Source organism: Spirochaetota bacterium, from assembly GCA_034190085.1.
Taxonomy (GTDB): Bacteria; Spirochaetota; UBA4802; order UBA4802; family JAFGDQ01; genus JAXHTS01.
In genome coordinates, this window is the sequence record JAXHTS010000019.1 from 1 (window position 1) to 57,671 (window position 57,671).

Annotated in this window: 37 protein-coding genes, 2 tRNA genes and 1 pseudogene (1 of these 40 running past the window's edge); 25 read left to right on the forward strand and 15 right to left on the reverse strand. The window is 36.2% G+C overall.

Features of this window, described 5'->3' with window-relative positions:
* Nucleotides 1–566: 566 nt before the first annotated feature.
* Nucleotides 567–1,787, reverse strand: coding sequence for an MFS transporter (locus SVZ03_03545; protein MDY6933280.1), 1,221 nt, complete (start codon nucleotides 1,785–1,787; stop codon nucleotides 567–569).
* Nucleotides 1,788–1,829: 42 nt separating this feature from the next.
* Nucleotides 1,830–3,305: a ketol-acid reductoisomerase gene (locus SVZ03_03550; GenBank protein MDY6933281.1), complete on the reverse strand. Its 1,476-nt coding sequence runs from the start codon at nucleotides 3,303–3,305 to the stop codon at nucleotides 1,830–1,832.
* Between the two features lie 132 nt (nucleotides 3,306–3,437).
* On the opposite strand from SVZ03_03550, the gene ilvY reads away from it, so the two are divergent.
* Together ilvY and SVZ03_03560 are read left to right on the forward strand one after the other, a co-directional pair.
* A complete protein-coding gene (gene ilvY, locus SVZ03_03555; protein MDY6933282.1) occupies nucleotides 3,438–4,328 on the forward strand; it encodes an HTH-type transcriptional activator IlvY in 891 nt (296 codons plus the stop codon).
* Nucleotides 4,329–4,897: 569 nt separating this feature from the next.
* Entirely contained in the window at nucleotides 4,898–8,191 is a 3,294-nt protein-coding gene (locus tag SVZ03_03560) for a BTAD domain-containing putative transcriptional regulator (protein MDY6933283.1), read from the forward strand.
* 590 nt (nucleotides 8,192–8,781) lie between these two features.
* Here SVZ03_03560 and SVZ03_03565 read toward each other — a convergent pair.
* The gene (locus tag SVZ03_03565) at nucleotides 8,782–9,084 is read right to left on the reverse strand and encodes a heavy metal-binding domain-containing protein (protein MDY6933284.1); all 303 of its coding nucleotides are present in this window, start codon (nucleotides 9,082–9,084) and stop codon (nucleotides 8,782–8,784) included.
* Nucleotides 9,085–9,741: 657 nt separating this feature from the next.
* On the opposite strand from SVZ03_03565, the gene SVZ03_03570 reads away from it, so the two are divergent.
* The 8 genes from SVZ03_03570 (at nucleotide 9,742) to SVZ03_03605 (ending at nucleotide 21,423) form a co-directional block, all read left to right on the forward strand.
* On the forward strand, nucleotides 9,742–12,165 hold the full coding sequence (locus SVZ03_03570) for an MMPL family transporter (GenBank protein MDY6933285.1): 2,424 nt from the start codon (nucleotides 9,742–9,744) through the stop codon (nucleotides 12,163–12,165).
* A 99-nt stretch (nucleotides 12,166–12,264) separates the two neighbouring features.
* The gene (locus SVZ03_03575; GenBank protein ID MDY6933286.1) at nucleotides 12,265–14,643 is read left to right on the forward strand and encodes an MMPL family transporter; all 2,379 of its coding nucleotides are present in this window, start codon (nucleotides 12,265–12,267) and stop codon (nucleotides 14,641–14,643) included.
* A gap of 133 nt (nucleotides 14,644–14,776) precedes the next feature.
* Nucleotides 14,777–16,984 carry an MMPL family transporter gene (locus tag SVZ03_03580; protein MDY6933287.1) on the forward strand — a complete coding sequence of 736 codons (2,208 nt, stop codon included), beginning with the start codon at nucleotides 14,777–14,779 and terminating at the stop codon, nucleotides 16,982–16,984.
* Nucleotide 16,985: 1 nt separating this feature from the next.
* Nucleotides 16,986–17,186: a hypothetical protein gene (locus tag SVZ03_03585; protein ID MDY6933288.1), complete on the forward strand. Its 201-nt coding sequence runs from the start codon at nucleotides 16,986–16,988 to the stop codon at nucleotides 17,184–17,186.
* Between the two features lie 48 nt (nucleotides 17,187–17,234).
* Nucleotides 17,235–17,588, forward strand: a complete 354-nt coding sequence (locus SVZ03_03590; GenBank protein MDY6933289.1) for a four helix bundle protein — start codon at nucleotides 17,235–17,237, stop codon at nucleotides 17,586–17,588.
* 72 nt (nucleotides 17,589–17,660) lie between these two features.
* Nucleotides 17,661–18,464 (forward strand): outer membrane lipoprotein-sorting protein, encoded by an 804-nt coding sequence (locus SVZ03_03595; GenBank protein MDY6933290.1) that lies wholly within the window; start codon nucleotides 17,661–17,663, stop codon nucleotides 18,462–18,464.
* Between the two features lie 16 nt (nucleotides 18,465–18,480).
* Nucleotides 18,481–19,809, forward strand: coding sequence for a DUF1302 family protein (locus SVZ03_03600; GenBank protein MDY6933291.1), 1,329 nt, complete (start codon nucleotides 18,481–18,483; stop codon nucleotides 19,807–19,809).
* A 390-nt stretch (nucleotides 19,810–20,199) separates the two neighbouring features.
* On the forward strand, nucleotides 20,200–21,423 hold the full coding sequence (locus tag SVZ03_03605; protein MDY6933292.1) for a carboxypeptidase N/E family protein: 1,224 nt from the start codon (nucleotides 20,200–20,202) through the stop codon (nucleotides 21,421–21,423).
* 113 nt (nucleotides 21,424–21,536) lie between these two features.
* On the opposite strand, the gene SVZ03_03610 is transcribed toward SVZ03_03605, so the two are convergent.
* Nucleotides 21,537–24,356, reverse strand: coding sequence for a class I adenylate cyclase (locus SVZ03_03610; protein MDY6933293.1), 2,820 nt, complete (start codon nucleotides 24,354–24,356; stop codon nucleotides 21,537–21,539).
* Between the two features lie 413 nt (nucleotides 24,357–24,769).
* On the opposite strand from SVZ03_03610, the pseudogene SVZ03_03615 reads away from it, so the two are divergent.
* Nucleotides 24,770–25,214 (forward strand): annotated as a pseudogene (locus SVZ03_03615) (helix-turn-helix domain-containing protein).
* 310 nt (nucleotides 25,215–25,524) lie between these two features.
* Here the strand turns inward: SVZ03_03615 and SVZ03_03620 are convergent.
* The 5 genes from SVZ03_03620 to nuoE all read right to left on the reverse strand — a co-directional run bounded on the left by SVZ03_03620 (nucleotide 25,525) and on the right by nuoE (nucleotide 29,273).
* A tRNA-Glu gene (locus tag SVZ03_03620) sits at nucleotides 25,525–25,597 on the reverse strand.
* A gap of 78 nt (nucleotides 25,598–25,675) precedes the next feature.
* Nucleotides 25,676–25,748, reverse strand: a tRNA-Lys gene (locus tag SVZ03_03625).
* A gap of 441 nt (nucleotides 25,749–26,189) precedes the next feature.
* The gene (locus SVZ03_03630; protein MDY6933294.1) at nucleotides 26,190–26,831 is read right to left on the reverse strand and encodes a 2Fe-2S iron-sulfur cluster-binding protein; all 642 of its coding nucleotides are present in this window, start codon (nucleotides 26,829–26,831) and stop codon (nucleotides 26,190–26,192) included.
* Nucleotides 26,831–28,831 (reverse strand): NADH-quinone oxidoreductase subunit NuoF, encoded by a 2,001-nt coding sequence (locus tag SVZ03_03635; GenBank protein ID MDY6933295.1) that lies wholly within the window; start codon nucleotides 28,829–28,831, stop codon nucleotides 26,831–26,833. The genes SVZ03_03630 and SVZ03_03635 overlap by 1 nt, the downstream gene beginning before the upstream one ends.
* Nucleotides 28,761–29,273: an NADH-quinone oxidoreductase subunit NuoE gene (gene nuoE / locus SVZ03_03640; GenBank protein MDY6933296.1), complete on the reverse strand. Its 513-nt coding sequence runs from the start codon at nucleotides 29,271–29,273 to the stop codon at nucleotides 28,761–28,763. The genes SVZ03_03635 and nuoE overlap by 71 nt, the downstream gene beginning before the upstream one ends.
* A 531-nt stretch (nucleotides 29,274–29,804) precedes the next feature.
* On the opposite strand from nuoE, the gene SVZ03_03645 reads away from it, so the two are divergent.
* From SVZ03_03645 to SVZ03_03670, 6 genes are all read left to right on the forward strand, one after another.
* Entirely contained in the window at nucleotides 29,805–31,274 is a 1,470-nt protein-coding gene (locus SVZ03_03645) for a glycosyltransferase family 39 protein (protein ID MDY6933297.1), read from the forward strand.
* 3 nt (nucleotides 31,275–31,277) lie between these two features.
* Entirely contained in the window at nucleotides 31,278–32,954 is a 1,677-nt protein-coding gene (locus SVZ03_03650) for a DUF2079 domain-containing protein (GenBank protein MDY6933298.1), read from the forward strand.
* Between the two features lie 246 nt (nucleotides 32,955–33,200).
* The gene (locus tag SVZ03_03655) at nucleotides 33,201–34,637 is read left to right on the forward strand and encodes a sugar phosphate nucleotidyltransferase (GenBank protein ID MDY6933299.1); all 1,437 of its coding nucleotides are present in this window, start codon (nucleotides 33,201–33,203) and stop codon (nucleotides 34,635–34,637) included.
* 97 nt (nucleotides 34,638–34,734) lie between these two features.
* Nucleotides 34,735–35,481 (forward strand): methyltransferase domain-containing protein, encoded by a 747-nt coding sequence (locus SVZ03_03660; GenBank protein ID MDY6933300.1) that lies wholly within the window; start codon nucleotides 34,735–34,737, stop codon nucleotides 35,479–35,481.
* 394 nt (nucleotides 35,482–35,875) lie between these two features.
* Nucleotides 35,876–37,264, forward strand: coding sequence for a hypothetical protein (locus tag SVZ03_03665; GenBank protein ID MDY6933301.1), 1,389 nt, complete (start codon nucleotides 35,876–35,878; stop codon nucleotides 37,262–37,264).
* A gap of 10 nt (nucleotides 37,265–37,274) precedes the next feature.
* Complete coding sequence (locus SVZ03_03670) at nucleotides 37,275–38,114, forward strand: cytochrome c3 family protein (GenBank protein ID MDY6933302.1); 840 nt, start codon at nucleotides 37,275–37,277, stop codon at nucleotides 38,112–38,114.
* A 205-nt stretch (nucleotides 38,115–38,319) separates the two neighbouring features.
* On the opposite strand, the gene SVZ03_03675 is transcribed toward SVZ03_03670, so the two are convergent.
* The 3 genes from SVZ03_03675 to SVZ03_03685 form a co-directional block, all read right to left on the reverse strand.
* Nucleotides 38,320–38,718 carry a cobalamin B12-binding domain-containing protein gene (locus SVZ03_03675; protein MDY6933303.1) on the reverse strand — a complete coding sequence of 133 codons (399 nt, stop codon included), beginning with the start codon at nucleotides 38,716–38,718 and terminating at the stop codon, nucleotides 38,320–38,322.
* 23 nt (nucleotides 38,719–38,741) lie between these two features.
* On the reverse strand, nucleotides 38,742–40,670 hold the full coding sequence (locus SVZ03_03680; GenBank protein ID MDY6933304.1) for a radical SAM protein: 1,929 nt from the start codon (nucleotides 40,668–40,670) through the stop codon (nucleotides 38,742–38,744).
* Between the two features lie 301 nt (nucleotides 40,671–40,971).
* Nucleotides 40,972–41,772 carry a Sir2 family NAD-dependent protein deacetylase gene (locus SVZ03_03685; protein MDY6933305.1) on the reverse strand — a complete coding sequence of 267 codons (801 nt, stop codon included), beginning with the start codon at nucleotides 41,770–41,772 and terminating at the stop codon, nucleotides 40,972–40,974.
* A gap of 357 nt (nucleotides 41,773–42,129) precedes the next feature.
* On the opposite strand from SVZ03_03685, the gene SVZ03_03690 reads away from it, so the two are divergent.
* Together SVZ03_03690 and SVZ03_03695 are read left to right on the forward strand one after the other, a co-directional pair.
* A complete protein-coding gene (locus SVZ03_03690) occupies nucleotides 42,130–42,975 on the forward strand; it encodes a formate dehydrogenase accessory protein FdhE (protein ID MDY6933306.1) in 846 nt (281 codons plus the stop codon).
* A gap of 460 nt (nucleotides 42,976–43,435) precedes the next feature.
* Nucleotides 43,436–44,437: a CsgG/HfaB family protein gene (locus tag SVZ03_03695; protein ID MDY6933307.1), complete on the forward strand. Its 1,002-nt coding sequence runs from the start codon at nucleotides 43,436–43,438 to the stop codon at nucleotides 44,435–44,437.
* A 174-nt stretch (nucleotides 44,438–44,611) separates the two neighbouring features.
* On the opposite strand, the gene SVZ03_03700 is transcribed toward SVZ03_03695, so the two are convergent.
* Nucleotides 44,612–46,408: a choice-of-anchor D domain-containing protein gene (locus SVZ03_03700; GenBank protein MDY6933308.1), complete on the reverse strand. Its 1,797-nt coding sequence runs from the start codon at nucleotides 46,406–46,408 to the stop codon at nucleotides 44,612–44,614.
* Nucleotides 46,409–47,015: 607 nt separating this feature from the next.
* Here SVZ03_03700 and SVZ03_03705 point away from each other — a divergent pair.
* Together SVZ03_03705 and SVZ03_03710 are read left to right on the forward strand one after the other, a co-directional pair.
* Nucleotides 47,016–49,460 (forward strand): right-handed parallel beta-helix repeat-containing protein, encoded by a 2,445-nt coding sequence (locus SVZ03_03705; protein ID MDY6933309.1) that lies wholly within the window; start codon nucleotides 47,016–47,018, stop codon nucleotides 49,458–49,460.
* 243 nt (nucleotides 49,461–49,703) lie between these two features.
* Entirely contained in the window at nucleotides 49,704–51,674 is a 1,971-nt protein-coding gene (locus SVZ03_03710; protein MDY6933310.1) for a right-handed parallel beta-helix repeat-containing protein, read from the forward strand.
* Between the two features lie 289 nt (nucleotides 51,675–51,963).
* Here SVZ03_03710 and SVZ03_03715 read toward each other — a convergent pair whose 3' ends face one another.
* Nucleotides 51,964–54,048: a right-handed parallel beta-helix repeat-containing protein gene (locus SVZ03_03715; protein ID MDY6933311.1), complete on the reverse strand. Its 2,085-nt coding sequence runs from the start codon at nucleotides 54,046–54,048 to the stop codon at nucleotides 51,964–51,966.
* Nucleotides 54,049–54,317: 269 nt separating this feature from the next.
* Between SVZ03_03715 and SVZ03_03720 the strand changes: the two genes are divergently transcribed.
* Nucleotides 54,318–55,424, forward strand: coding sequence for a hypothetical protein (locus SVZ03_03720; protein ID MDY6933312.1), 1,107 nt, complete (start codon nucleotides 54,318–54,320; stop codon nucleotides 55,422–55,424).
* An 856-nt stretch (nucleotides 55,425–56,280) separates the two neighbouring features.
* Entirely contained in the window at nucleotides 56,281–56,670 is a 390-nt protein-coding gene (locus SVZ03_03725) for a hypothetical protein (protein MDY6933313.1), read from the forward strand.
* On the opposite strand, the gene SVZ03_03730 is transcribed toward SVZ03_03725, so the two are convergent.
* Nucleotides 56,667–56,795 carry a hypothetical protein gene (locus tag SVZ03_03730; protein ID MDY6933314.1) on the reverse strand — a complete coding sequence of 43 codons (129 nt, stop codon included), beginning with the start codon at nucleotides 56,793–56,795 and terminating at the stop codon, nucleotides 56,667–56,669. The genes SVZ03_03725 and SVZ03_03730 overlap by 4 nt on opposite strands.
* A gap of 234 nt (nucleotides 56,796–57,029) precedes the next feature.
* On the opposite strand from SVZ03_03730, the gene SVZ03_03735 reads away from it, so the two are divergent.
* Both SVZ03_03735 and SVZ03_03740 read left to right on the forward strand, forming a co-directional pair.
* Nucleotides 57,030–57,254 carry a hypothetical protein gene (locus SVZ03_03735; GenBank protein MDY6933315.1) on the forward strand — a complete coding sequence of 75 codons (225 nt, stop codon included), beginning with the start codon at nucleotides 57,030–57,032 and terminating at the stop codon, nucleotides 57,252–57,254.
* Nucleotides 57,255–57,295: 41 nt separating this feature from the next.
* Nucleotides 57,296–57,671, forward strand: the beginning of a protein-coding gene (locus SVZ03_03740) for a DegT/DnrJ/EryC1/StrS family aminotransferase (GenBank protein ID MDY6933316.1). It continues 725 nt past the right edge of the window; the window shows 376 of its 1,101 coding nt (coding positions 1–376); its start codon is at nucleotides 57,296–57,298; its stop codon lies beyond the right edge, outside the window.

Here is a 57,671-nt window from a genome sequence, read left to right on the forward strand (position 1 = left end):
AATCAGGTAAATGCCATCCATCAGATTTTGATATTAAACCCATAACGATATCCTCCAGTAATATTATGCCTCTTAATGAAAGTATCGGCAAATATTACTCCCTACTGGAATAGACTCTAAGGCGGTAGTAGTTGACTCGACTAATCCGATTGAGAGTCTTAATAGTACTCTTGAGGGCTTTACCCATCGTATAAAATGACGTGGGGGAGAAATGAAGGAACGCTGGCTTGCAGTTGCTATCTTGAAAGCATAGAAGTGGACACATCGTGTTAGGGGAGCATTGGGTATCGTTGATCTAGTAAAAAATGAAATCAATTATTGATAAATGGAAAATTGGTTATTATCAGGAAAGAGGTTAGATGTTTAGTAATGAACAACACCGCTAATGAATTTCCATTAAAAGCGGGACAACCCTATGGGGCTCCTGTAATTATGCAGGGTTGTATGATGAATTTCTTACCAGCAATGACCACTTTGCTGATCTTTTACAAGAGAAGACAGAAGAGAATTAAATATGATTCCTCAACCTCAATCTTAGCTAGGGGTCTGTTATTTATTTTCCTGTATCAGTGTTTATGTTTAATACTAGTACCGCGGCTTTTATAGAGCAATATGTTAATCATGAAAATTATCATCATCAGTAAGGATGAGAGTAAGATTATTACTGAATCCAGACCATAATTAGCCTTAACAAAGCTGACCAGGTGAACACCTACAGAACCTGCGCCAAATATAATAGTGAATTTGATGCTATAACTTAAAGATCTCCACTGTGGTGGTGTTAAAATTGCAACAAGGCTGTTCTCAATTGGCTGCATACCCAATGCAAAGAGTATAAAAAAACCTATTAATATTATTAAGACAGGCCCTTCAAAAAAAAGTAATGATATAAGAAACGGTAGTGCGCATGAGAAGAACAGCAAATATGACATGCGTAAATCAAAACGATCTGCAACTCTTCCCCCAATCAATTGACCAATCATGCCAAGGAGATATACACTGCTGCTGATGATAGCAGCCGTTAATGTGCCTGCAGCGGGTGTTAAATAACTGCTTCCCACAATGCCGGATATAAAAGAACTGAGATCGGTAAGCTTGCTCTCAAAAAAAGTTGGAAGGATTACAGTATAACTTCTGTACATGATGCCTGAAAAGAGCATAGCAGCGCATAATATAATGAACAGCGTTATCGCATCCCTTTTATCAACTGAAGTGCTTTTTTGAAGATCGCCTCTGCCAACTGATAAAGGGGCTAAAAGACAGACAGCGCCTATTATTATGCCTGTAATGCCGAAAACAATCAAAGCTCTCTGCCAGTCCATCCAATAGGCAAGAACTCCTGCAAGAAAAGGAGCGCTTGCTATTCCAAAATTTCCCCATAGGCCATTTATTCCCATTGCCCTGCCACGAACACTCATCCCCCTGGAGAGGAGCGCAAGGCCTGAAGGATGATAAGCAGAACAACCAAAGCCAATTATGCTAAGGAAGACCATTAATTGATTTATTGATTGAGCTATGGCAGCAGCAATAAAACCAAATCCTGCGATAAGAATACCAACTCCCATTATCTGCCGTGGGCCGAACCGATCACTTAAATATCCCCATGGAACTGCAAGAATGCCATAGCATAAATACATTGGAAAGCTGATAGAGATTGCTTCTGATGGCGATATCGCAAGGTCTCTGCTGATTGGCATTACCAGAGCAGGGAAAACAAGGATGAAAAGATGCGTAAGATAATGAGCAGCGCTTGTAAATATCAAAATTTTTTTCTCGTTAGTATCCATTATTGAATTCTCCATTTTTAAAAATTATAGCTTTCACAAGCATTATTTTTCAACATAGATGTCAACACTGGGGCGCAGTTTTGCGCAGGTATCCAAAACACCATGTATCGGATGATCTGTAAAGTATTGAATAAGTTCTTGGTTGATTTTGTATATATAGTCAATCTGCGGATAAACCTGTTCTTCTAACATGTAATGGAATCGAGGGGCCCATTTGCGAGCGCCAAATCTGGCTGTAATAGAGCAGTTGTCGATCATATAGGATAAACCCCTTGCATGCATATATGGGTTTAGCGAATCAACCGCTTCAATAACTGATTCATTGGCTATCTCTGAGTAAGCATGTCCCTTTTCTTTTAAAATATCAATCTGAGCTGTAATTATTGCCAGGTATACTCCTGCAGTAAAGGGATGCAATTGGATATTGTCATTCATTCGATGCTCGCGTACTTTATTTCCAACCTGCCACATCTTAGTATTTTCGATTTTTGTCATTGGATAGAGTTCTGTCCTTTTAACAGCCATCAGAATTGATCGAATCTCATTGCCTGTATCTACTTCGTCATAAATTTCATATAATAGCCCCAGGGCCGGGTTGTATGTAGCGCAAAATGCTTTTTCAAATATTTTTTTTTCATTACCGTGAAAAAATTCGTAAACAGCCAAAAGTCCTTTTTTTGATATTAACCTGGATATAGGACCAACGATCGATTCAACAGTTGATAGATAGGCATGCTTCGAGTTCATTCCATGCGATATATAACGCATGAATAAACTCTCAACAACTCCGTAAACTGCGCCCAGCAGTATCCCTCTTTCTCCGAAGATATCTGACTTATATTCATTTTCCAGGGTCGTGATAAAAGAGAAGGGCGCTCCAATTGCAATCGACCAACCCAGGGCATAATCAACTGCATTGCCTGTAACATCCCGGTGAATGGCAAAGCTTGTGTTGATTCCTGCTCCACCAATTTCTTTCCCCTGTTCATATAAACGTCGAACAGATAGCCCCATGCCTTTGGGGCATACTCCAATTATATTTATATTATCCGGAAAACTTATCCCTTCTGTATTTATATAGCCCAATAAAAAACCGTGTGAAAATCCTAGAGTAGCGCCCGGTTTAATATTTTTGATGATTTCCGGATAAAGCTCCACCTGGGCTGCGTCTGAGATCAATATTATTACTAAATCCGATTCCGCCACAACCTGTAACAATTCGCCAATTCCATTAGTGTTAGCTGAAAATCCGGCCTTTTCTGCACTGGATATGGAAGCGGAGCCTTTGCGCAAACCTACCTTTACATTTATTCCTGTTCCCTTCAGGGAATCACGCAGGTTCTGTGACTGGGCAAAACCTTGAGACCCCCAGCCTATGACTCCAATTTGATTAATACCCATAAAGGCCTGCTTTAATTTTGAAAATAATTGTCTTCCACCTTTGACAATATACTCTTTCTCTTTTCCCAGATATACTGCTTCCTTCTTGAAAATCCGACTTTCAAAATCTAATCCCATAATGGCCTCCTTTGTTATATGAGGTTATTTGCTATTAAATGACAGATATATAATAATCAAAAAATGTGATTGTGTAAAATGAAATAATATGAATATAATGTTTCAAATTTTGCAATATGGGAGAATGAATCTATGGATTACGATTCACTTAAACTATTTTTACATTTAACAGAGACTCTTCATTTCGCAAAGACAAGCAGGGCCTGTTTTGTCAGTCCTTCCGGACTCAGCCGCGCGATTCAGCGTCTGGAAAAAGAGGTTGGGGAAAGTCTTTTTGTTCGGGACAATCGATCAGTATCCATTACTAAGGCAGGCTTGCTTTTGAAAGAGTATGCCCGGGAAACCATAGAACGCTGGCAGATTTTTAAGGAAAATGTTGCGGGGGACAGGGGTGAGCTTCATGGAGAGATAAGCATCTATTGTTCTGTCACAGCCTCATACAGCATCTTGCAGAATATTTTAAGCTCCTTTAGAAAGCTTCATCCTCATGTTCACATAAAATTACAAACTGGCGATCCAGCTAGGGCTATACAAATGGTGCAAAACGGCAGTGCTGATATATCTATTGCCGCGAAACCTGATAATCTGCCTGGCAATATAGATTTTAAAACAGTCGCTATCACACAGCTAATCTTTATTGCCCCTAAGGGTTTATGTCAGATTACTAATCAGCTTAAAAATGACTTTGACAATTGGTGGGACATCCCAATGATACTGCCTGAACATGGTCTGGCTCGAAAACGTATTCATGAATTATTTAAGGTCAATGGAAAAATTCCGAATATTTATGCTGAAGTATCTGGGAATGAAGCTATAATTGCTATGGTGAGTTTAGGGTGCGGTATTGGTGTTGTGCCTGAACTTGTGTTAAGTCAGAGTTCATTTAAGACAAAAGTACAAATGCTTGATATTAAGAATAAACTCAAACAATATGAGGTAGGCTTTTGTTTAAAAAAAAATGCCCTTTCTTCTTTAATAATCATGGCTTTTTGGGGTATTATTAAAAATACCAGGATTGATTAGAAATTCAAATTTATAAATGAAGTATTAAATACAATAATTCATTACAAGCGGAAATCATAGCCAAATATGTGGCTTTTGAGGTTGGGAGAACCTAAGGTTTTATGATAAAAAAGAGAATCGCACTTTTAACTAGTCCTTTTCTGTTCCTTTATGATTCCTTGAACTAATTCTACTATAGCATTTTTGATTTGATCATATATCATTTCAATTCCTCCACGATTCATGTGATAGAATATCATGAATAAAAGCTTGACTCATTAGCAGGTAGTAAAATCTTGACCTTTCTTGATCTTGAAGAGAATTACTCATCTCTGGATGAATACTACTTATAACCCCCTCAAAACAATATGATAAAACTTGACATAAGGTTTATGTTTATTATTATTTAGCAATAACCAATTTGGATGGTCTTTGACGAACCTTATTGAGTTATTCTGCTAAAGATTCGAAGTGAGTAGCGAAGATTGCAAATTGTTTGATACAACTAGCGAATCACGTTCTCGATAGCTCCTTAAGATGATCTAAGAATTACGATTGTTTTAAAACAATATGAATATTTGAGGTATGATTTGCATCAGAGAATCCAAATATTAAACTCCAAACTTCTTCTTCCACACTTATCTGATACCATACAAAGAGAGAGATTACACCCCTTATTAGCAAAAATTCCCAGGAAGCGACTTACAACTGTAACAGCAGGCGCTGGTTTCGGAAAGACTACTCTGGTTGCTGAAGCCTGCAATCTCTTAGGATTGAATTCAGTATGGTATCGTCTGGATAAATCTGACAGTGACTTTATAACCTTCATCAGTTATTTAATTGCAGGGATTCAGAAGCATATCCGCGAATTTGGAATAGAAACGCACCAAAGAATAGGTGATGCTCAAATCTTGAGCCGGGAACGTAAGGCTGTTCTTACTGTTTTCTTAAGCGAGATTGAGAAACTCGTCAAAGGTGACCTTATTATTGTAATTGATGATTATCATTTTATACAAGATAGTCAGGAAATAAATGAGTTAATAGAATATTTTCTTGAGAATATACCTCCTCAGGTTCACCTGATTATTATCAGTCGCGCTGATTCCGGGTTGTCCATATCTTTATTGAGAGCCAGGAGGCAGGTACTGGAGATCAAAGAAGATGACCTTGTCTTGTCTATCCCTGAAATTGAGCGACTCTATTCACAATTATTTAATATTGCCTTGGAGACACAGAGCCTTGAAATCCTTCACCGGAAGACAGAGGGCTGGGTCTCGGGATTGATACTCTTCTATCACTCCCTGCATAGTAGAAATCCTACGGATGTTGAAATACTATTATCCAGACTACAAGGCTCTCATAAGATTATATCAGACTATCTCGAAGAAAATGTATATGAATTGCAGTCTGATGAAATAAAAAGCTTTCTTATAAAGACCTCAATCCTTTCATATATTGATGTCGATTTTTGTAATCAGCTTTTGGGAATAGAGAATTCAGGTGGCATTCTGCGGGAGCTGGAAGAAAAACATCTTTTCACCTTCCCCCTGGATGAGGAGAGAGAGTGGTATTATTATCACCACCTCTTTAGTGAGTTTTTGCAGAAGAAGCTTGCCTCAGAGCTTGGCCGGAAAGCTATACTGAATCTCCATAAGCATGCGGCAATAGCCATGGAAAAGCTTGGTAAAGATGAAGAGGCCATGAGGCATTACTTTATGGCAGAACAATTAGATGAGGCTGGCATACTTTTTAAGAAAGTTGGAGATCGATTGCTCAAGGAGAAGCGTCTGCAAGTGATCGAATCTTATTTCAATAAAATTCCTAAGAGTTTATTAAATAGTGATCCCTGGATTCAATTTATGCAGGCAGAGTCGCTAGCGCTTGCCGGTAAGCCGAAGGATGCGATCAATGCATATAAAATATCCCGCAAAATGTTTTATAGAGATGCAAACCTGGATGGTGTTGTTTCATCTCTGCATCAACTAGGTTCAAACTATTTCATTGACGGCGATTTGGTAGGCGCTGAGAGTGCATTCCTGGAGTTACTGACTTTACAGAAGAGTAATAGCGGAATGTATATTGATGTTCTGACAAATTTGGTGATGATAACTACCAGCCTGGGAAAATTTGATTTAGCTGATAAATACTTTGATGAGGCCATGTTATTACTCTCATCAACTGATGGAATAGATAATAAAAGAATTCTTGCGCGACTCTATTTCAATCATGGTCATAGGTATATTTTATCAGGTGATAATATTAAAGCTATGAGGACAGTTGAAAAAATGAAAGAGATATGCGAAAATCTGAAACTTCCCCTCTATTCTTGCCTAAGTTATTATTTAATATCAGTGTTATACTATTCTCTTGGTGATTTTTCAAAGAGTCTTGATAACGCGAAAAAGGGCCTGGACTTGGCTATAAAAAATCGGATTCGCGAAACTTGTTGGCTATTCGGTTTATCAGCTTTTAATCACGCTAAATTGGGAAATATTAGCGAAGCGATTATTGATGGTAAGGAGAGTCTTAGAATTTCTCAGCATGAGGAAAGCCGATATGGCCAGGGTTATGCTTACCTTGCATTATATCATGCCTATGTTAAATCAAGCAATCCTATAGAAGCAGAGGAAAGCCTTAACTCAGGAGTAAATGTAATACATGGACGCAATCTCCCACTTTTAGAGGGCGAGCTAAAGGCACGTCTGGCAGAATTTCAAATTGGAAGAGGGCGATGGGAAGAGGCTCGACATCTTTTGGAGGATGCAGAAAAATTATTGATAGGCGCAAAATTGCAAATCAGCATGGTATATCTTATTTTTGCGCGTTTGTATTGGGAGCAAAACCAGAGGGATGAAGCCTTAAGCAAACTTATGTCCGGCCTTCAACTCAGTGAAGCTAATCAATATGATGCATGGATTATTTCTGAAAAACAGTGGATAGTTCCCCTGCTTGTTGAGCTATTCATCGAAGGTAAAATGCAGGATTATCTTCAGGGGATATTCAAAGGAATGGGTTTATCTGCCCCGGAGGAACTTGCACATTTACAAAATAATAAAAATCATGAAAGGGAAAATGCTGGTTCGAAAATATTAGATGCGGCAAAGGAAGTGCGCATCCCGAACCTCAGGGTTTACTGTCTGGGGAAATTTAGGGTGTATCGGGGAGATGAAGAGATCACGGCCGAGAGTTGGAAGAGTAAAAAAAGGGCTAAGATGTTATTGATATTTTTTGTTCATAATCGATCCCGGGGCTATTTGCCCAGGGATTTATTGATGGAATTTTTATGGCCTGAGGAAGACCCCCGAAAGACGATTTATAGAATACATGATACACTTGCATCACTCCGCAAAACTCTTGAACCCGGGAGGAAAAGGGGGACGCCTTCTTCATATATATTAAGAGCAGAAGAAGGTTACAAAGTAGACCTCGGGGAAAATGACTGCGTGGATGTTGATGAATTCAGAGATATTATGAAGCTGGCTGAAGATGAAAATAATTCTGAGAAAAAAATTGCTCATTACCTGAAGGCTGAGGAAGTTTATAGCGGTGATTATCTGGAGGAATATCTTTATATTGATTGGTGTTTAGAAGAGAGGGAGAGGCTTAGACAAGAATATTTAAATTTACTAATTAAAATAATAGAACATTTCGAGAAGAGTCATGATTATTTTAGGTGTGTTGAATTTGCGAGACGGTATTTAAATAAAGATAAATTCGCTGAAAAGGTCTATCAGAGATTGATGAGATATTATTCCTATCTTGACAATAGGGCAATGCTGACGAAGACCTATGAGAGATGTAAAGACAATATAATTAAAGAGTTGAAAATGCCATTAAGCAAAGAAACTGAAATGATATTTAATGAATTATTATTAAAAAAATAGAAAAATATATCGAAGCCCTTGCTCATACGCCATAATTGCTGCTGTTAAAACACTCTTCCTTATAAAAATTTACAATTTTACTCGACAAGCTTTTCTTTAATAATACTTGTTTACTTCATTATTTGTTTTTCAGTTATTCTCCCAATCTCTTTTATAATACGTAACTACTCAGGTGTTTTTTCAATATATGCTATTAGATTAAATAGTATATATTGAATTGAGTTGGGGCTGTGTAAAAGTATGTCATTCCGTCTGTAGCGTAGCGGAATGCCGGAAGCTAAAGCATTTTTTTAGTAAGGTTTTGTAAACATTTGAGATTCCTGCATTCGCAGAGCCTGCACCTGTGCATACAGGTGAATGAAATTATAACCAACCTCAAGTCATTCTACCTGTATTCAAATAAATTAAAAATTATTATATTCATAGCTGAGTAGTAACTATTATTTTTTAATTTATCAATTTTATGTGGATATAATCCCATATTATTGGCATTCAAAGCGGTTTAATTTCACATAGGCAACTATATGTCGATAAAAAGCTTTTGCTGACAAAAGGGATCACAACAACACCCTCTATTTTTCAGAATATTCCTAACTCTTCTTTTCAGCATCTGAGGATGGAGATTCCTTTACATTAGAAAAAGGACACTTCTTTATATTCCTTTCACATTTTTTCAATTTTAGGTTCATTCCACACTTAGAGCACTTCCCAGCTTTACTCTCTTTTATATCCGCATGTTCAACACATGTATAATAATCTGCTTTATCACAGTCTTTAGACAGACTACAGCTGGGATCAGTACGACATGATCTATTACATCCGCTTGATGAAAGGAATACTGTTGTTAGCATAAACATCAAGGGTACTATCCATATAAATTTTTGTTTTTTCATATACCTGCACCTTTTAATTTTATTATAAATAATATTGACCTTATAAAATTATAAGGTCGATTCTTATCAGAGCAGGACTTTTATTAAAAGTCAACAATAATTCGGCAATTTCACCGTGTAAAAGTAAGTACACTTGTCCTAACCCCTTTAAAAATTCGAAAATTTCTGATTTTTTTTGAAATCTATAAAAAATCTATAAAAAAACGATTCTGCCTTTATTGGTCATCTTTATACTTAATGTGGAACATTTACTTTTCAATAATTGCAAAATGTGATTACTGAAAAAATCCTGAAACCCAGGCTTGGTAATTGATCATGTTTTAATTTGTATAAGATGAGGTTCAATATGGACAACAGAATAGAAAGGATAAAGAACATAGATTAGGAAATATAATCTCGATATACAGGACAGCAGATGCTAAACTGCTAGAAATGCACGAAAAGAATAATGTATTCCGATCTACTCCTTCCATATATTAACATGGAATTATAGTTGTCGATTTGCAGAAGGAATGCAAATCAGGGTAGCCATGAGGTTTGTTGAAAAAATAAATAAATACAATATATGAAAATCATGATACATGGATCATGTGATTCTGGGTTGGGCATTTGGTTTTGTTCATAAAAATTTTCCTAAATAGGAAAAAATAGATTTGGATGGTGAAGGTTTTGAACAGAAAGGATAATTACATTGTAAAAGCTAACAATCTATTCGCAATATTCGCAGAATGGATAATTGATCATCGCTGGTTAGTAATCGTTGGATGTCTCATAATGAGTATAGGGGGCGCTATTCTAGCCCTTCAGCTTCGGATAGATAATTCAACAGAGGTTTATTTTCAGGAAAATGATCCCTATTATGTCGATTATCAGAATATTTTGGAAGAATATGGAAATGATGAATTTCTATATATTGTCTACAAAGCCAAACAGGGAATATTTAACCTGGAAACACTACAGAAAATTAAAGAGCTAGTGAAGGAATTAGAGGGAATTCCGTACGTGGAAAAGGCAAAAGCTGTCACAAATATTGAGATTCTGGAAGGCAGTTCAAAAGGCGATTTAAAAATTTATAACCTCAATGATAATTTTCCATCTACAAAGGTTAAAGCACAGCTACTTATGCGAAAGTTATTAGATAAGCCATTGTATTTGAACGGTTATATCTCTGAGGATGGCAATTTTGCTGCAATACTTTGTGAGATGGAGGATAGACCTGAAGGTGACCCAAATTACCACATGATGATAGTTGAAAAATTAAAAGATATAATATCAAAATCGGATTACCAGGAGTTTGAATTTTGGACTGCAGGTTTTCCTGTTGTCAACTTTGAATTTAATAAACAGACAGAGAAAAGCAGCGCCATATTTTCTATAATAACATTTATTTTAATAACATCTCTCCTTATTTATTTATTTCGCCAGATTAAAGGTGTTGTAGGCCCCTATTCTGTTATACTATTCGCCTTGCTGCTAACGCTTGGATTTATGGGGATAAATAAATTTCCTGTAACCGCCATGTTTTCGATGCTTCCATCACTATTGATGGCAATTGGAGTGGCAATCTCGATTCATATAATTAACGAATATCAATCACATCTTAAAGCCGGATATGATAATAGAACATCTATTCTTGGAGCAATAAAACTATTGGGCATTCCCTGTTTATTTACAACCATCACGACCGCAATTGGTTTTGCTTCTTTGACTATCTCACATGTTCGCGCTAATCATGAGTTTGGATGTTATGTGATATTTGGCGTCCTGGCTGTCTTTATCTTTTCCTTCACAAGTCTTATAGCGCTTCTGTCTATTGGCAGTAGAAAAGCTGAAGATAAATTTAGAAATGAGAACAAAATAAAATATAATAAATTTTTAAATGAGATGATGTTGAGCATAGCCAACATAAATAAAAGATATAAGGGAAGAATTTTAACAGTTACCGTTTTAATCAGCATTGCAGCCATATATGGCATAACAAAACTACAAGTTAACTCATCTTACTATAAGTTATTTGACGAGAAAATGAAGGTAGTCAGGGATTTCAGATTTATTGATAAAAAGATGGCCGGGACTGGGAATTTTGAAGTATTGCTCGATTCAAAAAAAGCTGATGGAGTCAAGTCATTGAAATTTATTCAAACACTGGAGAAAATCCAGGACTTTGCTAATGATCAGGATTATATCGTCAACAAGACAAGTTCAGTAGTAGATATTGTTAAAGATGTTAACATGTCCTTGCATAACAACAAGAAAGCTTTTTACAGGCTGCCCTCTTCGAATGAAGAGGTTTCGCAGTATATTTTACTGTACGAAGTTTCCGGGGGTGAGGAATTGGAGAAACTTGTATCAGCCGATATTGCCGCAGCTAAGCTTACAATTTATTTAAAAACTACAGATACACAAACTTCCAGCCGTTTTTATGAGGATCTGGCAAAGTTTATTAATTCAACAAAACCGGATAGCTATTCTTTCAAGATATCCGGAGCGACATTTATGTTTAATCAAATGTTAACTTATATACGTGAAAACCAGGCATCTTCCATTTTATTGGCGTTGGCCATTATATCAATAATGATGATAGTTGTTTTCCGTTCATTAAAAGTTGGACTCACCTCGATGGTTCCAAATATATTCCCTATTTTAATTACCCTGGGCATCATGGGATTAACTGGAATCTGGTTAGACCATGTTAACGCAATGCTTGCTTGCATAGCCATCGGGCTCGCTGTTGACGACACTATACATTTTGTATCCCGCTATAAGTTGGAATTCGATCGGTCAGGCAATTATGAGAATGCCTTGAATATCGCTATGAGTGAAGCGGGTCGCGCTATGACAATGACTACTATTGTCCTGGTTATTGGTTTTGGTGTAATGGTAACTGCTGAACTGAATATCCTTCAATATTTTGGATTATTATCTTCAATGTGCATTTTTATTGCCCTGCTATCCGATTACTTTATAGCGCCGAGTTTAATACTGCTATTCAAGCCTTTCGGAAAAGAATTCGACCCAACAGAAAAGACAGCAATAGGCACACCAGACAAAGAGTATGATTTGACCGCAGGAAAAGTATGAAAGCCCTGATACATGGATCATATGGATCTGGGTTGGGCATTCGGTTTTGCCCATAAATTTTTCCTAAATAGAAAAAAATTGATTTGGAGGGTGGAGGTTATGAATAATACAAATAATTATTTTTCACGAGTAAATGATCTATTCGCCGGATTAGCAGAATGGATAATTGATCATCGCAAGTTCGTAATCATTGTATGTGGCATTATAGGTGTGATGGGTATCGTATTATCGCTTCGTATTAAGATAGACAATTCCATGGATGTTTATTTCCGGCAAAATGATCCAACTTATGTAGATTATCAAAATTTTATAGAAGAGTATGGCAATGACCAATTCATATATATAGTATATAGAGTCAAACAGGGAATCTTTGACCTGGATGCATTACATAAAACTAAAATGTTAGTAAAGGATCTTGAGAAAGTTCCATTTGTAGAAAAAGTAAATGCAGTCACAAATATTGAAATTATTGAAGGCAATAAAAATGGCGCTATAAATGTTTATGGCCTCATGGATGATTTCCCTTCAAACCAGAGTGAGGCACATCCTCTTATGCAGAAGCTTCTTGATAAACCGTTGTATGTGAATGGATATATTTCTGATGATGCGAGTTATGCGGCTATACTATGTGAGGTGAAGGATAAACCAAAGGATGACCAAAATTACCAGATGAAGATATTTTCCGGTTTAAAAAATGTGCTATCAAAACAGGAATACAAGGAATTCGAATTCTGGCCGGTTGGGGAGCCTATTGTTGCCTCTGAGTGGAATGTTATACGGGAAAAAGATACTTTAGTACTATCTGTGCTTGTCTTTGTAGCAATTGCTATACTCCTTATTCTATTCTTCCGTCAGGCCAAGGGTGTTATTGGACCTCTTGCTGTAGTGTCATTTTCAACGGTTTTGGTTTTTGGTTTTATGGGTATAAACAGTTTCTCTTTCACAGGTGTAAGTGTTGTAATATCACCTTTATTGCTTTCTATTGGAGTGGCAACCACTGTTCATTTTATCAATAAATATCAGTTTCATCTTCGTTCAGGATTGAGCAATCGAACATCAATTATTGAAGCAGTAAGAATGGTAGCGATTCCTTGCTTTTTTACCTCCATAACAACAGCCATAGGATTCGGTTCAATGATCATCTCTCCAATCCCTGCTATTAGTGAGTATGGATCTTATCTTGTATTTGGGCTGTTAGTAATATTTTTTCTTTCTGTTACAATTCTATTAGTGATTCTCTCCTTTTCAGGGGAGAAGACTGAGATGAAATATATAAATTATAATGTAAAAACAAAAAGCAATGGTTTTATTGATTCTCTGCTAAAGCGAATCGGGTATTTGAACAGAAGTTATTCACGTTTAATTTTAATAATAGCGTCAATAATAGGTGTTATTTCTATATACGGGATAACCAGACTTCAGATAAACGCATCTATGCTTGAGCAATTAGGCGACAGCTTGCAAGTAACTCACGACTATGAGTTTGTAGACAAAACAATGGCTGGGACAGGTAGTTTTGAAATTGTGCTGGATTCAAATAAGCTGGATGGTGTAAAGACACAAAAATTTGTTCAAATCCTTGAGAGTATCCAAAAATTTGCCCTTACTCAGGATTATCTTGTGAGGAAGACTAGTTCAGTAGTTGACATCATAAAAGAAGTTAATAGCTCTTTGCACAATAATGATAAGGCATTTTACAGGATTCCCTCTTCAGATGATGAGGTTTCTCAGTACATTTTGCTCTATGAGATTTCAGGAGGGGAGGAATTGGAGAAACTTGTATCAGCAGATTTAGCTGCAGCAAGGCTGACTATTTATGTAAAATCTACTGACTCCATTATCGCCAAGCGTTTTTATGATGAGATAGTAAACTATATTGAGTCAGTAAAACCAGATGATTATTCCTACAGAATAACTGGATTCTCATATCTGATGGTTGAAATGATGGATTATGTAGGAAGGTCCCAAAGACAGTCCCTTTTGCTTGCTCTGATAATCATCTCAGCACTGATGATATTAATTTTTCGTTCAGTAAAGATGGGACTTATATCCATGATTCCGAATATATTCCCAACTTTTTTTATTCTGGGTTTCATGGGAGCATCTGGCATAATACTAGATCATGCCAGATCAATGCTTGCCCCTATAGCCATTGGGCTTGCGGTTGATGATACAATACATTTAATATATCGTTATCAGCTTGAATTCAAGCGTCTTGGTCGTTATGAGAAGGCGCTTGATGCTGCATTAAGTAGTGTTGGTCGTGCTATATTGATAACTACTATTATTTTAGTTTTAGGCTTTTTTATAATGATGGTTTCTGAAATGAATAATATCTCTTATTTCGGCATGTTATCAGGAATATGCATCTTCATTGCTTTACTTTCAGACTACTTCATAGCTCCATCACTAATACTACTCTTCAAACCCTTCGGAAAAGAATTCGACCCAGAAGAAAAAACAGCTATAGGCACATAAGACAAAGAGTATGATTTGACCGCAGGATAAATATGAAACTCATGAGATATGAATTTGTGATTCTTGGTTGGGCATTCGGTTTTGCCCATAAATTTTTTCTAAATAGAAAAAATTGATTTAAAGGGTGGAGGTGATGAATAGAAAGGATAACTTCGTAACGAAAATTAACGACAGGTTCGCTGATTTAGCAGAAAGGGTAATTGATCATCGCTGGGTAGTATTCTTTATATGTCTCACCTTATTCATTGGACTAACTGTTTTATCCTTAAAGCAACGGATAGATACCTCCATGGAGGTATGGTTCCTGGATGGTGACCCATCCTTTAATTATTATCATAACTTTGTGAGAGAATTCGGCAATGACGAATTTATATATATAGTGTATAGAACAAAACAAGGAATATTTAATCTCGACTCTTTAAGCAAAACGAAAAGGTTAGTGGAAGATCTTGAGGAAATCCCATACGTGGAAAAGGTAAATGCTATCACCAATATAGAACTAACAGAAGGTAGCGTGAATGGGGATTTAAATGTTTACAGCTTAATGAATGAGTTCCCTTCCAGTCAAGTGGAGGCAAATTCACTTATGCACAAGATTATGGATAAACCGTTGTATGTGAATTCCTATATCTCTGAAGATTCAAACTTTGCGGCTATCCTTTGTGAGTTGGAGAATAAAGCAAAGGATGATCCTACTTACAACGTGAATATTGCAACCAGTTTGGAGAGGATACTATCGAAACTGGATTATGAAGATTTTAGATTCTGGCCAGTGGGTGAGCCTATTAGCAATTTTGAATTTTATAAAATTGTAATAAAGGATGGGATTATTATTAATACTATTGCCTATTTCTTGATTTTTTTACTCCTCGTTCTTTTTTTTCGCCAGGCGAAGGTGATTGGAGGCATATTCTTAGTTACGATATTTTCGCTAGTTTTTGTTGTTGGTATCATGAAAATAATAGATTTTCCAATAACGGCTTTGTCTGTTATAACTCCATCTCTTATACTTGCGATTGGAGTGGCAACTAGTATTCATTTAATAACTGAGTATCATTCACATGTTAAATCTGGATATACAAATCGAACATCTATCATAAAAGCGGTAAGTATGGTTGGATTTCCCTGTTTGTTTACTTCACTAACAACCGCAGTAGGCTTCGCTTCTGTAACTATCTCTCCTATAAGTATCCTTCGCGAGTATGGGTGGTCTATTGTAGTTGGTGTTTTAGTTGTCTTTGTTTTTTCCTTCTCAATTCTATTGGTGATTTTAACATTTAAAAAGGAAAAAACTGGAAGAAAGTTTAATGGAGGGAAGGTAAACAAAGGAAATGGATTAATAGATTGGATGCTGCCGAGAATAGCCTCCCTTAATAAAAGATACTACATTAGAATATTAATAATTAGTGCTATTGTAAGTATTATTTGCAGTTATGGCATAACTAAGCTTCAGGTAAACTCATCCTGGCTGGGAAAATTTGGAGACAGGACGAAGGTGTATCACGACTTCAAATTTGTAGATAAAACAATGGCTGTATCGGCTAGTTTCGAAATTTCACTCGACTCAAAAAAGGCTGATGGCGTTAGGACTTATCAATTTGTTAAAACACTTGAGCAGATTCAGAACTTTGCAGAATCTAAGGACTATTTAGTAAAGAAGACTGTCTCAGTAGTAGACATAATTAGAGATGTAAACCGCTCTTTGCATAATAATGACATTGAATATTATAGATTGCCCTCTTCGGATAGGGAGGTTTCTCAGTACATATTGCTCTACGAGATATCAGGTGGGGAGGAACTGGAGAAACTTGTTTCAGCAGATTTAGCCACAGCAAGACTTACAATTTACATAAAATCTACTGATTCAATAACCTCCCGAGGCTTCTATGATGAGCTGGTTAATTTTATTGAGTCAGTTAAGCCGGCTGATTACGATTATAGAATAACCGGATTATCTTTTTTATTACTAGAAGCTATGCGATATATTGCAGATAATCAAATAAAATCCATTATGCTGGCATTTGTCATTATCTCATTAATGATGGTAATTGTATTCCGTTCAATAAAAGTAGGTCTAATCTCTATGCTACCAAACTTGTTCCCAATTGTTATTACCCTGGGATTCATGGGTTTATCTGGGATATGGTTAGACTTCGGGAGGTCATTGCTCGCTCCAATTGCCATTGGGCTTGCAGTTGATGATACTATCCATGTTATATCCCGGTATCGTCTTGAATTCTTTCGTATAGGGAATTATGAAAAAGCGCTGGATGTGGCGATGAATGAAGTAGGCCGCGCTATCACCATTACTACTTATTCTATTTGTTGCCTTTATCTCTAATATGCTATCTGATATGAATGATCTATACTACTTCGGCATGTTAATATCAATGTGCATTTCTCTTGCCCTGCTTGCGGACTACTTCATAGCGCCATCATTGATTCTGCTCTTCAAGCCCTTTGGAAAAGAATTTAACCCGAACGAAAAGGTGGAAATAGATTCTCCAGATAAAAGAAATGGGTTAGCCATAGAAAGATTGTAACTGCTCAGGTAGATAGGCTGTAGGCATTTAGGCTATAGGTAGAGAATCATGCGTGATCATACAAAACTCAGAGCCTTTGAATTGGCCGATGAAGTGGCGCTTTTGATCTATCGAACAACCATGGAATTCCCCAAGGAGGAAACATACGGGTTGACTTCCCAAATGAGAAGGGTGCCGGTTTCAGTTCCATCAAACATCGTTGAAGGGTGTGCACGTGAGAGTCAGACCGAACATCTTCGCTTTCTTGAAATCGCGTTCGCTTCTTTAAGGGAGTTGCACTACCAGCTTGGCCTGTCCAAACGCCTGAGATATTTTGATGAACTTGACATTTCTGGCTGTGAAATAATAATTGTGGAGAACGGGAAGGTTTTGGGTGCCCTGCTTCGATCAATGCACAGATAGCGCAGACTTTGAAAACTAATAGCCTTTAGCCTACAGTCTAAACAACCTTAATAACAGGAAATGGAGGGAAGTATGAAAAAAAATCTTATATTATGCATGCTGATAACTGCAATCTTTTTATGGATAGTCCCATTAGCGTACAGTGAGGACGGCCATCAGATCATGCTCAAAAACTACAATCTGGACGAGGGCAGGGATCAGAAAGCAGACCTTACTATGGAACTCATCAAGAAGAACGGTAAAAAGAGGGTACGAGAGGTAACTTACTGGAAGTTAGAACGTGGGGATGAAGACAAAAGCCTCATGTACTTTCGTAAACCTGTATCAGATAAAGGAACTGCCTTCCTCACCTGGGAGCACAAGGATAAGGACGATGACCAATGGCTGTATCTGCCTGCATTAAAGAGAATAAGGAGAATATCTGCTGCGGAAAAACATAAATCCTTTATGGGTACAGACTTCTCTTATAATGATATGGCGCCTCCACATCCGGATGAATTTGTACATAGACTTTTAGGTGAAGAAAGGGTGGATGAGAAAGAGTGCTATTTAGTAGAGAGCATACACAAGACCTATACAGGTGACGCAGCCTATAAGAATAAAAAGAAATATCAATACTCCCAAATGATATCCTACATTCGCAAGGATAACTATATGCTCATAAAGGCCAGATTTTTCGACAAAAAGGGGCGTGAATCCAAAGAGTTCCACGCACAGGATATAAAACAGATAGATGGAATATGGACAAGTCTGGTAATGGAGATGAAGAAGCTTAAAACCGGTCATCGAACTGTGCTGACAACAACAGACATCAAATATAATACAGGCATAGGTGATAAGTTTTTCAGCCAGAGAGAATTGAAGAAAAGACGTTAGAAATACGGAGGGTAGGATGTTAAAGAGAATATTAGTTTTTATCTTCAGCCTATGCATATGCCTTGTAATCAGATATTCATATGCTGAATATAACCTATCGGGCAGGGTTCTTCATGACTCTCGTATTCTGAAAGGCAGGGGCATATATGCTGAAAACAGCAGGGGTGAGTTCACCAAGTCTATATCACGTATGGAGTTTAGAATAAACAGGACTGATGAGAGCGGGTTCAGCCTTATGGGGGAGTTATGGGCAACATACGATCATCTCGACTCATATGCTGATCAGTTTACCGAGAGGGAAGATGATACCCAGAGGATTGATTATGATGAGTTCTATATAAGGGAGGCATACATAAGCGCAAATATTGGTCCTGCGGAGTTAAAGATTGGCAAGATGCTCATTAACTGGGGAAGGGTGGATGAGATAAATCCAATTGATATAGTAAACCCGGAAGATTTTAGTGAGTTTTACACTATTGAAAAGGAAGAGAGGGGAATACCGATATTGCTTGCTGATGGTCTTCTTTACATTGGCAACTTTACACTTGAGGCCGTGTGGATACCTTTTTTCGAGCCCGCAAGAATGCCGACCACCGGCCCGTGGGCGCTAAAGACATTCATTGACTTACAGGCCTTATTGACGCCTCAACAGTACGCCTCGCTCGATTTCAGCGCGAAGGAGAATGAAGGCAAGCGGGATATTCTCAATTCCGAGACAGCGGCCCGCTTCTCCGGTCTATTGGGCTCGCTGGATTTCGGGCTGGTATTCTTCTATGGATTCAACGATCTCCCTGGTTTAAAAACAGAGGTAGACGATCTTGGCCAGCCTGCGTTAGTAGTTACATATCGTCGCTTTCATGGATATGGTTTTGACTTTGCCTACTCTATTGCGGGTTATGGGTTCAGAGGTGAGGCTCTTTATCGGGACAAGGTATTATACCCGCTGTCAGTTTCGATTGTTGGTTTCACCAACCACACCTCTTCGGATATTCAGAGCGTTCTTGGCATAGATAAGACCTTTGGGGATAATTTTTATGTGAATGTACAGTTGATATATAATCGAATTTTGGATCATACCGAAGATGTGTTAGCAGATGAGGATCTATTCATGGGCATGGGAACGCTGGAAGATTTATTCTTTAACGATGAGCTAAAGCTGGGAGTCGGGTTCTTCTATGGTTTTAATGAAGCAGACTGGTTGATTTTTCCGTATGCGGAATATCGTCTGACTGATAATCTGAAGGCAGAATCGGGTGTATATATCATATGCGGGCCGGATGATTCTGACATAGGCCAGTTTGATGAGAATGATATGGTCTATTTGAGGGCTAGTTATTCTTATTAGTAGACTGATTCCTATTTCTACAATCGTAAAATATATTTCATGTTTCTTCATAATGAGATAGTATCAATGTAGCTTATCTAATAGTTCAGATGAGTAATCTGAATTCATACAAAACCTTTAACCTTCCAATTCTCTATTATAAATAACTAGATGGCGATCTTATTTATCAATCACAACACAAACTGAGATGACAACATAGAGTGATATTTATCCCTTGAACTTGTCTCGATATTATGATATAAAGTAAGGTAAGAGATGTAACAATTCACTCTATGGGAGCTTATTTCAGTAGGCATTCTGAAATACTGAAATGCCGGGATACTATAGAAGTTTTTTTCTTTCCTACTGGAATAGGCTCTAAGTTTGTTTTTACAAAGGATTGGTCTAATAATGATAATGAGAAAGAACTATATCCAAGGATGGTTGGTGACACCTTTTCTTATTATTTCTGTCTTTTTTTCACAAGGGTGCAATCCAGATGAAGAAATATTAGATAACACTATTTACCCCCTTCCCATTTATCATTCACCAGAAACACTGGAAGAGTATTTACTTGAAACGAATCAAAAATATCCGGATATTACATATTTAGAACCTATAGGAACAAGTATTGAAGGAAGGACCATATGGGGATTTGTGATATCTGACAAGCCACTGGATCATGAATTAGAGCCAAAGATTAGATTAACAGGTTCAATACATGGGGATGAGAATATTACTACAGAGGTGCTTATTCATATGATAGAGCATATTACTAATGGCTATTATAATAACGATCAACGAATAAGGGCGATTGTTGATAACAGATATACAGTTTTTATACCTATGATGAATCCAGATGGAGTTGCCAATGAATCTAGATACAATGCTAACAACGTTGATTTAAACCGAAATTTTGAGGTAAAATGGCAAAACTGGAATAGACACGGCCAGTTCCCTTTTTCTGAGTCAGAGTCAAAATCTTTAAAGGATTACTCTCTTTATATGGTGTTCCAACTATCTTTATCATTTCATTCCGGCGCTGTGCTAGTTAATATGCCTTTTGACTATGCAAGTGAGCATGATGGTGGGGATATACCACAGGAATATGATCTAATATGCTACCTAGCCAAGGTATACACAACTTCAGGAAGATTTCTTGAAACCGAGGGAATGCTGAATTCGCCTAATATGGATGAAGGCACCATCAATGGTGGAGATTGGTTTATTGCATATGGTACTTTACAGGATTGGAGCTATATTGATACTGGGGCAATCGATTTTACAGTGGAGATAACCAAAAACAATCCCACAAACATTGAGGAGATAAATGATATCTTTGAATTGAACAGGGATTCAATCCTATCCTATATAGAATCCGCAGGAATTGGCATCCATGGCAGGGTCGTTGATGTCTCAGAGGGTGAGGTTCCTGTTTCTGCTACAATCACAATTGATGCAGGGGATATAAATACATATTCTGATGCCTTTGGCTATTACCACCGAATCCTGCTTCCAGGCAACTATATAATCACATTTACCGCTGATGGATATGAGGAATATTCAAAGGAGATAGAGATTACAGAGTCTTCACCATTAATAGAAATGGATGTTGTTATGGAGAAGAATATATAGGCGTGAAAATATAGAGAAATATTTTGAATCTAATAATTTGTACACATCATGATAGGCATTACAAGATAAAATAATGTAAAATCAATAGTCCATCAAGGTAGTATGGCTTTCACTTACTCCACTTTAATACTATACAAATGGCTCTCCATTACAAGCTCAAACCTGTTTTTTTCAGCAAAGCTAAAGGAAGTGGCTTTCTTATAGATTTCCAGATCAAGAGCTGTAAGATCAACATCTGTGACATAATAATTATAGCCCTTTACACTATCCATATAAACCAACATGTCTTTAGCAACTTTACTAGTATCTGATCTTTTGAATGGACTAGTCTCTCCCCCATAGGGTAGGGAGAAGCGATATCCAATCTCTCGGTCGTCCAATATCTCCAAAGATATCCTAAAGGGCATAATCATTTTTTCAAGTTCAAAGATATTCTTTTCAAGTTCTGGCTTTTTCTCAGTTATGCTACATTTATTTCTCACATCCCTTACAAGTTCATAGATCTCAATGTTTTTATCCACCCTGCCTAGCGAAGAATTAGGATTATTTTTTACTACCTGAGATATAACATTTTTGGAAAAAATATATAATCGAGTCAGATAGTCAATAAAACGATCTGAGTTCTCTCTATAAAAAATTATTGAACCCTGTTCATCTGAGACAAAGAAATAGCAATATTTTCTCTCCTTTTGGTAATATATTTGAATGGTATCTTCTTTATAATTATCAATAATTAACCTTAAGTAGTTCAATTCTGGATGTCTGGGATCAATATGTATTATATTTTTTCTTCCAATAATATTGGAAAGGCTGTAAAGCATCTTTAGCTCAGAATCATATACATTGCTGATAATCTTATCCTTGCCCTTTAATTTTCTAAAGGAGAATACAGTATAATTGTTGCCAAGTATTGTAATATATCTCTTTTCAGGCCACTCTTCAAATTTACGACTAATAAAAAGATCATAGGTTTCTTTAAAAAGGGATTTGATCCCCTTGAATGATTTGCTTGATTTATACGGAGATGGTGAGGTAAGCCATACACATCTTTCAAAATCATCCCTGTTATTCAGAGCACCGTTTAATAATTTTACAAGAATATTCGAAATATCTATCTCATTATTATATTTTTCATAAATCGTTTCACCCCAGCTATTATGATATAGATAAAAAATATCATCTATTCCTTTAGGATATTTTGAGTATAGATTTATTATTATAAAATTCAACAGGGGAAAGGGATCATCAAAAAAATACTTGTTCTGTATATTCAGCCTTTTGATTGAAAAATGCAGTGTTAACTCATTCATAAGCTCCCTTACGAAACCTGAATCAAGTAAATGATACCTGGACTTTATATCCACCCTTGAATAGTCTTTTTGAAACATACGATTCATGCTTATCCAAGCAAGAAGTGCAATAAGGGCCGGCTCCTTGTGAATAATTAACCTCTCAGAACCTCCCTTGCCTGACTTGAATCCCTTGGATAACAACCAACTTACCTCGCCACCCTCCTTATTAATGGATTCGATTATGAGATTCTTCTCAATTGGATTATCCTTAAAGCTAACAGCCTGTCTGATCTTATTGCCAGATAATGAAAAACTGGAATGTATCTTTCTGGTAATAAATTTTATTTCTTCGTTTGAAAACTTTTGGGATAGCTTCTGGCTCTCTATATTGCTTAGTATCCTTTTGTAGCTATTGAGAATCTGTTTTGTTATATTATTCCAGAATTTATTAATAGGCGTTATGTCCCAGTTCCTGAAGTTATCCATCTGTTCAATTTTCGATTTTGACCACTGCCAACTTCTAACATATTCTGACATCTTTATTATCTTTTGCGATTTTTTATCATGAGGATTCGATGAAGAATATTTTGAAAGATAAGGATCAATCTTAATATAAAAACACATTCTTAAAATCTCTGAAGACATCATTAAGTTATTATCATTAATATTTTTTGTATAATAATCATGTACTTGGTTGAACATGAGTATGTATGGGTCAATATGATTCATATCAAGTTTAACATTCTGTACATTTTGCTTAATGATGTTACATAGCAAGGGATTTTCACCATCCTCATCAGAGAGATATCTTTCCATAATGCCAATTTTTATTATTGATTTAAAGGGATTCCCCAATGATTTAAGTATCTGGAAAATACCACCCCCAAGGAAATCCCCTTTATCTATATGATATAGATTTCCAAAATCAACATAATCCTTATTGAATTCCAATTCATCTAATACTTTGAGGTATTTATAATAGACTTTATCGTCAATTCCACTAGGCACTACCCACCAGAATGGTATCTTCCCACTAAGAAGGATTGAGCTTCTATAAAACTCGTCCTTTAACAATTTACCATTGGCTTTTCCGGAAAAACTATCTTCACTGGTATCAAACAAATCACTCCTAATTTTTGTAATATCATTCAAATAAAAATGGGTTTCAATATTAAAGTTCTCAGTTATCCATAGTTCAATTTCCCTTAACTTATTCATCAAGGAATTGATGTTTTGCAAACCAACCCTGTTTTCATCCAGGCAAATCCAGAAATCGATATCTGATTCTTCGTTATACGCAATGCTGCCGGCGCTTCCCATGATTGCAAAAACCTCAATAAGTGGATTATTATTATCAGCGTTTGTGATGTGGACAGTTGGAAACCATGTTCTAATAAAATGTAAGGCCCTTTCAGTAGGCGTATATCCATAAATACCAAGTGGTTCGAAGTTATTCACATACCCTGGTAGTCCTAATTGATTATCTCCTATTAGAATAGGCAAGGCATCTATTAGGTCTATTATACTTTTGTTTGAAATAGAGGAGGTGAACTTTTGCAGTCTAGTAATGTTATATTTCTGAAAGTTTTTCTTATTTTTCGATATTTCATTTTTATACTTGAGTATATCTTCCTGGTTCATAATATACCATTAGCTAAATTATTATACTTTTTATGATGGATAATATTTTCGAAACAGAATCCCAGATATTACAAGGATATAATTTTAATATTAACCATTCTTATAGAGAAAGGTATTCCATGAATTGTTTATTTTTACTCTTAATAATATACATAACATCTTGTAACTGCAAACACAATTTAACTTTTTTGGGGAATGTCCAAGTCAATGATATAAGCAGTTGTGAATATTGATCATTCTTATATGAAAGCTAAAATCCACAATCAAATAGCATTTGTGAAAGATTTCAAAAACAGTATTGAATTTAAATAGTTAAGATAATAGCTTACACTCCGATAATAAAGGTGATACTTATTCCTTCAGGGGAGAACAAGTGTCACCTTTCGCAAAATATACTTTCAGGAGGAGTGTTTATGAAGCAGGAAAATAAAATAATCAAACAAAAAGTTGGCATGATAAAACTTGCTAGAGAATTAGGAAACGTATCACAAGCATGCAAGGTTTTTGGATATTCAAGAGATAGCTTCTACAGATTTAAAAAACTTTATGAGGAAGGTGGTGAAGAGGCTCTAAAAGAGATTAGCAGAAAGAAACCTAATATCAAAAATAGGATTAACCCAGTAATAGAAGAGGCAGTTTTAAAGATGACCTTTGATCGACCAGCTTATGGACAATTGCGAGTTTCAAACGAGTTAAGGAAAGAAGGTTTATTCGTTTCTCCAGGGGGGGTGAGGAGTATTTGGCAAAGGCATGATCTGGAGACATTTAAGAAGAGAATCAAGGCATTAGAGGCTAGGGTAGCTAAGGATAATCTGGTATTTACTGGGGCTTAAGCTAATAGCTTTAGAGAAGTCTAAGATCGTAAAAGAGGTATATGGGGATTTTAAAACGGAACATTCTGGCAAGTATTGTTATAGGAAAACGCTCATACAAATATTTTTTGATTCGTAAAGTATTAATTTATAAAAAAATTGGGTAATAATGTACAGACAGCACAAGTAAAAGAGTATGTAAAATTAAATGCTGGCTAGTTGTAGTATTGTTAAGGGATATTCTATATCTCACCTAGTTACTTGATTATCTTCAAGAAACGATGATATTAGGGGGATAAAATATTTGAAACCCTGATAATGCATTTAGAAAATTTCAAACTTTTATCCCCCTGATGCATCCCCGAGGGGATTTGAACCCCTGTTGCCGGGATGAAAACCCGGTGTCCTAGACCCCTAGACGACGGGGACATTCTCCTGAATAAACAGGTTCGGCAACTTAGTTGCTAACAAAGAAAACTGTAAAATAAAATTGAATCCTATATTAATTGAGCCGCCGGAGAATCGAACTCCGGACCCACTGCTTAAAAGGCAGTTGCTCTACCGACTGAGCTAGCGGCTCAAAATATAATGGATCACAATTATATATTGCTCTATTCATGTCAAACAAAAAAAATGAATATAAATTTAATGAAATTCAATATTCATCTTCCAAGTGAATTAAACCTGAATAATGTGGATACATCTTGAATGCAGGTTTGATGATGACTTAAAAGAAAAAAATAGAGGGATATATCCCCTCACTTATTTGAATTGAAAAATAATAGTATTTACTTATGTTGTCTGATCTTTTTATTACTGAATTATTGGCAGTTGTCAAGCATTTATTCATATTTAGGATTCACAATGTAACAAATATATACAAAAATCATAATATCATTTTCTTCGGTGTATGCATAGCTTCAATAGCATTTATATCAGTAAAATTATTACTGTTGGGTTTATAATGAAAAGGATTTAAAAAAATGGGATACAAGTTAGAAATGTGACGATGAATGTTTGATTATATATCGCTTCTCTTGGTAAGTGCGGCCACAGGACAGATATCAACGCATTTGTAACATTTTCCGCATGGGATGCTATCTGGATCAGTTTCACCGTAAAAGCTTATTAACATATCAAGGCCACGTTTTGCAAAGGTTAAATAGGGATGTTTATGCAATTTTGTGCATATATAGATGCATTTGCCGCATAAGACGCATTTGTGAGGGTGGTATTCCAGGAAGGGGTGGTCTGCTTCTGGTTTGATCTTTCTATCCAGTAACTCAATCCTCTTCTGTTTAAGTGGAACATGCAGAAATTTTGCTATCCTCTGTAATTCGCATCTCTTATTGGCTGGGCATACCCTGCATTCGATATTGTGTGAAGAGAGGAGTAGTTCGAATGCTGTTCTCTGCAGTCGCCTTACCTGTGGTGTGTCTGTTTTAACTATCATGCCATCTTTTACCCTGATAGAACAAGATGTCACAGGCTCTCTCTCGCCTTCAACCTCAACAAAGCACAATCTGCATGAGGCTGGGGGATTATCCATCTCCTTTAGGTTGCAGAGGTTGGGGATATATATCCCATTATCCAGACATGTCCATAAGAGGCTTGAGCCCTCATCCGCCTCTATCTCCATGTTGTCAACTTGAAGCTTGATCATTATTCGTTCCCTTTTGTCGCTTCCTCTGGTCTCTCTATTATTGGAGCGAGTTCTGGTGGAGAGACCTTCTTAACAGCATTATATTCATCAGGGCAAGCGGTTACGCATTCCCCGCATTTGACGCAGAGGGTTTGATCAATAGCCTTCTTTCTGCTTTTAGTCGTAAATATTGCCTCAACCGGACAGCTTCCGACGCATGCATCACAGCCTCTTGCGCATTTGTCTAAATCTATATAGAATGCTATCAATGCTCTGCATTTTAATGCCGGGCATCGCTTCTCCTTTAGATGAGCCTCATATTCATCAAAAAAGTATTTTAGGGATGTCAATACAGGATTGGGAGCAGTTTTACCTAAGCCACAGATAGAGCCCTTCTTTATATCCATGCTAAGAGACTCTAATAATTCAATATCTCCATCCTTGCCCTCGCCCTTAGTTAGGCGTTCTAAAATATTCAGGAGATGTTTTGTGCCTATTCTGCAGAAGGTGCATTTCCCGCATGACTCATTCTGGGTAAACTCGAGAAAGTACTTGGAAATATCTACCACGCATGAATCCTCATCCATTACAACCATGCCGCCGGATCCCATCATAGCGCCAGCTTCTGTCAGGGAATCAAAATCGATAGGTGTATCGAGGAAACCCTCTGGCAGACACCCCCCCGAGGGCCCGCCGATCTGCACAGCCTTAAAGCCCTTTTTCCCCGGGATGCCGCCGCATGTGTCGAATATAAGTGACCTGATAGTGACCCCCATAGGGATTTCAACCAGACCCGGATGTGTAACATTCCCAACAATGGAGAATATCGCTGTACCTGAACTATTATCAGTGCCAATCCTACTGTGCCATTTCCCGCCGTTCTTCAAGATGTGTGGTATAGTGGCGAGAGTTTTAACATTGTTTATAACCGTAGGCAGGCCCCATAGCCCTCTTGTGACAGGGTAGGGTGGGCGATGATGAGGCATCCCCCTTTTCCCTTCAATTGATTGGATAAGGGCTGTCTCTTCTCCACATACAAAGGCTCCTGAGCCCTGAAAGACTGAAATATCCAGACTAAATCCTGTGCCAAGGATTTGCCTTCCCAATAGATTAATCTCCTCCGCTTGACTGATCGCTCTTTTAATCATCTCCACAGCCAGGGGATATTCTGTTCTGACATAGACAAATGCCTCTTCTGCCTCAATGGCATAGGCGCAGATTGCGATGCCTTCAAGTACCTGATGGGGATTGCTTTCCAGGATCGTTCTATCCATATATGCCCCGGGATCACCCTCGTCAGCATTACAGATTACCACCCTTTTATCTCCCTTTGCATTTTTGGCCAATTCCCACTTTCGACCCGCAGGGAAGCCTGCACCACCCCTTCCCCTAAGGCCTGATACCTTTACCTCATCGATTATCTCCTCTGGTCTCATTGATAGGGCCTTTTCAAGGGAGGAGTAGCCTTCCCTTGATATATAATCATAGATATCCTCAGGATTGATGATGCCGCAATCCTGCATCACAATCCTCTTTTCCATATTAAAGCGGGGTGAATCCATAACCGATGGTATCATTTCATCTTCTTCCATTGCGCCGAGGACATACTCAAAGAGCGGATCACCCTTCTCCAAAAAGGACTTTACCAGAAGCTTGGCTTTTCCTGGGGTAACCTCATAATAGCATATGGGTGGAAATCCAGGGTTATGAATAATAACAAGCGGCTCAGCATAGCAGTGCCCTATGCATCCCACTGGGATGATGAGGGCGTTGATCCCCCTCTCCTTTAGCGTCTCTTCAAAGGCTGTTTTTGTCTCCAATGAACCCGATGCCCTTCCGCATGTGGCGGTGCCTATATAGATGCGAGGAATGTCTTTACTCTCTATATCATTTAAGCGCTTTACTGCTAGAGTTTTTATTGAAGCGAAATTACTCTCTGCATTTCCCTTATCAATCTGGGTCACTTTGCTCACCTTCTCTCTTCTTCCTTTCTCTCTCCTCCCGTTCCCTCTCAATCTCATATCCTAGGATAATCCCCTCCACCTTGCTTGGAGAGATGTTGCCCTGAACCTTCTCGTCAACTACAGCCACTGGAGCTAGGGCGCAGCATCCCACGCAGGCTACCTTCTCAACACTGAATTCTCTATCAGGTGTGGTCTCGCCTGCCTGGATTTCAAGCTTCCTCTCGAAATTTTCCAGTATAATATCCCCGCCCCGCACATGACAAGCTGTTCCGAGGCAGACCTTGATCTGATGTCTGCCCGGGGGATTAAAGCGAAATTGATTATAGAACGTGGCTACACCATAGACCTCACAGGTCGAAATTCCTATATGCTTTGCCACCATCTCAATGGACTTTGGCGATAGGTATGAGTATTTCTCCTGGATCATCTGCAGAATAGCTATAAGATTGCTCCTCTGGGATTTATAGGAGGCAAGCCTAGCTGCTATATCATTAAGCATCGCCTCGTCTTCGATATTAGGCAGCTCTTTCATAATACAATCCCCATTACATGTATTATCACTATCATTTTGCTATTAAAGGATCGTTAATTCGGATTCATTATCACCTAAACCATGCAGTCAGTATTTGATCAGGCTGGCCTGAGTCTTAATCCGGAATCCCCATAATGGCGCTTCATTCCTCCAATATAGGGATTGGGGGATATTATTTCTCCTCACTTTGAGGGGTGGGGCTGATTGCAAATAGCATAGTATTTTTTGATGAATCGGTTGTGTTGGATAGTATTATATCATATTTATTGATCATATGTCTATCCATTATTATTAAAATTTCTGGTTTGGAATTAGTCTTTGTCAAGTAAAAAAACTGAAGCCCTTTCCTCTTATTGAGAATGTATAATTTTAAGATAATCCTAATCAAAATGATTGAAGAAAATCAATTCCTATGTAATTGTTGATTCTAATCTTTCTTTGAACTGAGATTTCATTGCATTTATATGTAAATTCTAGAAAAATAGGATTTTGGTTGATATGATTAACTCAATTAATATTATTGTGAAGGATAATTTTGTAAAATGTTTAATAATTGTATATTTTTTATTGCATATACCTCATTTCATTTTACCACTATCCGGCGGTCATCGCTGGCGTCAGACAACAACAGCGTCAGTATCAAGGAATTATGTAAACGAATCGTTATATTTTTTCCATCCTAGAATCGATGTAAGGGGTGATAAAACGGGTATAGCTGGGATGGAATTCCCCTTTTATAATTATTTAGTGAGCATAATATACCAACTTTTAGGCTCTACATGGGTTGGTTTTGGGAAATCGCTCTCATTTGTTTTTGCAATTCTATCATTATTATTGTTATCAAAGATTGTCGGTTATCATGAGAATAATTCTTATGTAGATAGAACTAGTCTAAATATATTTTTTGTCATAATTTCTGGTCTTTTATCCCCCTATCTCTTTCGATTCAGTTCAAGGTTTATGCCGGAGACCCTTGCCTTGTTCTTTTCACTGCTAGGTTTTTACTACTATTATCTTTATATAAATGATAAAAGTCTTAGATATTATATTGTATGCTGGTTCTGTTTAACCCTAGGAACTCTAATTCGTCCATATTTTATCTTCTTTGGACTTCCAATACTAAGCAGGTTTCTATTTTTCAAGGGAGATCCAATCAGAATACGATTGTTGATAGGTCTTCTAGGATTCTTAATATTAATTCCCTTCTATATATGGTATTATCAATATGTGCCATATTTGAATAATAGATACGGTATAGTATACTTTAATTTAGGTGTGTATAATTATAGGGATAACCTATTACTATATCTTAATCCCTTTATGTGGATGGGATTGTTGAATACTATTATGAAGTATTATACTGAATATGTACTTTTTCCCTTTGCAATTATTGGAATATATAAATACTTTCGAGCTAGTTATTCATCAGTAAATAAGAAATTAGAATTTTTCTTGAAGCCGGTCTCGCAACTTCTTTTTGTTGGTATTCTTACCCTGTTACTCTTGCCATCAATCATAGGAGAGTACTACATTCTACATTATTATTACCTAGCAGCCATCTTTCCCATATTCACTATAGGTATAGGTTATAGCTTACAACTTATAAATATTCGATATCCTATAGGTTATAGAGTAATACTATCGGTTATATCTGTGATTATATTTGTAAGCTTTTTTCATACATTCAGATTGGATAAGGATTTAATACTATTAAAAAGGATCCTTCCTGAGATAGAGCAAAATAGCAAAGAAAGCGATCTTTTTGTTGTAGATGATGCTGGAAGCTCCACCTATCTATTTTTTATTAATAGAAAAGGATGGTCAGTTGACTTTACAAGTATAAAATCAGAAAGTCTATTACTCGAAGAGCTTATTAAATATAGGGATAAGGGCGCAAAATTCGCAGTAATTAAGGATCTGGATCCAGGCGAAAATCTATGCGGATTTAGAATGTTAAGACTGGAGTAAAAAGTGTTAATTAGATCGAAACTAAAAACAGTATTAGTAAAGCTGTTGGATATCATTTCTTTCACATACATCCTTATTATTATGGCAATTATTATTACCGGGGGATATAAGGGAAGCCTATTGGGGATATATGTAAGCGCCAGGTCATTGCTTAATCCAATAATTATCTTACTCTCCTCCATTGCCTTGAGATATCTTTTATCAAGGGATGATTTATCATCGTCAATATCAGTCAAGTTTCTAATTAATATTAGATCCTATCTACTAAATGCCTCCTTTAGGAATCTATTCATTGCTGTTACATTATTTCTCATAATTTTTAAACTATTACAGCATTATAGTTATCACACCTATGCCTGTGACCTTTCTTTGTTTGATTATCCTATCCATTACACACTGAAGGGGCAGTTCATGTATTCCCCATGGTGGAGCTCATTGAAGAATTTTTTTGGAATTCACTTCTGGCCTATACTCACATTTATTGTTCCCTTCTACCTAATCTATGATTCTCCAATAATCCTTTTAATCCTTCAGGGAATCTTCACATCCCTCGCCTTGATACCCATTACAGCTATTGCAAAGGAAAACGGATTTGACAGGGAGGATAGAATATATATTGGGATCTTTTATATCTTTAATCTCTTTTTATGGAGAGGTTTTGAATATAATTTTCACATTGAAATACTTTATCCACTATTTCTATTTTTTGCCTTTTATACAGCCTTTAAACAAAGATTTCTTCTCCATACTATATTTATTCTCTTAACACTCAGCATAAAAGAAGACGCATTTTTCCATTGTATTATGTTAGAAGCATTTTTTTTCGTATTTAATGGGAATAGAAGGATTGCATTACTAAATATAATGCTTTCTTTAATTTGGGGATTTTTTACATTGAAGTTTGCTCTTCCATATCTTCGGCCTGAAGAATTCGCAAATATCTTTCTGATTGATAGATATGGACACCTTGGCAGCAATTACACAGAGATCATCCTCTATGTTATTTCACATCCTCTAGAGATGTGCAGAATGATATTCAGGGTATCACTCCTTCGATTCATCCTATCATTTGGCTTTCTTCCCCTTCTGCATCTTAAACTATCAATATTTGGATTTCCATCTCTACTAATTCATCTATTCACTAATTTTCCACCTCAATTCAATTTAAAATTTTATCATGCATTACCTGCAATTCCATTCTTTGTCATTTCATCCATATTTGTGCTGAAAAAGGTTGATATAAAATGGAGAAAGAGGCTGCTCTTGCTTCTTGTCATAATTAGTCTCTCAAGTTTTAGGACTCCTGGATGGTTAATCCCCACTCCTGCTGATATTAGGGCTCATTTTATATTTGCAAATTTTAATACAGAAGAAGTCATCTCAGCGCAGGCTAACATATTTCCACATCTTCCAAGATCTGCTAACATATCGATTTATCCTAATAGAATCAATGATGCAAAGTATATAATGTTAAAGTTAAATCGCAGGCATGCCACTATTGAAATGACTAAAGAAGAATATTACAAAAAAATTATTGAACTAATTGATGAGGGTAACTATCGGATTGAGAGATATTTTTATCCCTATGTCATATTAAGAAGGGAGAAACGCGATTCAAGATTGGATGACAAGATGAAACAATTGAGAGAGGACGTATTGAAGATTATTAAAAATAGATAATAAACATAAGTAATGAACGATTTATTGTTGACCATTGATGCCTTTCAAAATAATATTCTCATCTCATATCAATTGTTAGTTGAATGTTGTATGATGATGTATAGAGCTTCACCGTAATAAAAAGTCTAATTCTGGTTTCTTAGCAACACGGTCACTTATTTTTATATAAATCATCATTATTTGCTGTAAAACGATCTAGTCGGTTATCCACTTATAATAATTATTGATATTAAGAGCGTAAATAAAATGATCAAGACAGCGCTTATACCAGCTGGTGGGAAAGGGATAAGGGCCTATCCCCTGACCACATTTATTCCAAAAGCAATGCTTGAGGTTGCCGGCAAGCCGCTAATCCTTCACAATATTGAAATATTACGAGATCAATTAAACATTAAGGATATTTATATAATAGTCGGACATCTGCGTAGTCAGATAACCGGATTTTTGGGTGATGGTTCCAAATATGGAGTTAATGTTAGTTACATCCATTGTGAAGATCCATCAATAGGCCTTGCTCGGGGAATTTTTCTTGCAAAGGATTATATTCACGAGCCCTTTATTACTATTCTTGCGGATGAACTCTATATTGATTCTAATCATGCTGAGATTAAGAATCTACCTAATAGAGATTTTTCAGCAATCTGTGGCGTTAACGTTACACGTAATCCTTTGAATATAAAGAGGAATTATTCTGTTTATTTGGAGGATGGTAGAATATCTAATCTTGAGGAAAAACCAGAGGTTATAAAAAATAATCTTCTTGGTTGCGGCACATACATCTTCAACTCGAGTATATTTGAGGCTATAGATAAGGCTTCTCCATCGCCAAAGTCCGGACAAGTGGAATTGACTGATATTATAAACTCCCTTGCAATGGCAAATTTTCATGTTTTCCCCTTCTTTCTCAAGGGAGAATATTTTAATATCAACTCCATAGAGGACTACAACGCTGCTAATTATGAGGTAAGGTCACGAAATTTTGATAAATACAAGGTTAGTATGGTTGTTCCAGCATTCAATGAAGAGGAATCAATTGGTTATGTAATAAATGATTTTATTGAACATGTTGATGAATTATTTGTTGTTGATAATAGCTCATCCGATAATACAGCAAGGATTGCATTAGAATTGGGCGCTCGTGTAGAAACTGTGAATTTGAAAGGGTATGGGGATACCATTAAATACGGCCTGGATAATGCCATAGGCGATATATTGATAGTAATGGAGGCTGATTATTCATTCAGATCAAAAGATTTGTATAAAATTCTTGAGTATTTAAAGGATGCTGATATGGTTCTGGGCACCCGCACAACCTGTGAGATGATAGAGCAGGGAGCCAATATGTCTGGGATTCAGCAATGGGCAAATATATTTGTTGCAAAGATACTCGAATTGCTCTGGTGGGGACAGCGACCCAGGTTTACTGATGTTGGATGTACATATCGTGGAGTATGGCGGGATTCCTATTATAAATTTAGGGATTATCTTACAGGCACTGGGCCAGAATTCTCACCTGAGATGATGATTGAGGCTATAAGATCGAGAAAGAGGGTAATCGAGGTTCCCATCTCCTATTTCCCCAGGATAGGAGGGGAATCCAAGCACTCTGCTAATTATTGGAATCTATCCAAAACTGCACTTAGGATGCTTAAGTTGATTTTTAAGAAGAAATTTTTCCATTAGGATATATTTTCACAATGTTTTGCCTTTCTGATCATTAATGCATAAAGGTTAACGGTTAATTATGGGCTTACAATACATTTAAGAGGAGTGGCACAAGTTGGAGCAGACACTGTATGATGAGTTTAATAGCATTGAGAGTAGACATTGGTGGTTTTTGGCTCGTCAGAGGATTTTTATTACTCTGATTGAATCTTTTTTTCATCATCCCAAGGACTCTAAAATCTTGGATATAGGTTGCGGTACAGGAATGAACATGAAGAATCTTGCCAAATTCGGCAGTGTTATTGGGATGGATCTATCCATGGATGCAATACGCTATTGCCAACAGATTGGAAATCCCCTATGCCAGGGTGATATGTCAAATCTGCCATTCCAATCAAATTCATTTGATATAATTACTATACTTGATGTGGTTGAGCATTTAGAAGATGATCTAGGCGCGTTAAAAGAGGTTTACCGGATCTGTAATAACAAAGGTATCCTTTTGGTAGCAGTTCCGGCTTTCCAGTTTCTATGGGGAGAGCATGACGAATTAGCCCATCATATAAGGCGTTATACCTTAGGCGAATTAAGGAAATTAGTTGAAGAGAGCGGATTTGAGATTTTGAAGATCTCATATAACAACTTTTTTTTCTTTCCCATAGGATTAGTATTTAGATATTTAAAGCGGTTTTTTCGAAGGTTAAATAATAAGAGAGAGCTAACGTCAGATTTTGCCAACACTGCACCACCAATACTGAATGAAATACTGAGAGAGATCTATGCATTTGAGGGTAAGTTGTTAAAACACTTCAACCTTCCCTTAGGATTAAGCATACTCTGTATTTGCCGTAAAAGTATTTAATATCTGTATAACTATTCATATACTTGAAATTCTAATAAAAGAATTAATGAGTCGATAAGGTAAATTGTGGTAAATTATAATTAAATTGGATAGGATTAATTTTAATAAAGTATCATAATTAAAAAAAATCTTGACTACTCTTTCATAATAAACGATTCATGACATAATTACTCGGAAATATTCTTTTGAATACATTTTGTAAATATTGAACGATGCTTCAAACAGATTACAAGATGATGAAAATTTGTTATGTTATTTTTCAATGAGCATATTTCAGTAGGGTAGGGGGATAAAGTAAATACCTTTAATTCAATATTTTCAGTGTTTTATATACCTACTGTAATAGCCACCTATAAATCAACAATTGGAATAATCCGCTATTAGGAAAATAAATATGAGTAAAAAACATTCATTTGCTTTAGTATTATTAATAGGATTCCTGTTTTATTGGACATTTTCGTCTTATACAGTGAAGAGATGCTTAGCAGATAGCCTGATCTCACTGTCGAGTCACACCCAGGTCCGTTATGATTCCAAATATCTTTCAGATGATGAGGGTGAGGATCATAAACTACACCAGACAGCTGATTTAAATATTGTTGAAAAAAAATGGGGCCATTTACGATTTGCATTCTCAGGAGATATGGTTGAAGATATTGATGATATTGATGATAGTACAATTGATAGAACTAGATCTATTCACGATACATGGAGCTGCTCTAATCATGGTTACCTATATCTTTGTCAAGCTGAGATATACAGATTGGGACATCTGAATTATGCCAGATTTGGGAGACAGTATGTATCTCATGAACTGACAACACATATTGACGGGATGAATCTATTACTGAATCTTAGTATATCTGATATAGAGATCAATCCCTTTGTCTATGGTGGAATTCCTGTTAGATTATATCAAGAAGCAGAATATTGGGACGCTTCTGAGGCCGGGGGTGGTGCTCATATTGTCTTAAATAAATCGACAAAATTAACACTCGAACATCAGTATATAAAAGAAACCCCGGATATTGACATAATTGGAACATATAGTGAGAGTGGAGAAAGCGAATATCATCAGTCCGCTGTTGCATTGAGAAGATCATTATTTGACAATGGCTATGGTTATGCAACCTTTGTGATGCTTGACAACTGCCCCAAATATGTTAATTCAAGGTTTTCTTTTTTATTCGATAAGATGGACCTTGAGATAGATGCTTCTTACTTCTATCAGTTCAGTAAATTAAGCGATAATATTCCAACAACAATTTCACCTTTTTCAGGTTTAATAGGGGAGATTAAACCCTATCATAATGCTACAATAGATATAATGAAGGGGATATATAAGGATAATATTTTCATCTCCTGTGGTACGGAGATTAGATTGCTCGATTATGATGAGGATGAGACTGACTTTAATCATTCATACAATCACGAATATTTAGCTGTAATAATTGATAATCTGCCTATAAAGGGTATGCATCTCTCAACACAGGCTGATTTCTGGAAGGTTATGGATAACAATGATCAGGATACAATTATTAGTTGCAGTCTGGAAGTTGGATATACAAAACCTCGTTCTTTAGATTTTTTAGTCGGTTCCTACTATTCACTTTATAAATATGATTATTTTTCAAATTTGGATGAGAAGACTGATGTTTATACTGTTTATTCAAAGGCTCGTTATTATATTGTAGACGGATTATACTTTGATGCGAGTTATGAATTAGAGAGTTACGATATATACGAGCATAGATTTACTGCAATCCTTGGACACGAAATTTAGGAGGGGATAGATGTCAAGATCAGGTCATATAGCACTTATTATTGGAATTCCAACGCTCTTATCTATCATATTGTTTTTTTCGATTTCCTCTTATGGTGGTAGCGGAACTGACTTCCCTCATGATGCCCACTTAGAGGATATTGAATGTATTGGTTGTCATAAGACTGCCCAGGAAGAGGATAAACCCGGTTTTCCAGATAAAGAGGTCTGTACCGACTGTCATGATGATACAGAGGGCGTTGATCTATCAGGTCTTCCAACACGTCCGCTATATCTTAACGCCCGATTTCCTCATGGATCCCACTCAGACGTAGAGTGTAAGGAATGCCATGGGGATCTCGCAGAGGAGGAGCCAAAGATTATGGGTGTGGATGAATGCCTTAAGTGTCATGAAGAGAATGAATTGGAATTATCGTGCAAGGATTGCCATGGACAGGACAGATTCTTCCCTTCATATCACAAGCTTGCTGGGAAATGGAAGAAGCGGCATGGACTCAGGGTTAAGACAATTATGAAAAGTGATCATGCATATGACTGTGGCGTATGTCATACTGATGATGCCTGTAGAAAATGTCATCAATTTAGTCGTCCACAGGATCATACAGGCTTTTGGAAAATCCGAGGACATGGTATAAGGGCTTTGGCTAAGCGGGAGTCCTGTTCCAATTGTCATAATGAGGTTTTTTGTATCAGATGTCATAAGAATAAAAAGCCATTGAACCATCGAGGTAATTGGGTAAATCTTCATGGGAAAACAATACCAGGTGGACATGCTGGAAATACAAACAGATGTAATGTATGCCACCTTCCTGAGCCTTATTGTGGAATTCGCTGTCATACGACAAAATAGAGCTTGAAGATATTAGATTTTTGAGCGATTGGACGGATGATCGCATAGTCCTATCCATTAGCCCTAGTTATAATACATACCACTATATTTATTTTGTTAATGATACGAAAGTGCGAATGGTTGAATTGAAGAATTATAATTTTTCCCGCCTTTGGCGGGAAATTGTTTATTTCGAAGTTACTTGAATTGTCTCCAATAGCCTTTACTATTGGGTATGTTGCTCTATGTATTCTGCAATTTCTTTAATCAGTGTGCCAGGCCCAAAGACTTCAGATATTCCCTTCTCCTTTAAGGCAGGGATGTCTTCATCAGGGATGATTCCGCCACCGATAACTAGTATATTACCAGCATTTTTTTCTTTCAGTAGTTTTATCACTTTAGGAAAAAATGTCATATGTGCGCCTGATAAGATACTTAAACCAATAACATCAACATCCTCCTGAATAGCTGCATTAACAATCTTTTCTGCTGATTGTCGTCGTCCCGTATATATTACCTCCATCCCCTGATTCCTAAGACCATAAGCAATTACCTTTGCACCCCTGTCATGACCATCGAGGCCAGGTTTTGCAACTAAAACCTTAATTTTTTTATCCTGTGACATAGCACCTCCCATAAAAAATTATTTTAATCATATATGGTGTAACATTCCACAATCTCAACTGGAATGCCAGTTCTTCTTTCGATATCTAAGTAAACCCTACCAGTAAGGTCTCTTCCCCAACCGCTTAGATTAAAGGGTGAGGATGGAATAATGATTAAATCAGGCGATCTGTTGTGTGAATTACAATATTCTTTAATATAATCTATATAGTCTTGCACAACAAGTAGATCACCAAGGCAGATGTTGCCTCCAAATAAGTTGTTATTTGGAATTCCAATCTCAATATTCAGGTCAACCCCTTTAAAAAAGGGTGATTCCCTGATGTTTTGTTCAAGTAAAGGTTTGACGAGGGTAGAGGAGAGTATTAATATATTCTTCGCTCCTCTAAGTCCAATAATTCTACTTATTGATTCCAAATAACCTTTTCTGAACCCAGTACCCATAAATACTATACCAAGGTGTGTGTCAACATATTTTGAAAAAGGGTATGAAAAATTCTTCAAATCAATTGGTATCTCTAATTTCTGTCCATCTCTAGTGATTTCAAAGGGGATAGAAGCAATGTTTCCCCTTTGTAAAATCGAAAGAAGTTCTCGAGCCTGAGGTCTATTATGTATCGCATTGCTGCCAATTTTATTTATTATATCACCCCTTTCCAATCCGCTGTTGAATGAGGGAGAACCCTTTACAATTCCAATTATTTCAGGTATGTTTGTTTTACTATAATAGAGTCCCTCTTCATACATTGTAGGTCTTGTTACAATGGGTACATCGAAGGTGTTTCGTATCTCCCTTACCTTTTGTGTTATCAGTTCCCATATTTGATGATGGTCAAAGGGAGCCTTCTCTGAAAAGTATTGTGAAAATCCTGGCAGGCTTATCTGAACAAGGTGAACATCATGCTTTGCAGAATAGTCTATGGTTTTAATCATGTCATCAATCATTTCATCAATGGATTCCATTGGCCAGGGAACGATAACAATATCATAAACGATACCAGCCTTCTTTAGGAATGGTAGGGATTCAATGGCTATTTCGGATGTATTATCCTGCATCAACATTTTTCTTCTCCTAGGATTTGAGCTATGAAGAGCTATATCCAGATGCAGGGGTTTCATCTGGATGAGGAATGCGATCATTTCATCTGTTAAGGTTGAACCATTTGTGCAGATCCTAATTAGATTATTTGTGCTTTTGCGAAGATTTCCCAAAACCTCCCTAAAATGAGGATGAATGAATGGCTCAAAGCATAATCCTAGTGTGGGAAATAAATTTGTTTTTTGTTTAGGAGAATAATACTTCAATCGAGTCCTGATCTCTCTATGTTCCTCCTCTGATGCTCGAGAAGGACTGTTGAGCGCAAGGGCCGGGGGCTTCCCCTTATTATAGCAGAACACGCAGTTGCAGTTACACCTGGTTGCCAAATATCCAATCATATCAGCGGGATCACAGGATGATTCTTCAAGCCAATGTGATAATTTTTTTAGCCTAAAACCGTCAATATTGACCACATTGCCTTCTGATTCAAGCTCGATGTGTTCTAATATATTTTCAAGCTGCTTCTTAATGAATTCTATAGTTGGCTCATATAATGCTGCGTTCTCTGGTAGTTGATAACTGTAGTGTATAGATTCTTCATCAGTGAAGGATATATTATTCTTGGGTATATCGTTTGTGTTTTGCACAGTCCCGTCATCTTTTTTATCCTCTGCTCTTGAATCTTCATCACAAAATAGATTATGTTGTTGGTGTTTGTTGTTTAATAATCTAAATCCATCAATTGTAACATCTTTACCCCTACTACAAAGGATTACCATATCAAGGATATTTTCTATACTCCTTCTTAGCAAATCCTTCCTTAGGGAGCCTTGATGATGAGCCTTTTTATCATTAGATATTTTATATCGAAAAATATAATCATCACTTGTTGATGAAGCTTGTTCTTTATCCATAATAATCATTACCTAGACAATAACTAAATTTAAGAGATTAATGCAGTTAGTAATAGCCATATTTTACAGCTAATATAGAGGAGTAAACCAGACTATTTATCACATTTTGTGATCATAATTAGTGAAAAATAAAGGGACGCTGTAATAATAACTGATGGGATTTTTGCTTTTCCTGATCATCGATGAACAATTGTGATTGTATCCCATCAGCATTGATATGATGTGAATTGGCAATTTGCAGGAACCTCGGGGATAGAAATTTATTATCCACTTTTATAGATTTTGTATCATTTTAATGTGTTCAATTTGTTACTCTATTTTCTTTTATAGCGGATACCAGCTTTGGCAGCATCTCTCCTGCTGACCCCTTTATGAATATGTCGCATAGGGATGTTAGTTCGCTCTCTTTTGGGTTCACCTCTATCACAAAAGCACCGTTGTTCTTAGCCCTCATGGGAAGGGATGCTGCTGGATACACTACACCTGATGTACCTACAATTAACATAAAATCACAGGATGTTGATGCTTTAGTTGCCTCAATCAGATCTTGCACCTCTTCGCCAAAACTTACAATATCAGGTCTCATGTTTCCCCCGCAGTCGCATCGAGGGAAAAATTTACCCATCTCCTGAAGACCATGTTCTTTTAGTTTCTGAATAATGTCTCCCATGGATTTTGAAAGTTCATCCCTTTTTTGAAAGTTTTTCTTGCCACATTGCATACAGCGCTGTCGAAAGATGTTTCCATGTAGCTCATAGACTACTGAACTGCCGGCTTCTCTATGGAGATTGTCAACATTTTGTGTAATTATGCTTTGAATATATCCCATCCCCTCTATGTCTGATAAGGCTAAATGTCCAGGATTAGGTTTGGCCTTGAGCAATTTTTCGAAGAATCCACCCAAAATTTCGGGGGCCTCTTCAGGATGGTTGGATAATACTGCCAGCATCCCACCAGATGACCCCTCTTTATATCTGTCCCAAATCCCCCCAGCATCTCGATAAGTTGATATGCCACTTTCCGCAGAGATACCAGAACCAGTAAAGGCAACGCCATTATTACATGTTAATATCTTTTCAATAGCTTTATTCATATCAACCATAGATTATCTCCTCTATATGTTTATTATAACGATGAAAGTATACAGAACCTCCCCTGACTCAGTATAATTGCATTACAATGATATACTGAATTTAGTCAATAAAATTTTTGTGTTCAAGTGTCATTGATATAAGATAAATGCAGTATTATGCATATGATAAGGGAATCTGTATTATATATTTTTCTTGAAAATAATCATACTATCTAAAAGAGGTTAAACCTAGAGACTTAAGTACATGTATAAAAGAGATCACTATGCCATTGAAATCCTTAATACATGGTCAATTTAAAGTTAAAACCTTTTCTCCTCAAAATCATTGCTCGAAACATCATTTTTTATGATTTATGGATATTGCAGATGAGAAGACACAGGAGTTATTTAGAGGCGATAGAATGTAGAATAATTGATGAGGGTCTCTTGTCGTCGAGTTATATCAATTTTTATAAATCAATATATGATCACCAGTTTGAAATATATCTTTACTATAAGGAGATTGATTATTATCCAAATTTTATAAATTTTAAAGGATTGCCGCTTATTGATATAGAAGGGATTTCCCTTCCGAATACAATAAAGATAGGATTAAGAGATAGTTTATATTCAATTATAAAGGTAATAAAGGAATATCATTTTTTGAAATTCGACCAATCATTGGATCTTAATTTATTCAGTGATCACCAGTACGAGGAATATGTTAGGTTTATTTTATTAAAGGATTTTGATAAACTTGCTGCTATTGCAATGGTAAAAGGGATTGGATGCGAAGAATTAATATTTATTCTTATCAATTGGTTAAAGCCGCTATTTATATGCATAGTAGAAAAGAATAGTGATCTAATCAGGGGTAATGATTGGATAATGCCAAGCTGTCCATTTTGTGGGTACTATCCGGATATGTCCAAGATTATGGAATCAACAGGAGGCAGGAGATATCTTCATTGTTCTCTGTGTGAGTATGAATGGCCCTTTAAAAGGATTTCCTGCGCAATATGTGATAATGTTGATATAACTATGTTAGGATATTTTGAAACAGACGAGAAGAGCCCCTATAGGGTTGATTATTGCGATAGATGTAGGGGATATATAAAGACCGTGAGGATATCTAAACTCAGGGACGAAAATAGATTTGATCTGTCTGTTGAGAATGTTGTTACCCCTTATCTTGATTACCTTGCTATGGAGAGAGGTTATTCAAGACCTTAAGCTGGTGTACGAGTAATCGGTACGCTAAATCATGAAGCTTGATGGTCTTTTGTTTGACAAAAGGATTTATTGACGATGAATAGGGTGATCCCTTTGTGAGTAGAAACGTTTTTGTAATTGTAATTTTGTTTATTTTTAAAAATTATAATAATTGCAAGCAGCTTTGTTGACTGCTCCTCCTGATTAATGTATTTAAATGATTACGCTCATTCATCTACAAAGGGTATTGCCCATCTCTCATTCTCAAGACTTGTGTCATGTTTTCTCAAAATATATATTATTTAATAGTTGAATATACTCAGTTTTTATGATAGTAATAATATTTTAATAGCGATGAGTATTATCCCTCCCTACTGGTGAGTTATTAAGTATTCTTCATTTTAATTAACTCATAAAAGCAGTAAAAACAATTATAGTATTCATATCTAATTTAATTACTTATGAGGAGGAATGCACAGCAATGAATAAAGGATCACTTTACATTTCGTTTCTATTTGTATTTCAGTTATTTATTTCAATACCCAGTTATTCAAATGATAGAATGAGAATTGTAATTATGAACCTAAAGGCTGATGGAGTTTCTGAGCGAATGGCAAGGACTGCATCAAATATGCTTAGGAGTGAGTTCATTAACATAGGGACATTTACAATAGTTGAGAGAGCACAGATGGATATGATCCTTAAGGAACAGGGATTACAACAAACAGGATGCACTGATCAGGAGTGTGCTGTTCAAATGGGAAGATTAATGTCTGCAAGAAAGATTTTGGTTGGAGAAGTGAGTCCAATGGGAAAATCGATAATTATGACTGTGCGTATTGTTGACGTTGAAAAGGGTGTGTCTGAGTTTGCAGCCACGCAAAAGGCTACATCAGAGGATGTTCTAGATCAATCAGTTTCGAGAATTGCCCAAAAGATTTCATTAAGAATTAATAGAAAAGCCAAATATACCCTAACTCCTATGCTGGAAGAACAGGAAGAACCTGAAGGGCCGAAGGAAAAGGGGGGGATCACATCAAGTGGATATTATCTCAGGGGTATTATTCCAGGTTGGGGACAGTTTTATGCTGGCAGAACAGTTAAGGGCTTTGTTTATGGCGGGCTCTTTGTGGCTTCTGGATTGTTTGCTGCTGCTACAATCGGTAATTATCAAGATAAAAAGAAGGAGTATGATGACCTTAGACCAATAGATACAGAATCTGATATACAGGAAAGAGATAGGTTTGATACCGTTTATAAGGAATACGATGATGCTGCCAAGGGTGCCAAGTTTATGACTGGTTTATTTTGGATAGTATATTTAGCAAACTGGGTTGATATTCTGTTTTTTTCCAAGCCTGATTTCAACAGAAGTATGGGCATGTCAGAAAATAGCAACAGTTCCTTTCACCTCAATATCTGCAATAGATCATACCTCTCCCAAGAAAGAAATATTGAACTCACATATGTTATGAGGTTCTGATACACTTAATCAATAAGCTATAATTTACTATAATTATCCAGTAGGTTATTCAGTGGTTCAGAGAGACAAAGGGGTATTGGTTCTCTCCAAGGTTACACACTCTCATTAAACAGTGGGTCAATAACAAATTCTAGTCCAAAAGCGAGAATCTCCCCCTCATTGTAAAAATAATTGCTATTCATATCTAACAGTAAATATGTTATATCTTGTATTATAGAATTGCCTCCATAAAACAGTTCCGTTGCCGTTTGAATCCATAGCAATTATTGGGCTCATTGCACCTCCATCCAAATTATCTATCTCCTGCGCATCCTGCCATTGGTCACTGGAAACATTATATCGTCTGGCATAAATGCTATTTGTTGCAGCAAGCTTCTCTTCGCACCAAACGGCAATTGCATTGCCCTCGCCATCCATTGCCACATGCGGATCACTCGCCTGCTCTGGTGAAGAGAATTGGCCTGTATCAATAATTTGAGCAGATCCCCAGCTACTGTTGGAAAATGTATAGCGATTCGTATAGATTCTAAAGGTTGATCCGTCATATTGCTTCCATACAGCAATGGCATTCCCTGATTGATCTATTGCTACCTTTGGATATAAATTTGCTGTATGATCATATCCCGAATCTATAGTATACATATTAGACCAGCTACTATTATATATTTTAGCTCCCACGTTATAGTTAGTTTCATCTTCATAATCCCATACCGCTACAGCAATTCCATTATCATTCATCGCTATTTGGGCATTGTATGATTTATAACCCTCTCCTATCCCAACTGCAGAGTTCCAATCTCCGGTTGATCCAATATATCTACAGGAATACAGGGGAGAAGTAGCGCCTTGGTCATCATTCCAAACAGCGATAGCATTGCTGTCAGCATCTATTGCCACCTTCATTGATACTGAAGAGGTACCATTACAGATCAACTCTCCAATTTCTACTTGCTGCCATGAACCAGCTCTGTAGTCATTAGCATAAACATTACCTGAAGCTCTCCAGACAGCGACAGCATAGCCGCTATTATTCATTGAGACCTGAGAATCATAGGATTCAACAGAGCTATCACTTATAACATTAGGTATTGAAAGCCAACTGTCACCTGTATGGAGGTAATGATTAACGAATATTCGTTCTCTATTGACTGAGCTATCCTCTTGATACCAAGCTGCTATTGCGTTCCCATCTGAATTTATAGTAATTTGAAGTTTGTAAGCGCTATAATTTTGATTATCAAGACGAATGCTCCCACTCCAGCTTGAGCCATCGTATCGTTTAGCAAATACTCTCCTCGGAGCTTGATCCTCACACCAGATTGCTATGGCATTACCGTTATTATCCATATCAACTTGCGGTTCGTGGGCTTCATAGCTTCCGGAACTTATCATCTCTGGTGAACCCCACGACTTTGAAGCTGTTCCTGTACCTGTAACCGAAAAATTATAAGCGCCCTCATCGGGATCATTATTCACAATGCTAAGTATTGCAGACTTATCCCCAGCGCTAGCAGGGCTGTATGTAATAGTAAAAGAGGTCTCATTGCCAGGAGTCAGCGTATAAGATATAGAATCTATATTAAGAATAAACTCAGTAATATTCTCTTCAGTCCATGTTATACTTTCAATACTTAAATCCCCTTCACCATCATTTCTGATTGTAAAAGCAACTGCTGGGCTGGATTCACCAACACTCAAATTACCAAAATCATAAACACCATCATTTATGAGGATTTCTTCTGTATCCTGCATAACAGTAATATCAGCTGATGTAAGGACGAGGTCATACCCAATATAATTTGGGCTTCCTGGATCCCATAAGTTATTCCTATCAGCCTCAAAAGGGCAGGATGAAAATGTTATAATAGGAATCAGGAAAAAAAAGAGAAACAATACCGGAGACCTTCTATAATTTAAAAAACTATGAGCATAAGGCATTTTCGATGCTGTAAATCTAATTATATTGTACATTAATATCAACCTCTTCAGCTTACTAAATTATGTTTAATTGGTATAAATGATAATGGATTTTTCCATCATATGCAAGAAAATTAACTTTCATCTATATTAGGATATTAGTTTTTGTAAGTTACATTAATTATCGCCTATCTAAAATAATATCATGGAGAAGATATATTCTTATGAAAGTTATTCTAAAATCGAGTAAGCATTTTTTATAATAATTAAGAAAAAAATTAATTTTTTTATTGACTTTTACCTTCCACTATAATAGCTTTATAAGATTTACAATATTATAATATCTCAATAGTAATAAACATAATATTATAATTATATAATTGTTAATTAGAAATTGGAATATTATTATAAAGTAGATCAGCTTCAAGGAGAGGAGTAAATGATCGACTCCTCAATGAAGTAAGGGTTTGGGGTATAGCCTTGAATTGATATACAGAGTGATACATTAAAGATATAAATTGTTTCAGTTCAAGATGACTTTTAGGAAATTCCAAGAGCTTGAATATGCAATCTTGCGGTTCCTCCATTCCTATAAAAATATAGGATCATCAATTCCAAACCCCCTTATTTTAATAAAAAAAATATTAAAGGGAGATCTATTATGTTAGGATTAAAACAATATATTGATGATAGTATATTTAGAAGACTTGAAAAAAAGAGGATATATTCATTATTAGTAATTGTTTTATTTAGTCTTTTATCAATAGGATGGAAATGTGGCAGCAATGGTGGTTTTGGTGATATTGAATTAATTCCACCTGCACCACCAAGCAATCCTCAGGCCATATCAAAATCTTCAACTCAGATAGATGTTAATTGGTCTGATAATTCTGATAATGAGGATGGATTTACCATTGAGAAGGCATTAGATGTAGGCGGTATTCCTGGAACATTCGTAGAGATCGCTTCTGTCTCGGCAGGCATGGATGTCTACTCGGATGATAATTTAAATCCTGTAACAACTTACTATTATCGTGTTAGAGCATACAATAATGTTGGCAAATCAGATTGCTCTGATGAAGTATGTGCAACAACTTCTGATACACCTCCAGATACACCTCCAGATACACCTCCAGATACACCTCCAGATACACCTCCAATAACTGAAGCTGACTACTATGTGAATCAAAATCATCCTCAAGCTAATGACAGTAATCCAGGTACTGAGGAGCTTCCTTTTAAAACAATTTCAGCAGCGCTATCGCAAGCAACTGCAGGGAATATGGTATTGGTAAGAGCAGGTACATACCGAGAAAGTATTACTCTGCCCTCCGGCAATAGCGAAAATCCCTTCACCCTTGTGGGTGCTCCAGGAGAGAGAGTGATTGTCTCTGGTATGGAAAAAGTATCAGGATGGACTCAATATTCAGGAAATATATGGAGTGCACCATTTAGTGGAGATGTTGAATATATTTATGTTGATGGAAATAGACAGGAAATTGCGCGTGAACCCAATGATGGCTGGTGGACTATTGAAAATAAAGAAGGTAATGATATTCTTGATTCTGTTAATCTTGATGGCTCTTTCCCTGATGTTGCTGGGGGAGAGGTTATGATTAAAATATATCAAAATAATGAAGAGGATAGGGTTGGTATTGTTTCCTCAAGTTTAGGTAGGTTGAATTTAGGGAGTTCTAGTAGTTTTAGCTCTGATGATAAATATTGGGTGCAGGATGATTTTGATTTGATTGATAGGGAAGGTGAATGGGTAAGTCAAGGGGGAGATATCTATTTTTGGCCTGGAACCGGGGTTGATCTTGAAAATGATGTTGAGGCTTCCGGGGGAACTGGTTCTGTGATAACTGTCAGCGGTGTCAGCAATGTTATAATTGATGGGATTGAGGTTAGAGGAGGAGTAGTAAGCGGAGGGATAATTATTTCATCTTCAAACGATGTGACAGTTAGGAATTGTGTTATTCATAATAATGTTATGAGACTCGGTTCTCCTCACTCCACTGGAATTGAAGTTGTTTCGTCCGAACAAATATATATTCTTAATAATTTTATTACACAAAATTGGTTTGGAATCTTATTTGATAATGTCAAGGATAGTATAATAAGAGAAAATGAAATTGCTTATAATGATGATGATGGAATTAGGTTAACTTATATGTCTGATAATATTATTGTTGAGCGAAATTATATTCACCATCACATGATGTGGGGGCATCCTGATAACATACAGGTTTATAGTGGTAATGATAATAATACAGAGATTTTTACACATAATCTTTTAATTATTGATAATTTAATATTAGGAGGAGCGCAAAATGTATTTACGGAGGATACCTCTGAGAATTCGTTAAATGGAAATATGATTATTGGAAGTAGTTCATATTCTGTAGTGTTTGGACATGACAATGTTCATGATTTTAATGTTTTGGGAAATACAATAGCATTTTCCAGGTATGGTTGCCTGCGTTTTACTTATGAAGATTACGATGCATATGAAAATGTGCTTATGAGAGGAGGTTCAGGCCCGCCATGTGCTTTAGAATCTGATGCTGACTATTTAGCTGATAGAAATTTGTTTTATAATAGTGAAGGTTCTTATCCAGGTGTTTATAATTGGAGCCAGACTCTAGCAGAGTTCCAAGCTAGCACTGGTCAGGATATGAATTCAGTTTTTGCAGATCCAGTATTTATAAACGCGCCTATTTATTTTGGTGTCGTTGATCATGTTGACATAGCAAGATGCACAAAAAGTATTATTTATATTGCAGATGATCGAATAAGTGGATTTAATCAAGGGGATTTGATTGAAATAGATTTTGATGGGATTCCAAGGACTATTATAGATATATCCGGGGATGCGCTAGAATTTGAACCTGCGCTTGATAAAAAACCTGTTGTGTATCTTTTAGTCGCAAATTGGGGAGGTAATAACAATTTTCAGTGGGATTTGAGATTACAGGGCAGCAGTCCAGGAGCGGCTTTAGCATCAGACGGTGGTCCAGTGGGTTCTACAATAGATATTCAGGAATATAAGGCTGGTGACTTTAATGGTGATGGGCAAAGAGATATTCCTTTATCCCCATTTAATTGATATTAAATTGGTATATTAAGGTATTGTTTTTGGAGGAAAGTATAAGTTATATATTGATCATCATTTACTCCTGATAAAAAGATTTGATAAATAGATGATTATATATAATAGAAGAAACTCAAGCTGCTACTTGAGGACGGGGTTTAGGGTTAGCCCAAATTGATATTCAGAGTCATTGTTCAGTATAATGTTATATGTCAATTATTAAAACCCTTTTAAAATTTCTTAAAAGGGAGAAGAAGTATGAGAAATAGAATAGAGGAGAAGATTAGTTTATCTTATGATATATTAAAAAGAAAGAGTATTCATTTACTTCTCATTATTATATTTAGTCTTTCATCAATAGGTTGGATATGTAGCGGCAATAGCGGTTCTGGTGATATTGAATTATATCCTCCTGAGCCGCCAAGTAATCCACAAGCATTATCAATTTCTTCAAGTAGGGTAGATATTACTTGGAATGATAATTCAAATAATGAGGTTGGGTTTACACTTGAGAGGGCTTTGGATAATGGAGGTAATCCTGGAATTTTTAGTGATATTGCTAATGTATCAGCTAATATCGATTTTTACTCTGATATAAATCTATCTGCTGAAGCAACATACTATTATCGTGTAAAAGCATACAATAATGCAGGAATATCAGTCTGTTATGATATTGCAAGTGCAACAACTTCTGATACACCTCCAGATACACCTCCAGTGCCTGAAGTTGATTACTATGTGAACCAGAATCATCCTGAAGCCGATGACAGTAATCCAGGTACTGAAGATTTACCATTTCGTACAATTTCAGCTGCCCTATCTCAGTCAACTGCTGGAGATTTGGTATTAGTTAAAGCTGGCACATATGATGAAGCTCTCACCATACCATCTGGAGATTCAGGAAACGATTTTACACTAATGGGAGCACCTGACGAGAGAATCATTGTATCAATAGCTCAAAATCCTATTATTAACTGTAATAATGTAAAGAATGTATGCATTGAAGGCTTTGAGATTTCAGGAGCTTCAGGAAATGGAATCAATATTTCTGACTCTGATAATATAGTCATAAAAAAATGTGCAATATACGACAACAGTGGTGATTTGAGGGCAGGGATCAATATAAATAGTTCTACAAATGTAACTATTTCACAAAATTTTATATGCCGAAATTGGTATGGTATATCAATGAGTTATGCTACTGGTGTGACAATAGAGAAGAATGATATTGGTTATAATATAGATGACGGCATGAGGATAACATGGAATTCAAACGATATCACTGTTAAGCAGAATTATATACATCATCATATGATATGGGATGAAGATAATTCTTATGACATTCATCCTGATAATATTCAGATATTTCGATACGTTAATAACATTTCTTTTATAGAAAATTTGCTCATTGGAGCTGGACAAAACATAATGATGGAACAGATATGGGATGGAGAAATAATAAGAAATACTATTATTGGCAGTATTTCATATTCTGTAGTCTTTGGCCATAGTTATGCTCGTGATTTTATTATTAGTGAAAATACTATAACCTTTTCCCGTTATGGTTCTTTCCTTATCACGGATAATGGTTATGATGTTTATGAGAATGTTCTTATGAATGGACACCAGGATACAGCAATCAAATTTGAGAGTAATCTTGATGGATACAACGCTGATCGAAATCTCTTCTATAATTATGAGAATCCTATTTCAGATGATATTATGTGGTTGAGTGCAGGTGGTGGATGGATGACTCTTGCGGAATTTCAAGATAACACTGCCCAGGATCTATCTTCGATTTATACTGATCCTGAATTCATAAATGCACCTGTTTATTATACTATAGTTGATATAAGCCAAGTGCGTAATTGCACACGAAGCACATTATACATATTGGATTTTGATACTCCAATGTTTAATGTGGGGGATATCATAGAGGTAAATTTTGATGGTATACCACGAACAGTAACTAATATTACATCTAATACTATTAATACTATTACATTTGAGCCTGAACTCGATGAACCTCCAATGTGGAATGCATTTATTATGAATTGGAAGGATAATAGTAATCTTGTATGGGATTTGAGGTTACGAAATGGAAGTCCTGGCGAGAATTTAGCATCAGATGACGGACCTGTAGGTTCTACAATCAATATCAATGAGTATATGAATGGTGATTTCGATGGTGATGGCATAAGGGATATTCCTATATCGCCATTCGATTAATTTTAAGCATGAAGTATAAAGAAGAATTACTTGGAACTCCGGAATGTATATGCATATACTGGAGTACCACTAATTATCTAAAAGTTGGTTTAGGATTATACTTTATGCAATAATGAATCTCTTGAAGTGATAAGCATCCATGGCGCTCCTGTAGATAAGTTGATTTCTATAATACTTGATGCTGATTACAGCCAATTACAGGCGATTATAGCAAGATATGGAAAATAAAATATCATCAGAAGTAGTATTTGCAGTATTTGCAGTAGCGCCATCCAAAGGATTTTAATTGTTAACGGTGTAATTCTTTTGGAATTACGGGTACATCCCTCTTCCTGTCTCCATTGAAGTCTCTTCTCGTAAATGCCTGAATGTCAAGTGTGGATCCTATAGATCTTCCATTCCTACCGAGTTTAAAGGCAGGACTATCTTTTCGTAGCCGTAAATCAAGTTTATAATTAGTATTATTCCCCCAATTCGCAACTAACCAACCCTTTGTCGGTTTTTGGGGCAAACCTGGATCTATTGTAATTGTATTTCTGTCAATTGAAATTATCCTACGGATGTTTCCATCAAAGTTTATTTCAACATTGTCACCCTTTTTAAATCCGGTAGTACCTTTACGTAAATAGAACTTATTTCGTGAGCAGAGATGTAGCCTGTCCCCATCCAATACTCTAAAGGCTGCTGGAGCATTAATAAATTTTGGATCAGAATAAACTGAATTTTTATCCTGCCCCGTTACCTTTTGCAGTACCTTTAATGTCTTATCCCTTCTCCTACTAGAGATGAGAACGGATTTTTGCTTCAGTCCTTTTGCATTCCAGAATAGATTTCTGTCAGCCTTATAGTCCTCGATTCCCAATACTGAGTACATAGGCCCTATGTGTCCTGTAACGAATATATTCTCACGTACATCATACCCTTTCCATGTCATATTCATGCAACCATAACCAGTAAAAGCTAGTGTGTTCTTGTGAATTTTATAGTCACCTGCATTATTGTGACCAAAAATTAACATATTAGCATTAGAACCAATGATCATGTTGCCTCGCAGTTCTCCATTTGTAGTCTCTTCAAGCATTATAGATTGACCACCAGTAAGGATTAGATTCTTAATGAACTTTATATTCCTTACACCTCGAAAGACTTGAATGTTGTCCGGATGGCCCCATAGAAGATGATCATGCATGTAGTTATGTTTAACTATAATATTTTCTGATTTCCAGGATACACGCAAACCATCGTCAGAATTAAAACCAATATCATTCATTTCTATAACCACATCATTTGCGTAAGTTATTGAAATTCCAAATCGATTCCACCAGGATACATTATTCATAATACAGATATTATTTGATTCTCGCACAAAGATACCCCTAAAGCCATTGTTGTGGAAGATGCACGATTTTATTTCCACATCCTTGGCATTACTTATCTCAAGACCATTCCCAACACCTCCGCATATCTCAAGGCCCCAAAGGCGAAGATGATTTGCCTTATATATACTTACAACCTGGCCGGTTATTTTGGGGGCTTCAACTGCACTAAGGTCTTTTTTATTCTGTGGCCAGAAGTAGATATGGTATTTCCCATTTTTTTCTTTCGCAGACCATTCACCAGGTCTATCTATGAGTGAAAAGTGATTTTTAAGGAAATACTTATCCCCTTTATTCATATTCATCCATTCACTTTTGCGAATAACCTTTAACCTTCCCTTAGCTTTGTCAAACTCTGTAATCGGTACTGAAAAGAATGCATTACCATGTCGAGTCCATATATAGACTTCGCCGCCAATAATATTTTTTTTCAGATTCGATAGGTGCTCAGGATCAAATAGTTCCATGCCTTTTACAGAGGCTGCTGTCCACCACCCTTCGTTTGGTTCACGAGCAATTGATTGTGGTTTATAATTAACATAAAGTCTTTCCGGTCGCCAATTAATAGAGGTTACATAGATGTTGCCCTTATACCTTTTCCATCCCTTTAGCTTTTTCATTCCACTTATTATAACCCGATCACCTGGAGCACTCATAAGGGTTATAAGTTGCTTCGGTCTGCCTGAGGGTAGTCTGATCGCTTCTCTATATATACCTGAGGTCACAACAATTGTGTTTCCGGGATTTGCTGCCTTTAGTGCAGCTCCAATTGTTGGGAATGGCCTCTTCTTGGTGCCATTAGGCCAATTTACATTCGAAATAGCCTTTACCCAGATAGCATTTGAGGGAATCTTAGGTGTTAAGGATGTTTGTGATCGAGCTATATCTTTTGCTGAGACAAGACTTGGTGATAAGACTTTTGGGATGGGAGATATAGGATTTGAAATAAGACACATACATAATACTAACATGTAAAATATATTATTCAGCCTCATCATTATTATCTCCATATATTTTTTATATTAAGAAAGCAAATAATAATTTGCATATACATTTGGTAATGAAAAAGGTCAATTGTTTTTTATTTGTAGAGGATTGAGATTCGAATGGGAGATGATAAGATTATCGATAATAACATCGATTATATAACAGATGAAAAGAGTAGTATATTTTGTTTCATGCAAAATAGTAATTAAATGTTGACATGATTATGTAGAAAGGGGATAATAATATCCATTCATTACAATTATTAGTAAAAGAGGTAGGAATGAAAGGTATAGTAATTATCACAATTATTATGTCTATATTTTTATTTCATAGCTGTAGCTGTGGGATTTCTACAAAAAATACAAACAATATAAATGATACTAATAATACGAGTAGTAACGATAATAGTAATGACACGGAACATCATGATAACTCAAATAGTCAAAGCGAAGCGATCATAATAAATCATACCTGTACAAAACTAACTGACATACCCGCTGAATATGTAGCGAAGGTGAAAGAAGTGCTTTCAGTACATTATTGCGGTAGATCTCATGCATGTCAAATATATTGGCCAGGATTGCGAGAAGTAGACAGTAATGGCGGAGGCAATTGGGATTATTATTACCCAAGCAACGATACACCCCTCTCAAATAATTCAAGATTGGATCTTGTTCACTATATAGGATCTGATCCAGCTATCGAGCCTCATGAGTATTTCGGCGGATCTTCAGATCATCCAGCCTGGGATTCCCGTCCTTACCCAATTGAAATTTATCTTGATGCGCATACTGATATCAATGTTGCCGGTATTGAATGGTGTGGTGAATTACATCTCACTAATCAAGGCGCTAATTGCAATTATGTGGATGGCTACATAAGAGCGATGAGCAATCTTGAGGAAAGATATAATGGAGCGAATGATAGAAAAATTACTTTTGTCTATTTTACAACAAATACTCAATATAGAGATGATGATACTGATATGGGTGGCAGCAATTTGGATGAAAAACAAGCGCGGGCACATCTAAACAATGAGAGAATACGCGCTCATTGCTATGAGAATAATTGTGTACTATACGACTTTGCAGATCTGGATATTTATTGTCCTGTTGATGGAAATGGCGATTTTGATCCCAATAGTGATAATTGGGTAAAGGAGCCAAATAGAAGCGCAGAAATCAGTTATAGTGATGAGACACATGACAATGAACTAAGAAATATATCATTTCCAGTATCCTATATGGGAGGTCCTGGAAATGTAAATCCTATTGGTTGGGGAAATTATAATATTGAATATTATCATACAACCTTAGCCCATGCTGAAATAAAAGGACAGGCATTTTGGTATTTACTTGCCAGGATTGCTGGATGGGATGGCCAATAATATTAATATAATTATTATTGACCTACAAAGTTTATTAAACCAGAAATGGCAAGTTTATCGCTAATTTCATTTAATACTATTGGGATTAAAGTATCTTCTATAAACTTCATTAGTTTATATCAATATTTATCACACTTCAACTTCCATCCTTACTTTACTATAGTATTTATTTGTTAAAACTACCTTGATAATTGCACTGATTTGTTATGTGCTCTACCAATCAAGAATTGATTGGTAGTTGTTGTATAATTCATAAGACTAATAATTCGACATCTGAATATAAGATTTATTTGTAAATATTTTCTTGAAATGATAATTTGTAGAAAGTTTACTAATTTTCAATGGTCAATATTTCTATTCATAGGTGCGCTATGCATTCGATTGTATCATCTTGATAGGATGAGTATTTGGCAGGATGAGGGTGCAACTGCGCTTGAGATTAATCATACTTCACTACAAGAAACTTTTAATTCGATAATGAGTGAAGGATTTATTGCTCCCTTGAGTCTTCTCCTGACATATCTATTTAGCAAAATAGTCGGATTAAGTGAATGGGCGCTTAGATTCCCTTCTGCTTTATACGGATTTCTTTCTGTTGTTGTGCTTTATAATATAGGGATTATACTATTTAATAGACGAAGCGCTGTTATAGGTGCTATACTTTTACTTTTTTCACCCCTTCATATCTGCTATTCCCAAGAAGCAAGGATGTATTCATTATGGGTGTTGTTAACACTTCTCTCTTTTTTACTTTTTATCTTGATATTAAAACAAGACTCACTGCGTCTCTGGATTCTTTTTACATTTGTAGCTGTTTCAATGCTGTGGACACATCTAAATTCAATTTTATGCTGCAATGGGAATCTATTTTCTTCTTTTTATAAAGAAGCATACAAGAGAATTCATCAGTTTTTGTGCTTGTATGATTGTCGTTGCCATAAGCTATATTCCTGGAATATTAGCCTTCTTTAATGCAGAATTTTCTAATATTGGAGGAGTGCATAAAACTAGAATAATTGATTTATTATATGCAATTTTTACTTTCGATGTAGGAATGAGTTTTGGCCCTCCTTTCACGGAAATTAGGTCACTCTATGCTCAACATGGAGTAGTATCCTTAATAATAATTCTTCAAGAATATGGTTTGATTGTTATTCCTTCAGCACTATTTCTTGTGTGGTTGGTTCTCTTTACTTTCATCAATTTTTTAGAGATCAAAATCATGAGAACAAGCCAGCGTTTTTAACGCTTCTCTTGATACCATCTCTTCTTATCTTTTTTAACAGCCTTTTTCTCTAATAGTGTGCCTTTTAATATTAGATATATTCTATGTGCTCTGCCATTATACTTGCTTCTAATCGAATATGGCATTGATAAGATGAGTAATCATACTATATACATAACAATTGTATTATTATTACTTTTGACAGGATTTTCTTTGTACAATCATTATTTTAATCCTAGATATAGCAAAGTCGATTTAAGGAGAGCCATTAAGTTTCTTGATCAAAATGTTAAAGAAAATGACACAGCTCTTATCTTTCACGAAAGTGTCCTACGCGTTGCTCAATATTATGTTTCTTCTGGAAATTAAATGTCTTCTGTATGCCCTTTGATATAACTGTTGAAAGGGCTCTTGGAAATAAATCTTTACAATATAGGATGTTCTTTGTAAAATCGATTAGAATTCAAAAGTATAGAGATGGAGTTGTAGATAAAACCTATAGATACTTTTTTGAAAAGTATGAGATTGAAAAGAAGGTCAATTTTAATAAGATTGAGATAACTGTTTTTCGAAATCCTAATCCTAATGAAAGCAATAGCATATGAATATATCAATTTTAGTACACTAAACATATTAGAAGGTTATTATGATTAAATTTTTAGATTTACAGAAATTGAACCAGTACTATAAAAATGAAATTCTCAATGCGATTGAGAATGCAATTGATTCGGGGATGTATATTCTTGGAGAGGAGGTCGACAGATTTGAAAATGAATTCGCAAACTACTGTAATGTAAAGCATTGTATCGGCGTTGGGAATGGATTGGATGCTTTAATACTGATTCTTAGAGCCTACATTGAGCTTGGTGTTATCAATGAGAGGGATGAAGTCATTGTGCCAGCAAATACTTTTATTGCCACTATACTTGCAATATCAAAGAATAATTTAAAGCCGATTTTGGTTGAACCTGATCTCAAGACCTATAATATAAATCCATTACGTATTGAAGAGAAAATAACTG

Coding starts and splice junctions, on each gene's coding strand:
- SVZ03_03545 (MDY6933280.1), bottom strand. CDS start 1,787: ATGGATACTAACGAGAAAAAAATTTTGATATTTACAAGCGCTGCTCAT.
- SVZ03_03550 (MDY6933281.1), bottom strand. CDS start 3,305: ATGGGATTAGATTTTGAAAGTCGGATTTTCAAGAAGGAAGCAGTATAT.
- ilvY (MDY6933282.1), top strand. CDS start 3,438: ATGGATTACGATTCACTTAAACTATTTTTACATTTAACAGAGACTCTT.
- SVZ03_03565 (MDY6933284.1), bottom strand. CDS start 9,084: ATGAAAAAACAAAAATTTATATGGATAGTACCCTTGATGTTTATGCTA.
- SVZ03_03570 (MDY6933285.1), top strand. CDS start 9,742: ATGGTGAAGGTTTTGAACAGAAAGGATAATTACATTGTAAAAGCTAAC.
- SVZ03_03575 (MDY6933286.1), top strand. CDS start 12,265: ATGAATAATACAAATAATTATTTTTCACGAGTAAATGATCTATTCGCC.
- SVZ03_03580 (MDY6933287.1), top strand. CDS start 14,777: ATGAATAGAAAGGATAACTTCGTAACGAAAATTAACGACAGGTTCGCT.
- SVZ03_03585 (MDY6933288.1), top strand. CDS start 16,986: ATGCTATCTGATATGAATGATCTATACTACTTCGGCATGTTAATATCA.
- SVZ03_03590 (MDY6933289.1), top strand. CDS start 17,235: ATGCGTGATCATACAAAACTCAGAGCCTTTGAATTGGCCGATGAAGTG.
- SVZ03_03595 (MDY6933290.1), top strand. CDS start 17,661: ATGAAAAAAAATCTTATATTATGCATGCTGATAACTGCAATCTTTTTA.
- SVZ03_03600 (MDY6933291.1), top strand. CDS start 18,481: ATGTTAAAGAGAATATTAGTTTTTATCTTCAGCCTATGCATATGCCTT.
- SVZ03_03605 (MDY6933292.1), top strand. CDS start 20,200: ATGATAATGAGAAAGAACTATATCCAAGGATGGTTGGTGACACCTTTT.
- SVZ03_03610 (MDY6933293.1), bottom strand. CDS start 24,356: ATGAACCAGGAAGATATACTCAAGTATAAAAATGAAATATCGAAAAAT.
- SVZ03_03630 (MDY6933294.1), bottom strand. CDS start 26,831: ATGATCAAGCTTCAAGTTGACAACATGGAGATAGAGGCGGATGAGGGC.
- SVZ03_03635 (MDY6933295.1), bottom strand. CDS start 28,831: ATGAGATTGAGAGGGAACGGGAGGAGAGAGAAAGGAAGAAGAGAGAAG.
- nuoE (MDY6933296.1), bottom strand. CDS start 29,273: ATGCTTAATGATATAGCAGCTAGGCTTGCCTCCTATAAATCCCAGAGG.
- SVZ03_03645 (MDY6933297.1), top strand. CDS start 29,805: ATGATTAACTCAATTAATATTATTGTGAAGGATAATTTTGTAAAATGT.
- SVZ03_03655 (MDY6933299.1), top strand. CDS start 33,201: ATGATCAAGACAGCGCTTATACCAGCTGGTGGGAAAGGGATAAGGGCC.
- SVZ03_03665 (MDY6933301.1), top strand. CDS start 35,876: ATGAGTAAAAAACATTCATTTGCTTTAGTATTATTAATAGGATTCCTG.
- SVZ03_03670 (MDY6933302.1), top strand. CDS start 37,275: ATGTCAAGATCAGGTCATATAGCACTTATTATTGGAATTCCAACGCTC.
- SVZ03_03675 (MDY6933303.1), bottom strand. CDS start 38,718: ATGTCACAGGATAAAAAAATTAAGGTTTTAGTTGCAAAACCTGGCCTC.
- SVZ03_03680 (MDY6933304.1), bottom strand. CDS start 40,670: ATGGATAAAGAACAAGCTTCATCAACAAGTGATGATTATATTTTTCGA.
- SVZ03_03685 (MDY6933305.1), bottom strand. CDS start 41,772: ATGGTTGATATGAATAAAGCTATTGAAAAGATATTAACATGTAATAAT.
- SVZ03_03690 (MDY6933306.1), top strand. CDS start 42,130: ATGAGAAGACACAGGAGTTATTTAGAGGCGATAGAATGTAGAATAATT.
- SVZ03_03695 (MDY6933307.1), top strand. CDS start 43,436: ATGAATAAAGGATCACTTTACATTTCGTTTCTATTTGTATTTCAGTTA.
- SVZ03_03700 (MDY6933308.1), bottom strand. CDS start 46,408: ATGTACAATATAATTAGATTTACAGCATCGAAAATGCCTTATGCTCAT.
- SVZ03_03705 (MDY6933309.1), top strand. CDS start 47,016: ATGTTAGGATTAAAACAATATATTGATGATAGTATATTTAGAAGACTT.
- SVZ03_03710 (MDY6933310.1), top strand. CDS start 49,704: ATGAGAAATAGAATAGAGGAGAAGATTAGTTTATCTTATGATATATTA.
- SVZ03_03715 (MDY6933311.1), bottom strand. CDS start 54,048: ATGATGAGGCTGAATAATATATTTTACATGTTAGTATTATGTATGTGT.
- SVZ03_03720 (MDY6933312.1), top strand. CDS start 54,318: ATGAAAGGTATAGTAATTATCACAATTATTATGTCTATATTTTTATTT.
- SVZ03_03725 (MDY6933313.1), top strand. CDS start 56,281: ATGGGAATCTATTTTCTTCTTTTTATAAAGAAGCATACAAGAGAATTC.
- SVZ03_03730 (MDY6933314.1), bottom strand. CDS start 56,795: ATGCCATATTCGATTAGAAGCAAGTATAATGGCAGAGCACATAGAATA.
- SVZ03_03735 (MDY6933315.1), top strand. CDS start 57,030: ATGCCCTTTGATATAACTGTTGAAAGGGCTCTTGGAAATAAATCTTTA.